This is a genomic window from Pseudomonas sp. V88_4 (assembly GCF_029967985.1).
GTDB lineage: Bacteria > Pseudomonadota > Gammaproteobacteria > Pseudomonadales > Pseudomonadaceae > Aquipseudomonas > Aquipseudomonas glycinae.
Window position 1 is genome coordinate 227,308 of the sequence record NZ_JASCAF010000045.1, and the last position, 46,711, is coordinate 274,018.

The window sequence follows — 46,711 nt, forward strand, 5'->3', positions numbered from 1 at the left end:
AGGTTCTTCGCACATTCGCCGGATGTCGCGATACATCGCAAAACCCAATGCATACGGGTTGATGCCGTTGTAATAAGGGCTGTCGAACCCCGGCTGGAATACCACGCTGGTGTGGGAGGTCAGAAACTCCATCATGAAGCCGTCGGTCACCAGGCCTTCGTCGTACAGGTCGTTCATCAGCGTGTAGTGCCAGAACGTCGCCCAGCCTTCGTTCATCACCTGAGTCTGGCGCTGCGGATAGAAATACTGGGCGATCTTGCGCACGATCCGCACGATCTCGCGCTGCCAGGGTTCCAGCAGCGGGGCGTGTTTCTCGATGAAATACAGGATGTTTTCCTGCGGCTCGGCCGGGAAGCGCGCGCTGTCCTTGTCGCTGTACTTGTCCGCGCCTTTGGGAATCGTGCGCCACAGGTCGTTGATCTGCTTCTGCAGGTGTTCTTCGCGATCCTTCTGCCGACGCCGCTCTTCTTCGGCGGAAATCGGATACGGACGTTTGTAGCGGTCGACACCGTAATTCATCAGGGCGTGGCAGGAATCCAGCAGATCCTCCACGGCATCGATCCCGTGGCGCTCCTCGCACTGCATGATGTACTGCTTGGCGAATACCAGGTAATCGATGATCGAACTGGCGTCGGTCCAGGTGCGGAACAGATAGTTGCCCTTGAAGAAACTGTTGTGGCCGTAGCAGGCATGCGCGACCACCAGTGCCTGCATGCAGATGGTGTTTTCTTCCATCAGGTAGGCGATGCACGGATCCGAGTTGATCACGATCTCGTACGCCAGCCCCATTTGCCCGCGACTGTAGGATTTTTCGGTGCTGAGGAAGTGCTTGCCGTAGGACCAGTGGTGATAGCCCAGCGGCATGCCGACCGACGCGTAGGCGTCCATCATCTGCTCGGCGGTAATTACTTCGATCTGGTTGGGGTAGGTATCCAGGGCATAACGGGCCGCAATACGGGCGATTTCACGGTCGTACGTCTGGATCAGCTCGAAAGTCCATTCCGAGCCGGTGGAAATGGGTTGGCGCTTCTGCTCTTTGGCGGTCATGTCACTAACCTGCGCTGGAAGAGTTCACGGAAGACCGGATAGATATCCCCGGCCGAGACCAGTTGTTGCTGGGCAAAAGTGTCGGAAAAGGCTTCGGCGATGCGCTCGTACTCGTACCACAAGGCCTGATGTTCGCGCGGGGTGATCTCCACGTAAGTGTAGTACTGCACGAACGGCATGATCTGGTTGATCAGGATGTCGCGGCAGATCGGCGAGTCGTCGTTCCAGTTGTCGCCGTCGGAAGCCTGGGCGGCGTAAATGTTCCACTCGTTGCTCGGGTAGCGCTCGGCCATGATCTCCTGCATCAGCTTGAGTGCACTGGAAACGATGGTGCCACCGGTCTCGCGGGAATAGAAAAACTCTTCTTCGTCCACTTCGCGGGCGCTGGTGTGGTGGCGGATGAACACCACGTCGATCTTGTCGTAGTTCCGCTTGAGGAACAGGTACAGCAGGATGAAGAAGCGCTTGGCGATGTCCTTGGTCGCCTGGGTCATGGAGCCGGAAACGTCCATCAGGCAGAACATCACGGCTTTGGAGCTTGGATTGGGTTGCTTGACCAGCAGGTTGTATTTCAAATCGAACGTATCGAGAAACGGCACGCGGTGGATACGCGCACTGAGACGCTCGATTTCTGCTTCAAGATCCTGAATATCCCCGAAGTTGTCCGGTTCTTCGCGTTTGAGTCGCGCCAGTTCCTCTTTGACCTCGCGCAATTTGGCGCGGCTGCTGCCCGATAACGCAATGCGTCGCGCATGAGCCGAGCGCAGGGTGCGGATGATGTTGATCCGCGACGGATTGCCCTCGTTGCTGATCCCGGCGCGCACGGTCTTGAAGGTATCGGTGCCGGTCAGGTTGCGCTTGACCAGGTTGGGCAGTTCGAGGTCCTCGAACATGAATTCGAGGAATTCTTCCTGAGTGATCTGGAAAACGAATTCGTCCATGCCTTCGCCGGAGTTGCCGGCCTTGCCCGGCCCACGGCCTCCGCCACCTCCCGGCGGACGGGCGATGTGTTCGCCAGCAGTGAATTCCTTGTTGCCGGGGTGAACCACGGTCTGCTTGCCGCCGCGACCATGGTGAAGCACCGGTTCGTCGATATCGCGACCGGGAATGCTGATCTGCTCGCCGTGCTCCATATCGGTGATGGAACGCCGGCTGACCGCCTCTTCGACAGCCTTCTTGATGTGGTCACGGTAACGCCGCAGGAAGCGCTGACGGTTCACCGTGCTCTTGTTCTTGCCATTGAGACGTCGGTCGATCACATAGCTCATAGGAGGCCCTCCGGGCAGCTTCAAGTAGTGAGCTGCGAGCCGCAAGTGCAGGCATATGCCCTGGCATCAGGCTCATGCGCTTTTTACTTGCAGCTCGAAGCTTGTAGCTTGCAGCTGCTTTACTGCGATTTCCGGACCCGCAGATACCACTCGGAGAGCAGTCGTACCTGTTTGTCGGTATAGCCGCGTTCGACCATTCGCGTAACGAAGTCGTTGTGCTTCTGTTGATCCTCTTTGCTGGCCTTGGCATTGAAGCTGATGACTGGCAGCAGGTCTTCGGTGTTGGAGAACATTTTCTTCTCGATGACCACCCGCAGTTTTTCGTAGCTGAGCCAGGTCGGGTTCTTGCCGTTGTTGTTGGCCCGGGCGCGCAGTACGAAGTTGACGATTTCGTTGCGGAAATCCTTCGGATTGCTGATGCCGGCCGGTTTTTCGATCTTTTCCAGCTCCTCGTTGAGAGCAACGCGGTTGAGGATCTCGCCGGTTTCCGGATCGCGGTATTCCTGATCCTGAATCCAGAAGTCCGCATACAGCACGTAGCGGTCGAAGATGTTCTGGCCGTACTCGCTGTAAGACTCGAGGTAGGCGGTCTGGATCTCCTTGCCGATGAATTCGATATAACGCGGTGCCAGGTACTCTTTCAGGTAACGCAGGTAGCGTTCGCGGGTCTCGGCCTGGAACTGTTCCTGTTCGATCTGCTGTTCCAGCACATAGAGCAGGTGTACCGGGTTGGCGGCAATTTCGTGCGGATCGAAGTTGAAGACCTTGGACAGAATCTTGAAAGCGAACCGGGTCGACAGACCGTTCATGCCTTCGTCGACGCCCGCCGCATCGCGGTATTCCTGGATCGACTTGGCCTTCGGATCGGTGTCCTTGAGGTTTTCGCCGTCATACACGCGCATCTTCGAATAGATGTTGGAGTTTTCCGGCTCCTTCAGGCGTGACAGCACGGTGAACTGCGCCAGCATCTTCAGGGTATCCGGCGCGCAATGGGCCTTGGCCAGGGAGCTGTTGAACAACAGCTTGTCGTAGATCTTCACCTCGTCGCTGACCCGCAGGCAGTACGGCACCTTGACGATGTAGATCCGGTCGATGAAGGCTTCGTTGTTCTTGTTGTTGCGGAAGGTATGCCACTCCGATTCGTTGGAGTGAGCCAGCAGAATCCCGGTGAACGGAATCGCACCGAGGCCTTCGGTACTGTTGTAGTTGCCTTCCTGGGTCGCAGTCAGCAATGGGTGCAGCACCTTGATCGGTGCCTTGAACATTTCGACGAATTCCATCAGGCCCTGGTTGGCCCGGCACAGCGCACCGGAGTAGCTATAAGCGTCGGCGTCGTTCTGCGGGAACTCTTCGAGTTTACGGATATCGACCTTGCCCACCAGCGCGGAGATGTCCTGGTTGTTTTCGTCACCCGGTTCGGTCTTGGCCACGGCGATCTGATTGAGGATCGACGGGTACAGCTTGACCACGCGGAACTGGCTGATGTCGCCGCCGAATTCGGCCAGGCGCTTGGTGGCCCATGGCGACATGATGGTGTTCAGGTAGCGCCGTGGAATGCCAAAGTCTTCCTCGAGGATCGCGCCATCTTCGGTGGCGTTGAACAGACCCAGTGGCGATTCGAATACCGGCGAGCCCTTGATGGCATAGAAGGGCACTTTTTCCATCAGTTGTTTCAGCTTCTCGGCCAGGGACGACTTACCGCCGCCGACAGGGCCGAGCAGATAGAGGATCTGTTTCTTCTCTTCCAGGCCTTGGGCGGCATGGCGGAAATACGACACGATCTGGTCGATGCATTCTTCCATCCCGTGGAAGTCTTCAAAGGCCGGATAGCGGCGGATCACCTTGTTGGAAAAGATTCGCGACAGCCTCGAATTGGTCGAGGTGTCGAGCAGTTCCGGTTCGCCGATGGCCATTAACAGACGCTCGGCGGCGGAAACGTAGGCACTGCGATCCTTTTTGCACAGTTCCAGGTACTCCTGCAGGGAGAATTCTTCCTGGCGTGTGGACTCGAAGCGTTGTTGGAAGTGGCTAAAGATACTCATGACGTCACCTCGCTCGATACGTGGAGCCGACGCCGGATCACTCAGTCGATGCTGGCAAGCAGCCGCTGTGGCAGCTGATTGTTTACCCCCCAGAACACTTTCGCGGTCGACAACCTTGAAAGTCACTCCCGATGACCCGTGCGCCGGTGTACCGGCTCTCCCCTGTTTTGGATGGCCTGGGCTTAAGGATAGTTGGGAATTCGGGAGGTAAAGGCGAGATACGTAATTAGTTGTGGCAAGACCGTTCGTCTGCCGGCGCGGGCCCACGGGAGCCGGGGCCTGCGCGTTACAAAAAAATTATTCGGAGCTGCCTTGCGCGGTTTCCGAAGGAAAGGTCGTACGCCACAGTTCGAAGCCGCCGTCCATGCTGTAGACGTCGGAAAAGCCCTGGCTCACGAGATACGCGGCGGCACCCTGGCTCGAGTTGCCGTGGTAGCAGACCACGACGGTGGGGGCATCGAGGTCGGCGCCCTGGATGAAAGCATGCAGGGAATGATTGTCCAGATGCTTCGAGCCGCTGATGTGCAGTGCGGCAAATGTTGCCGGGTCACGGACGTCGACGACCACGGCGCCTTGCTCGCGCAGGGCCTGGGCCTGTTCCGGGGGGATACGTTTGAATTCGCTCATGGCGGGCTCCTGTGGCTCGGCTGAAAACGCAGTCTAGCGCGGGGCGCTGACGGGAGAAGATTCGGTGATCAGTGGTGCGACGGTGGGCAGGACGGCCCCGTGTTCGTCGCATTTGCATGAAAGGCGTTCGCCGCTGTCGACATTCATCAGGGTCAGGCTGCCGCCCCAGACGCAACCGGTGTCGAGGGCTGCAATACCCGGCTCGTGGACGATGCCTTCCAGTGCCGCCCAGTGGCCGAAAATGATCCGCAGGCCACGGGTCTTGCGCTCCTTGTGCTGGAACCAGGGCTTGTAGCCCGGTGGCGCGGTATCGAGGCCTTCCTTGCTCTTGAGGTCGAGCTTGCCTTCGGCGGTGCAGAAACGCATGCGGGTGAAATAATTGGTGATCACCCGCAGGCGAGTCACGCCTTTGAGGTCGCTGTCCCATTTCGCCGGCTCGTTGCCGTACATGCCGTCGAGGAAGGGTGGAAGCAGGTTGTCATCACGCAATGCGGCCTCGACTTCGGCAGCGTATTTGAGCGCTTTGCGCAGCGACCATTGCGGCGGGATACCCGCGTGCACCATGGCCACTTCACGTTGTTCGTCGTAGTGCATGAGTTTCTGCTGGCGCAGCCACTCCATCAGTTCGGCGCAGTCGGGCGCTTCAAGGATTTCACCCAGCGTGTCGGACTTCTTCATGCGCTCGATGTTCTTCGCCGCTGCCAGCAGGTGCAGGTCGTGATTGCCGAGCACGCAGACCAGCGAGTCGCGCATGCCATAAAGAAAGCGCAGGGTTTCCAGTGACTGCGGGCCCCGGTTGACCAGATCGCCGACCAGCCACAGGCGATCCAGGGTTGGGTCGAACGCGACCTGCTTGAGCAGGCACTTGAGCGGTTCGAGGCAGCCTTGCAGGTCGCCGACGGCATACGTCGCCATCAGTGCAGGGCTCCGGGAACGGCGAGGCGGAAGGGCTTGATGATCGCATCGAAATGCTTGCCGTCGTCGGCGACCATTTCGTAAGTGCCTTGCATGGTGCCGACCTTGGTAGTCATGACCGTGCCGCTGCTGTAGGTGTGGCTTTTTCCAGCGCCGATCAACGGTTGCTGGCCGACCACGCCGGCGCCGCGCACTTCTTCGACATGCCCGTCGCCATCGGTGATGACCCAGTGGCGCGACATCAGGCGGGCCGGTTGCTCGCCATTGTTCTGCACGGTGATGGTGTAGGCGAAGGCAAAGCGCTCGTGCTCGGGTTGCGATTGGTCTGCCAGATAGTGGGTAACGACACTGACATCGACCTGGTAGCGAGGATCGGACATGCAAAAGGCCTTAAAAACGAAGCGGGACGCGGGGCGTAGCTGATTGGGATTCAGTCTAGGCAAGTATCGGGCAGTAGACCAGAGTTGGCATCCTGCCCGATAGCGATCATTGCCGGTCAGTCGGCTTCAGGTGCTTTCGCCGGCTGTTCGGCGAGCTTGTCGGCCAGACGTACGAACGCGGCCAGATCGAGTTGCTCGGGACGCAGGCTGCCATCGACGCCGGCGGCTTCGATTTCGGCATTGGTCAGCAACTGCTTGAGGGTGTTGCGCAGAGTCTTGCGACGCTGGTTGAAGGCTTCACGCACCACGCGCTCGAGCAGGCGATGATCCTTGGCCGGGTGTGGCAGCACCGCGTGCGGTACCAGGCGGACAATTGCCGAGTCGACTTTCGGTGGCGGATTGAATGCGCCCGGGCCGACGTTGAACAGGTGTTCGACCCGGCAATGGTACTGAACCATGATCGACAATCGACCCCAGTCACCACCACCGGGACCGGCGGCCAGACGCTCGACCACTTCCTTCTGCAGCATGAAGTGCATGTCGCGAATGATCGCGGCATTGCTCAGCAGGTGGAAAATCAGCGGCGTGGAGATGTTGTACGGCAGGTTACCGACCACGCGCAGGCTGTTCGGCGCAGCGTTCAGGGTATTGAAGTCGAACTTCAGCGCATCGCCCTGATGCAGGTTGAAGTTGCTCTTGTCGGCAAACTGTTGGTTGAGGATCGGGATCAGGTCCTTGTCCAGCTCCACCACGTCCAGCTCTGCGCCGGAGTTGAGGATGCCGGCGGTCAATGCGCCCTGGCCCGGCCCGATTTCCAGCATGCGGTCGCCGGCCTTGGCATTGATGGAGCGCAGGATACGGTCGATGACGCCGGCATCGTGCAGGAAGTTCTGGCCAAAGCGTTTGCGCGCCTTGTGTTGGTATTGCTCGGTCATAAACGGGTCTCGGCCATCTGGTAGGCAGTTTCCAGGGCGACTTGCAGGCTGCCGGTGTCGATCCTGCCGCTGCCGGCCAGATCCAGGGCGGTGCCATGGTCGACCGACGTGCGGATGATCGGCAGGCCCAGGGTCACGTTGACTGCAGCGCCGAAGCCTTTGTACTTCAGCACGGGCAGACCCTGGTCGTGATACATCGCCAGCACTGCGTCACAGTGCTCCAGATATTTGGGGGTAAACAGAGTGTCGGCAGGCAGCGGGCCACGAAGGTCCATGCCCTCGCCGCGCAGGCGCTCCAATGTGGGTTCGATGATGTCGATTTCTTCATGGCCCAGGTGTCCGCCTTCGCCGGCGTGCGGGTTGAGTCCGCAGACCAGGATACGCGGTTGGGCGATGCCGAATTTTTGTTGCAGGTCGGCGTGCAGAATCCGCGTGACCCGTTCCAGGCGCTCCGGCGTGATCGCATCGGCAATGTCGCGCAAGGGCAGGTGAGTGGTGACCAGCGCCACGCGCAAACCGCGGGTGGCGAGCATCATCACCACTTGGGCGGTGTGGGTCAGGTCGGCGAGAAATTCGGTGTGACCGGAAAACGCGATGCCCGATTCGTTGATCACGCCTTTGTGCACCGGCGCGGTGATCATCCCGGCGAAGTCGCCGTTCAGGCAGCCATTGCCGGCGCGGGTCAGGGTTTCGAGGACGAATGCGGCGTTGGCTTTGTCCAGTTGCCCGGCGACCACGGGGGCGCTGAGCGGGGTGTCCCAGACATACAGGCTGTTGGCGGGCGCCGGAGCGTCCGGCCAATTGCCCGGTGCAACTTCCAGCAGGCTGACGGCCAGCCCCAGCTGCGCGGCCCGCTCCTGGAGCAGGTCGCGGCTGGTGATGGCAATCAGGGGATGTGGCTGGGCTTGCGAGGCGAGCAGCAGGCACAGGTCGGGACCGATGCCGGCCGGTTCGCCGGGTGTCAGCGCGAAACGCTTGGGTTTCACTGCGCTGCCTGGTCTGCACCAGGGAGTTTGATCTCAACGTACGCTTCGTCACGGATCTGACGCAGCCAGGTCTGCAGCTCTTCGTCGTATTTGCGATTACGCAATACGGTCATCGCTTGCTGCTCACGGGCCTGTTCGGTGCTGTCAGTGGCGCGACGGCCAAGGACTTCCAGAACGTGCCAGCCGTACTGGGTCTGGAACGGCTTGGACAGCTGACCCTGCGGGGACTTGGCCATCACGGCGCGGAATTCCGGTACCAGTGCGTTCGGGTCGATCCAGTTCAGGTCGCCGCCGTTGAGCGCAGAGCCCGGGTCTTCCGAATACTTCTTGGCCAGTTCGGCGAAATCTTCACCGGCTTCGATGCGGTTGTAGAGCGACTGAGCCAGTTCCTTGGTCTTGGCTTCGTCGCGAACCGGACTTGGCTTGACCAGGATGTGGCGCACATGCACTTCGTCGCGCATCTGGCTCTCGCCACCACGTTTTTCCAGCAGCTTCAGGATGATGAAACCACCCGGAGTGCGTGCCGGTTGAGTGATGTCGCCAATCGCCATGCGGCTCAGTTCACGGTCGAACGGCGGTGGCAGTTGAGCGGCTTTACGCCAGCCCATATCGCCGCCTTCCAGCGCGTTGTCACTGGCGGAGTTGGCCACGGCCATCTGGCCGAAGTCAGCACCTTGCTTGAGCTGCTGGTAAACGTCCATTGCCTTGCGAGCAGCACTCTGAATCGCTTCGGAGTTGGCGCTTTCCGGGGTCGGAATCAGGATGTTGGCCAGATGCAGCTCTTCGGACAGTTGCATCTTGCCCAGGTCGGAGGCAAGGAAGTTCTTCACTTCCTGTTCCGAGACCTGAATACGTTCGGCCACACGACGCTGGCGTACACGGCTGATGATCATTTCGCGGCGGATCTGCTCGCGAGCGTCTTCATAGGAGAGGCCGTCACGGGACAGGGCGATGCGGAACTGCTCAGGGGTCATGTTGTTGCGCTGGGCAATGGTGCCCACAGCCTGGTTCAGTTCCTCATCGGTGATGCGGATACCGGAACGTTCGCCGATCTGCAGTTGCAGGTTTTCGACGATCAGGCGCTCGAGCACCTGTTGGTCCAGTACGCCCGGAGGCGGCAAGCCGCCGCCACGCTTGGCGATGGTTTGCTGAACTTCGTGGACACGTTGATCCAGCTGGCTCTGCATGACCACGTCGTTGTCGACGATGGCCACCACTTTATCGATGGACTGCACCGCGGCGTTGGCCGCGGTACCCAGGAACAGCGCGCCCAGCATCAGCGGGCGCAGAAAATCAGAAAGCTTGGTCTTCACGTTGACGATAACCTTGGATGCCTTTGTCGAGGAAGCTCTCTACCTTGGCGCCGGTGAGGCCGCCGAGTCCCTTCAGAACAATTTGGAGGAAGACGCCGTGGTCGCCTTTTTCGTTTTGCGGAGCTTCCTGACTGAACTCGTCGTAGGAAACCCAGTAACGGTTGATCAGGCGCAGTTTCCAGCAGCAGTTGTCATATTCGAAACCACCGAAGGCTTCCAGCGTGCGATTGCGGTTGTAGTCGTACTGCCAGCGGCTGATCGCGCTCCACTGCGGAACGATCGGCCAAATGACCGAGAAATCATGCTGCTGGATCTTGTAGTAGTCCTTCACGTACCCAGGCTGGCCAGGGGTGCCGTAATCACCACCGCCCACCGACCATTTACCGGTGTTCTGGTCGTAACGAACCTGGTCGTTGCGATAGCGATAACCGAGGTTGACCACCTTGTTCGGGTTGTCTTCAGGCTGGTAGTGGAACATCGCGCTGCCGGAACGCGGGCTGCGGCTGTCCGGATCCCAGTTGTAATCGGCCGTGGTGCGCCAGTCACGGTTCCAGCGGTATTCGTATTCCAGTGCATAAGGCGAAACGTTGGAGTGCGAATCGTCGCGGGTCTTTGGATCGATACCTGGCAGTTGGACTTCGCGATCCTTGAAGTACAAGGCCTGGCCGACACTGATACGTTGACGCTCGAAACCATCGTCCTCGATCCAGCGGCTGGTCACACCCAACGAAAGCTTGTTCTCGTCGCCCACACGGTCGGAACCGGAGAAGCGGTTGTCACGGAACAGAGAGGCATAGTTGAAGGTGTATTCGCTGGTGTCGAATACCGGAATATCAGACTGGTCTTTCTCGGGCACATAAAGATAGAACAGACGTGGTTCCAAGGTCTGGCGGTAGTTCTTGCCAAAGTAGGACGTGTCGCGGTCGAAGTACAGTCCGCTGTCGATGCTCGCGATCGGTACGCCACGGTTCTGGTTGCTGCCGAACTTGCCGTTGAGATTCTGGTTTTCCGGCGACATTGCGGCAATCTGAGACTTGCCGGTGCCATCCAGATCCAGCTGGTACTGGGTGTACTGGTACTTGAGCGATGGCTTGAGGAAGCCATAGGTCCAGTTCATCGGCAGGCTGACGCCAGGTTTCAGGTTCAGGCGATCGCCGTTGGCACGGGCCAGACCTTGAATGTTGTTGTCCAGACGAGGCTCAGTGGTGATCCCGTCTTCCTGAACAAATGTGCCGCTTTTCAGATCACGATCGAACCGCACGATCTCGGTCTCGTAATCGAAGTTCAGGCCTTCCGGATGATACGGCAGCTGACCATTGAAGGTGATCTGCGGCAGGCGGTCGTACGGCGTGATGTTCGAAACGGTCGCCAATTGATAGGCCTGGGCATTCAGACGTGCCGTGTAGCTGTCGCCACGATAGGTGACCGAGCCCTGCTGGTTCACGTAGTCGGCACTTTTCACGCCGATCTGGTCGGTCTGCAGATCCTGGAAGTAATAAGGATCGCTGATTTTGGTGTAGTCAACCTGGGTGAATACGCGGGAGTCGAGACCGCCCTTGTGTTGCCAGTTGTACATGTAGCGGTTCTTCTCGTAATCGCTCTGCTTGCTGCGATCAGTGTCCTCGTCGTTGAGGTACGCCGCGCCGAACTGGCCTTCGCTCGACTTGGTCAGGTAGCGGAACTCGCCTTCCATCAGCATGCCGCGCTTGCTCATGTAGCGCGGATACAACGTGGCATCGTAGTTCGGTGCCAGGTTGAAGTAGTACGGGGTGACCAGCATGAAGCCGGTGTCGCTGCCGGAGCCGATGGTCGGCGGCAGGAAGCCCGACTGACGACGATCGTCGATCGGGAAGTAGATGTATGGCGTGTACAGGACCGGAATGTCCTTGACCCGCAGCGTCACGTTGGTCGCGGTACCGAAACCGGTGGCAGGGTTCAGGGTGATGTTGTTGCCCTTGAGCTGCCAGGCGTTGCTGTTCGGTTCGCACGTGGTGTACGTGCCGTCCTTCAGACGGATGATCGCGTTTTCGGCACGCTTGGCGTACAGCGCGTTACCGCGGATGCGCGACTTGTGCATCACGTATTCGGCGTTGTCGACCTTGGCTTCACCGGTGTCCAGCTGTACATCGGCGTGGTCGCCGACGATCAGCGCGCCGTTGTCGCGAATCCGCACGTTGCCCGCCAGTTCGCCACGGCTTTCGGCCTGATACAGGTTGGCCTCGTCGGCTTCGACCTGCATGCTGCCCTGACGCATGACCACGTCACCGGCCAGACTCGCGACCTGCGAATCCTGCTGATAACGCGACGCCTTGGCGCCGATGAAGGTCGGGGCGTCACTTTTATTCGTCTTGTCATTCATGCCAGGACGAATCGGTTCGATATAGGAACCAGAGCAGTAAGGACCGGTCTCGGCCAGTTGGGCGGCGGTGAGCTTCTCGCGCGGAACCCAGTCGAGGTGACTGTAGTCTTCGCTACGGGATTTCAGGCCACGGCCCTTGGACTCGGTAACCAGTACCGGCTTGGGCCCGGACTCCGAAGTGGAGCCGCTCTCGGCCGGGACTTCGCCAGCGGCGCTGACGGCACTGCCGTCATGCACGGGACGCGGCGGCAAGGCAGCGGCCGGCGTCTTCGGCGAGCAGGCCCAGCCACCCGTTGCCGAGGCGGCGCAGTCATACTGCTCGGCGGCAACAACGAATGAACTGGCCAGAGGTTGCATAGCCAGCAGACTGCCGGTTACCAACAACGGAAATTTTTTACGAAACGCGGGGGATTTCAATGCCATCTTATTAGTCCGGGCTTCCTGCGTGCCATCTGCCCGCGGTGTGGGCCGCACGCCTCTCGATGGTCTGAAAAAGATGCTGGATAATAAAGCATGACCCGCTTGACGGCTAGCGCCGTCGGAGACCCTTGCAATGCCTGATCAAGATGTACGCTTGCAACACCTGAAAGTTTGGCTCGATGAACAGTTGGCAACCCTTTTTGCAGATCAGGGCTGGGGAGCCGTACCCCCGGCCACGTTGACCGCGGCCAGCAGCGACGCGAGTTTCCGCCGGTATTTCCGCTGGGAAGGCGCCGGTCGCAGCTTCGTCGTGATGGACGCGCCGCCACCTCAGGAAAACTGCAAACCGTTCGTGGATATCGCCTTTTTGCTGGCGAAATCCGGTATCAACGTGCCGAAAATTTATGCCGAGGACCTCGAACGCGGGTTTCTTTTGCTCAATGACCTGGGCAACAAGACCTATCTGGACGTGATCGACAGTGAAAATGCCGACGCGTTATTCAGCGATGCCCTGCAAGCGCTGCTGGCTTTTCAGCAGCTGCCGATGGTGGCGCCGCTGCCGAGCTATGACGTTGCGTTGTTGCGCCGCGAGCTGGAGCTGTTCCCCGAGTGGTACGTGAAGCGCGAGCTGGGCGTCGAGTTCGATGCAACCCAACAGCAGCAGTGGCAAAAGGTCAGCGAACTGCTGATCGACAGCGCCCTGGCCCAGCCGAAAGTATTGGTGCACCGCGACTACATGCCGCGCAACCTGATGCTCAGCGAGCCGAATCCCGGCGTGCTGGATTTCCAGGACGCCGTGTACGGCCCGGTGACCTACGACGTGACCTGCCTGTTCAAGGACGCCTTCCTCAGCTGGCCTGAAGAGCGTGTGCGCGGCTGGCTGGAAAGCTACTGGCAGCAGGCGTCGGCACTGAGTATCCCGGTGCAGCCTGACTTCGAAGAGTTTCTGCGCGCCAGCGATCTGATGGGCGTGCAGCGCCATCTGAAAGTCATCGGCATCTTCGCCCGCATCTGCCATCGCGACGGCAAGCCGCGTTACCTCGGTGATGTGCCGCGTTTCTTCTCTTATATAGAAGCGGTCATCGCTCGCCGTCCCGAGCTGGCGGATCTGCAGGCACTGCTCGCCAGCCTGCGCGGTGGAGTGACGGCATGAAGGCAATGATTCTGGCGGCCGGCAAAGGCGAGCGCATGCGCCCGCTGACCCTGACCACCCCCAAACCGCTGGTGCAAGCCGGTGGCGTGCCGCTGATTGAATACCACCTGCGCGCCCTGGCCGCGGCCGGTTTCACCGAGATCGTGATCAACCATGCCTGGCTCGGACAGCAGATCGAAGATCATCTGGGTGATGGTTCGCGGTTCGGCGTGTCGATCCAGTACTCGCCGGAGGGTGAGCCACTGGAGACCGGCGGCGGGATTTTCCGCGCCTTGCCGCTGTTGGGCGACGACGCGTTTCTGGTGGTCAACGGTGACATCTGGACCGATTACGACTTCAGCGTCCTGCATCAGCCGATCACCGGCCTGGCGCATCTGGTGCTGGCGGACAACCCGGCCCATCACCCGACAGGGGATTTCACCCTGACCGACGGTCAGGTGCGTGATGGCCAGGCCGACGCGGCAACCCTGACCTACAGCGGCATCGCCGTACTGCATCCGCAGTTGTTCGACGGCTGCACCGACGGTGCTTTCAAACTGGCGCCGCTGTTGCGTAAGGCCATGGTGGACGGGCAGGTAACCGGCGAGCGGTTGAAAGGTCACTGGGTCGATGTCGGTACGCACGAGCGTCTGGCCGAAGCTGAAGCCTTGATAGAAGCGAGTCGCTGATATGTTGTGGCCAGGGACTCTGATTGGAGCCGGAGCGGGTTTTGCTATCGCCAGCATTCCGGGGGCCATGCTTGGGGCTTTGTTGGGGCAGGCGCTGGATCGGCGCCTGCATTTGCAGAGCTGGGGGCATCTGCGGGAAAAACTCGGCGGCCGGCCGATGCTGCGCAACGACGAATTGTTGTTCGTGTTGCTCGGGCGTCTGGCCAAGAGCGATGGGCGGGTCACGGATGGTCACATCCAGCAGGCGCGTCAGGAGATGCGCTCGCTGGAAATGAGCGAACCGGCACAGCGCCGTGCGATTGCCGCGTTCAATCGCGGCAAGTCCGGCAACGACAATCTGCGCGGTTATCTGCGTCGCTTGAGTGCTCAACCCCACGCGGCCGAAGGCGTGTTGCGCGCCTGCTGGCGAATGGTCTGGGCCGATGGCCGGGCCGGCGTCAGCGAGCGAGAATTGCTGGCGCAGTGGGGCAAGTGGCTGGGCTGGACGACCCATCAGATCCAGGCGCTGGCGGCGGACTACGAGCCGCACAAGCGTCCGATCGTCAGTGCGGCGGTGAGCTATCAGGAGGCGATGCGCCTGCTCGGTGTCTCAGCCACCAGCGAACCGGCGCAGATCAAACGTGCCTATCGACGCCTGCTCAGCCGGCATCACCCGGACAAGGTCGCCGGGACGGGTGCCACGCCGGCGCAGGTGCGTGAGGCCACCGAGAGGACCCGCGAATTGCACAATGCCTACACCTTGATTCGCGAACGGCGGGATTTTCGTTAGGCATAAAAAAATCGCAGCGTCGGGCTGCGATTTTTTTTGTCTGTGTTTTGACGGTCCGGACTATTAGTCCGGGCTCTGCGGATTCAGCCAGCCACGCACCCGGCGGAACAATTGCTCCTGTTCGGCCTTGTTGTCCGGCAAGGCCTTGAGTGCGACCTGACTGAACGCGGACGTCTTCAGTCGCTTGCTCGCCTGCATGCGCTCCAGTGCCGCGTTGCGGTCCAGCGGTTTATCCATGTAGAAAATATCCGCGGTCGGCAGTTTCAGGGTCGGTGTCAGTTCCACCAGTTGCGGTTGGGCCTTGGCCGGGGCCTGCGCGGCCACCAGCATCAGCTTCTCGACCTGCGAGCTCTGTCTCTCGCTCATGTAGCGAGCGGCCCAGTAAGCGCCGGTGCCATGGCCGAGGACGACGATACTGCGCGCGCTCTGTTGTTCGGCGTAGGCCAGCGCGGCGTCGATGCGGGCGAAGATTCGCTCGGCGTCGGCCTTGGACTGTTCCTCGGTGGATTCAGCAACGACCTTGTCGGCCACATCGGCTTCGCCGCCGGCGGCTTGTTCGATCGGCTCGGCGGTGGTCGAATCCTTGCTGCCGGGGTCGGCGGTTTTCGGTGCGGCGGGGGCTTCGGCCACGCGCGGTGCGATGGCATCGCTTTGCAGGTCGGGCAGGGTGATACTCAGGCTGCTCCACCCGACATCCGGCAACTTGCGGCGCAACGGGCCGATCGCCTGGGGCCAGTCGGCGGTTTCGCCAGCGCCCGGAATGAGGATCACCGCGCCTTTGGGTTCGGCGGTGTTGGCCGGTTTCCACAGGGCGAGGAAGGTGTCGCTGCCGGCTTGCAGTTGCTGTTGTTCCTGGGCCGGAACCTTGCGTTCGAGTGCCGCGGCTTCTTCCTGACTACGCTCAAGCAGTGGCTGGCGTTCGAGTGGTTTTTCTTCGGCGGCTTTTTCTGCGGCGGGGGCGGGTGCCGGATCCGCGGCTTCGACGGAAAACGCACAAGGCAGGATCAGCGACAGGCACAATGCTGGCATTGCCAGGCGATAGACAGGGGGCATCGGTTATTCCAGGCCAGAAGTTATCCCGGCAGCCTAATGGGTTGGTCAGAATTTGTCAGTGTATGAGACTTCAATGATGCGTTTTTGCTGCCTGTGGGTTATCGGCTGTCTGGCGTTTCCCTTGATGGGCTGGGCGGCGCCTGCGCCACCGAGTCACCTCGCGCGGTTGTCGGCGAGCGAGCAACAGTGGCTCGCACAGCACAATGAATTGCGCGTGGGCCTGGTGTTGCAGGCGCCCTACGCGCAATACGACCGGCGCTTGCAGCGACTGTCGGGGGCCAACGTCGAGGTGATGAAGGCATTGGCCAAAGCGCTGAATGTCGAGCTGAGCTGGCGCAACTTTCAGGATCTGGCACAACTCGAGGCCGCTGCCCGGGACGGCGAAATCGACATCGCACCGGGCCTGACCCAGACCCCGGGCGGCCTGCGTCTGTGGCAGTTTTCCGACCCGTACATGCGTGTGCCGCAACTGGTGGTCAGCGACCAGAAGGGCAGCGCGACCGTGGAGCTGGAAAAGCTCGACAGCCAGACCCGCGTCGCCGTGCGCATGCCCGGCGTCACCGCCGATTACCTGCGCAGCAACTATCCCCACCTGAATCTGCAAGGCGTACCGATGGAACGTCAGGCGCTGCAACTGTTGCTGAGTCAGCAGGCGTCCTACGCGGTGGTCGATGAGGCGCAGCTCGGTCGGCTGTCGGCAGAGCCGGAGTTTGCCGGGCTGGTGGTGGTCGGTGACATCGGTTTGCCGCAACTGCTGCGCATCGGCACCCGTCGTGACTGGCCGGAGCTGGCCGGAGTCGTCGAGAGTGCCCTGCGCGCAATCCCGGCCAAGGACCTGGAGCGCCTGCATGCGCAATGGCTGCAACCCAAATATCCACGGCTTTCGGAATCGCCGGGCTTCTGGCAGAACCTGAGTCTGTTGTTCGCGGTGTTGCTGCTCAGTTGCGTGGCGATTGTGTTCTGGCAACGCCGTCAGCAACGCAGCCTTGAGCAACGCTTGTTCGACGCCCGCGAAGACATCGCCCTGCGCGCCGCCAGTGAAGAAGCCCTGCGCCTGACCCAGTTTTCCATCGACCAGAGCACCGTCGGCATTCTCTGGGTCAACTGGGACAGCCATGTGCGCTACGCCAACCGTGCGGCAGAAAACATGCTCGGTTATCCACAGGGCGCCATCATCGATCGACCATTGATCGACTTCGAACCGGGCCTGCACATGGACCGCTGGCTCAATCTTTGGAAACGCGCCCGGGCCAGCGAAGAAGGGCCGCTGAGTTTTGAAACCAACTGTGTGCGCGCCGATGGCAGTGTGCTGCCGGCCGACGTGTCGCTGAGCTTCCTGCGTTTTCGCGATGGCGAGTACCTGGTGGTCTATCTCACCGATGTCACCGAGCGCCGTGGTGCACTGGCTGCGTTGCAGGAAAGCGAGGCGCGGCTGCAAGGCATCGCGGCCAATGTGCCGGGGCTGGTGTTCCGCCTCGAGCGCGCGCCGGTCACCGGGCAAATCGACTTTGCCTACATCAGCGAGGGCAGCGAGAGTCTGGTCGGCTACGCGCCGGCCGCCATCGCCCATCGCGACATGGGCTTGCGCAGTCTGGTGCATCCGGATGACCGGGCCGGTTATCACCAGACCCAGGATCAGGCGCTGGACACCGACAGCGATTGGTCGTGGCAGGGCCGGATTGTTACGCGCCAGGGCGAGCAGCGCTGGGCCGAGATCAAGGCGATCACCCGTCAGTTGGAGGGCGGTGCCTATGTCTGGGACGGCATTGTCTGGGACATCACCGAAAGCAAACGCATCGAACTGGAGCTGGCGGCCTCCCGCGAGCAACTGCGCGAATTGTCGGCGCATCTGGAAAGCGTGCGGGAAGAGGAAAAGGCGCGAATCGCCCGCGAGGTTCACGATGAACTGGGGCAGATGCTGACGGTGCTGAAACTGGAGACGTCGATGTGCGAACTGGCCTACGCGCAACTTGATCCAGGTCTGAACGAGCGCTTGAACAGCATGAAGCGCCTGATCGCCCAGTTGTTTCAGCTGGTGCGCGATGTGGCGACGGCGCTGCGCCCGCCGATCCTCGATGCCGGGATCGCCTCGGCCATCGAGTGGCAGGCGCGGCGGTTCGAGGCGCGCACGCAGATTCCGTGTCTGGTGCAGGTACCGGACAACCTGGCTCCGCTCAGCGACGCCAAGGCCATCGGCCTGTTCCGCATTCTTCAGGAGGCGCTGACCAACGTCATGCGCCATGCCCAGGCGCATACTGTGGAACTGACGCTGACGCAGGAAGGCGACGAATTGTGTCTGACGGTTAGCGATGATGGCGTAGGATTTGTCGCCGCTGCCGGCAGGCCGACATCCTTTGGACTGGTGGGCATGCGCGAGCGGGTGTTGATCATGGGCGGGCAGCTGTCACTCGACAGCGAACCGGGCGAGGGCACCACACTGAGTGTGCGGGTGCCACTGGATGAGGAGAAGTAAGTGATCCGTGTACTGGTAGCCGAAGACCACACCATCGTTCGCGAAGGCATCAAGCAATTGATCGGCCTGGCCAAGGATCTGCAAGTGGTGGGGGAGGCGAGCAACGGCGAGCAATTGCTCGAAACCCTGCGCAACGTGCCCTGCGAAGTGGTGCTGCTGGATATCTCGATGCCCGGCGTCAACGGGCTCGAAGCGATTCCGCGAATCCGCGCGCTGAACCATCCACCGGCGATTCTGGTGCTGTCGATGCATGACGAAGCGCAGATGGCCGCCCGGGCGCTGAAGGTCGGCGCCGCCGGTTATGCGACCAAGGACAGCGATCCGGCGCTGCTGCTGACGGCGATTCGCAAAGTCGCGGCGGGCGGGCGCTACATTGACCCGGAACTGGCCGACCGCATGGTGTTCGAAGTCGGCCTGACCGATGCGCGGCCGCTGCACTCGTTGCTGTCGGAGCGCGAGTTCTCGGTGTTCGAACGGCTGGCCCAGGGCGCCAACGTCAACGATATCGCCCAGCAATTGGCTCTGAGCAGCAAGACCATCAGCACCCACAAGGCGCGGCTGATGCAGAAACTCAACATCACTTCGCTCGCCGAGCTGGTGAAGTACGCGATGGAACACAAGCTGCTCTGAACACGCGACAAAACCCTGTGGGAGCGCCGAACCGCAGCTCCCACAGGTTTCTGTATGTAGCCTGAGAATGTGGGCATATCTGTTAGCGACACGCGCTTTTGCTTGTTCTTGCGGCTTGCAGCTCAGCGCTCGCCACTGCTCTATCTATTAACGCCATCCTTGTAGGGCAATCCCTACCCCCGGCCTTCCATCCGGCTGAGGCGATTCTCTCCTGCGCCCCGATTTGCGTGACTGCAAGCAGCCACTAGGCTTAATCCCACAGCAGTCATCAATAACAAAGGTGTGGGTATGAGCCAGGTCGAATCAAACGCAGGGGCCAGTGATGTGCTGGTCAGCTTTCGTGGAGTGCAGAAGAGCTACGACGGCGAGAACCTGATCGTCAAAGACCTCAACCTGGACATCCGCAAGGGCGAATTCCTCACCTTGCTCGGGCCGTCCGGCTCCGGCAAGACCACCAGCCTGATGATGCTCGCCGGTTTCGAAACCCCGACCGCCGGTGAAATCCTTCTGGCTGGGCGAGCGATCAATAACGTGCCGCCGCACAAGCGTGACATCGGCATGGTGTTCCAGAACTACGCGCTGTTCCCGCACATGACTGTCGCTGAAAACCTGGCGTTTCCGCTGACCGTGCGCGGCCTGAACAAGAGCGACGTCAGCGACAAGGTCAAGAAAGTCCTGAGCATGGTCCAGCTCGATGCCTTCGCTTCGCGCTATCCGGCGCAGTTGTCCGGCGGCCAGCAACAACGTGTGGCGCTGGCCCGTGCGCTGGTGTTCGAGCCGCAACTGGTGCTGATGGATGAACCGCTCGGCGCCCTCGACAAACAACTGCGCGAACACATGCAGATGGAAATCAAACACCTGCACCAGCGCCTCGGCGTGACCGTGGTCTACGTGACCCACGACCAGGGCGAAGCCCTGACCATGTCCGACCGCGTTGCCGTGTTCCATCAGGGCGAAATCCAGCAGATCGCCCCGCCGCGCACCCTCTACGAAGAACCGAAAAACACCTTCGTCGCCAACTTCATCGGCGAGAACAACCGCCTCAACGGTCGCCTGCTCAGCCAGAGCGGCGAGCGCTGCGTGGTCGAGCTGGGGCGCGGGGAAAAGGTCGAGGCGCTGGCGGTCAACATCGGCCAGACCGGCGAACCGGTCACCCTGTCGATCCGCCCCGAGCGCGTCAGCCTCAACGGTTCGAGCGACCAATGCGTCAACCGCTTCTCCGGGCGGGTGGCCGAATTCATCTATCTGGGCGACCACGTCCGGGTGCGCCTGGAAGTCTGCGGCAAGACCGACTTCTTCGTGAAACAACCGATTGCCGAGCTCGATCCAGCGCTCGCGGTCGGCGACGTGGTTCCGCTTGGCTGGCAGGTCGAGCACGTTCGCGCGCTCGATCCTCTTCTAGAGGCGCACTGAAACGCCCCGCAATACCAACACCAACCCTGCACGTGGAGAGAACAATAAATGTTGAGATCCCTGAAGTTCACAGCCCTGACCCTGGGCCTGATGGGTGCGGCAAGCGCAATGGCCGCTGGGCCGGATCTGACCGTGGTGTCGTTTGGCGGGGCGAACAAGGCGGCGCAAGTCAAAGCCTTCTACGCACCGTGGGAAGCGGCGGGCAACGGCAAGATCGTCGCTGGTGAGTACAACGGTGAGATGGCCAAGGTCAAAGCCATGGTCGACACCAAGAGCGTGTCCTGGGATCTGGTAGAGGTTGAATCGCCGGAACTGTCCCGTGGCTGCGACGAAGACATGTTCGAACAACTGGATCCTGCGCTGTTCGGCAAATCCGAAGACTACGTCAAAGGCGCGATCCAGCCATGCGGCGTGGGCTTCTTCGTGTGGTCGACCGTGCTGGCCTACAACGCCGACAAGCTGAAAACCGCACCGACCAGCTGGGCGGATTTCTGGGACACCAAGAAATTCCCGGGCAAGCGCGGCCTGCGCAAAGGCGCCAAGTACACCCTCGAATTCGCACTGATGGCCGATGGCGTTGCGCCGAAAGACGTCTACAAGGAACTGGCCAGCAAGAACGGCCAGGACCGCGCGTTCAAGAAGCTGGATGAGCTGAAACCGAACATCCAGTGGTGGGAAGCCGGCGCCCAGCCGCCGCAATACCTCGCTTCCGGTGACGTGGTCATGAGCTCGGCCTACAACGGTCGTATCGCTGCCGTGCAGAAAGAATCCAACCTGAAAGTGTTGTGGAACGGCGGCATCTACGACTTCGACGCCTGGGCCATCCCGAAAGGCCTGGACGCCAAGCGCGCCGAAGCGGCGAAGAAATTCATCGCGTTCTCGGTACAGCCGCAACAGCAGAAGACCTACTCGGAAAATATCGCCTATGGCCCGGCCAACTCTCAGGCAGTGCCTTTGCTGGACAAGGCGATCCTGAAAGACATGCCGACCACCCCGGAAAACATCGCCAACCAGGTGCAGATCGATGTCAGCTTCTGGGCTGACAACGGCGAGCAACTGGAGCAGCGCTTCAACTCCTGGGCTGCGAAGTAACCACAATCCTTGTGGGAGCGGCGGTGCGACGATTCGACTTGCCCGCGATGACGGTGTATCACTCGACGAATGTGTCGGACCTGAAGACGCCATCGCGGGCAAGCCCGCTCCCACAGGTTGTTTGTATTAGAAAGTTCGATTTGCGGAGTACGTCATGGCCATCGCCGTTCCCCTGACCGAGGGCAACAGCCCCACCTTGAAGCAGCGGCTCAAGCACGCCGAGCGGGTCAACCGCTGGAAGGCCCAGGCGCTGATCGCGCCGCTGGTGCTGTTTCTGTTGCTGGTGTTCCTGGTGCCGATCGTGGCGCTGCTCTATAAAAGCGTCGGCAACCCGGAAGTGGTTGGCGGCATGCCGCGCACCGTAACCGCGATTGCTGCGTGGGACGGCCGAGGCCTGCCCGCCGAACCGGTCTATAAAGCCGCCAGCGAAGACCTCGCCGAAGCGCGGAAAAACCAGACCCTGGGCGATCTGTCCAAGCGCCTGAACATGGAGTTGGCCGGCTACCGCAGCCTGCTGACCAAAACCGCCCGCTCGCTGCCATTCGCCAGCGAACCGGCCTCTTATAAAGACGCGCTGGAAGGTCTCGACGAGCGTTGGGGCGATCCGGCCTACTGGCAAGCGGTGAAGCGCAACACCAGCAGCATCACCCCGTTCTATCTGCTGGCGGCGGTGGATCACCGCATCGACGACCTCGGCGAAATTGCCCCGGCGACCCCGGATCAGGCGATCTACCTCGACATCTTCGCCCGGACCTTCTGGATGGGCCTGATCATCACCGTGATCTGCCTGGTGCTGGCCTATCCGCTGGCGTACCTGCTGGCCAACCTGCCGTCGCGTCAAAGCAACCTGCTGATGATTCTGGTGCTGCTGCCGTTCTGGACTTCGATCCTGGTGCGAGTCGCCGCGTGGATCGTGCTCCTGCAATCGGGCGGATTGATCAACAGCGCACTGATGGCGATGGGCATCATCGATAAGCCGCTGGAACTGGTGTTCAACCGCACCGGGGTCTACATCTCGATGGTGCACATCCTGCTGCCGTTCATGATCCTGCCGATCTACAGCGTGATGAAAGGCATCTCGCCGACCTACATGCGTGCCGCGATTTCCCTTGGCTGCCATCCGTTCGCCAGTTTCTGGCGGGTGTACTTCCCGCAGACCTATGCCGGTGTCGGCGCCGGTTGCCTGTTGGTGTTCATCCTCGCCATTGGCTACTACATCACCCCGGCGCTGCTCGGCAGCCCGAACGATCAGATGGTCAGCTACTTCGTCGCGTTCTACACCAACACCAGCATCAACTGGGGCATGGCCACCGCACTGGGCGGGCTGTTGCTGCTGGCGACCGTGGTGCTTTATCTGATCTACAGCTGGCTGGTGGGCGCCAGTCGCCTGCGCCTGAGCTAAGGGGAATTTGAAATGCTGAGTCCTTATATGTCGCCCGTCGAGCGGGTGTGGTTCTACAGCTTGCGGATCCTCTGCGGCTTGATCCTGTTGTTCCTGATCCTGCCGGTGCTGGTGATCGTGCCGCTGTCGTTCAACTCGGGCAGTTTCCTGGTGTACCCGCTGCAGGGCTTTTCGCTGCACTGGTATCAGGACTTCTTCGCTTCGGCGGAATGGATGCGTTCGCTGAAGAACAGCATCATCGTCGCCCCGGCCGCTACCGTGCTGGCAATGGTCTTCGGCACGCTGGCGGCGATCGGCCTGACCCGTGGCGACTTCCCCGGCAAGCCGCTGGTGATGGCGCTGGTGATTTCGCCGATGGTGGTGCCGGTGGTGATCATCGGTGTAGCGAGTTACCTGTTCTTCGCGCCGCTGGGCCTGGGCAACAGTTTCTTCTCGCTGATCGTGGTGCACGCGGTGCTCGGTGTGCCGTTCGTGATCATCACGGTCTCGGCGACCTTGCAGGGCTTCAACCATAACCTGGTGCGGGCGGCGGCCAGTCTCGGTGCTTCGCCACTGACCACGTTCCGTCGGGTGACCTTGCCGCTGATCGCGCCGGGGGTGATTTCCGGGGCGCTGTTTGCCTTTGCGACCTCGTTCGATGAAGTGGTGGTGACGCTGTTTCTGGCAGGTCCCGAGCAGGCGACGTTGCCACGGCAGATGTTCAGCGGGATACGCGAGAACCTGAGCCCGACGATTGCGGCGGCTGCGACTCTGCTGATTGCCTTCTCGGTGATTCTGTTGCTGACGCTGGAGTGGTTGCGTGGACGGAGTGAGAAGCTGCGCACCGCTCAGGTTTAGTGTTCGCTTCAAGATCCACCCCTCACCCCAACCCTCTCCCCAGAGGGGAGAGGGGGAAAGGGAGCCGATCTCTATGCTTTTCAAAATTTGAGTTCGACTCGGTAATTCAGGTCGGTGTGTAGCGAAAATTCACCACGGTCAGTCCCCTCTCCCCCCGGGAGAGGGTTAGGGTGAGGGCGCTCTTGATCCTGCTTCAGCCATTCACAACCTGAATACCAGACAACCCGATTTCCCCAGCTACGCTTGTGCTCAGCTCCCACATCTATAAGAGGCTGCGCACGATGAGTCTTTCCTCGTTCAAGATCGCTCACAAACTGATCACCGGCGCCGGGGCCATCGAGCAACTGGCGGCCGAGCTCACGCGGCTGGACATCGATAACCCGCTGATCGTCACCGATGCCGCGCTGGTCAAGTCCGGCACGGTGCAGTTGGCGCTGGCGCAGATCGGCGAGCGCGAGTACGAAATCTTCGACCGGGTGCTGCCGGATCCGGAAATCGCAATCGTCGAGGACTGCATGCGTGCCTACCGCGAAGGCGGGCATGACGGGCTGATCGGCCTCGGTGGCGGCAGTGCCATCGACATCGCGAAGAGCGTCGCGGCGTACGCCGGTTATCACGGTGCGCTGGAAGATCTGTTCGGCGTCGATCAGGTGCCGCGCAAAGGTCCGCCGTTGATCGCCATTCCGACCACCGCCGGCACGGGTTCCGAAGTGACCAATGTCGCGATTCTTTCGGACAAGGTCGCCCAATTGAAGAAAGGCATCGTCAGCGACTACCTGTTGCCGGACGTGGCGCTGGTCAGCCCGCAGATGACCCTGACCTGCCCGCGCAGTGTCACTGCCGCCAGTGGCGTCGATGCGCTGGTGCATGCCATCGAATCCTATCTATCACTGAATGCCTCGCCGATCACCGATTCGCTGGCCATCGGCGCAATCAAGTTGATCGCCCGGTCCTTGCCCAAGGCCTACGCGAATCCATCCAACCTGCAGGCCCGGGAAGACATGGCCACCGCGAGCCTGATGGCCGGCATGGCGTTCGGCAATGCCGGGGTTGGCGCGGTGCATGCGCTGGCGTATCCGCTGGGCGGGCGATTCAACATTGCTCACGGCGTCAGCAATGCGTTGCTGCTGCCGTATGTCATGACCTGGAACAAGATGGCTTGCGTCGAGCGGATGCAGGATATTGCCGAGGCCATGGGAGTGAAGACCGCTCATCTGAGTCTCAATGAAGCCGCCGATAGCGCCGTCGCGGCGATGACCGAACTGTGCGCGGCGGTGGAAATCCCGCTGGGTCTGCGCAGTTTCGGCGTGCCCGAAGAGGCCATCCCGGCGATGGCCGTAGAGGCCGCCGGGATCGAGCGCCTGATGCGCAACAACCCGCGCAAGCTCAGCGCTGCCGACATCGAGAAGATCTATCGGGCGGCGTACTGAGAACCCGCCGGTCATCGCTCAAGGCACACCCCAATCATCGAGGTCACGGTGCGCGCGCGGAAACTTGAGGTATACAATGCGCGCCATCGTGATTTAGCTCAGAAAAGGTGCGTCATGCAGCCCTTCGTTATTGCTCCGTCGATACTCTCCGCCGACTTCGCCCGCCTGGGCGAAGAAGTGGACAACGTTCTGGCCGCCGGTGCCGACTTCGTCCACTTCGATGTCATGGACAACCACTACGTACCGAACCTGACCATCGGCCCGATGGTCTGCGCCGCGCTGCGCAAGTACGGCATCACCGCGCCGATCGACGCGCACCTGATGGTCAGCCCGGTGGATCGCATCGTCGGCGACTTCATCGAGGCCGGCGCCACCTACATCACCTTCCACCCGGAAGCCACGCTGCACGTCGATCGTTCGCTGCAACTGATCCGAGAAGGCGGCTGCAAATCCGGCCTGGTGTTCAACCCGGCGACCCCGCTGGACGTGCTCAAGTACGTGATCGACAAGGTCGACATGGTCTTGCTGATGAGCGTCAACCCGGGTTTCGGCGGGCAGAAATTCATCCCCGGCACCCTCGACAAGCTGCGCGAAGCGCGCGCGATCATCGATGCCTCGGGCCGTGACATCCGCCTGGAAATCGACGGCGGCGTCAACGTCAACAACATCCGCGAAATCGCCGCTGCCGGTGCCGACACCTTTGTCGCCGGTTCGGCGATCTTCAATGCGCCGAACTATCAGGAAGTCATCGACAAGATGCGTTCCGAACTGGCGCTGGCTCGCCCATGAGCGGTTTTGAGCAGCTGTTCCCGGGGCAACTGCCGCGGTTGGTGATGTTCGATCTGGATGGCACGCTGATCGATTCGGTACCCGACCTGGCGGCGGCGGTGGATAGCATGCTGCTCACCCTCGGGCGCAAGCCTGCCGGTATCGAGTCGGTGCGCGAGTGGGTCGGCAACGGTGCGCCGGTGCTGGTGCGCCGCGCCTTGGCCGGCGGCATCGACCATTCTTCCGTGGATGACGTCGAAGCCGAGCACGCGCTGGAAGTTTTCATGGAGGCCTACGGCGCCAGCCATGAGCTGACCGTGGTCTATCCCGGCGTGCGCGACACCCTGAAATGGCTGCACAAGCAGGGCGTGGCCATGGCGCTGATCACCAACAAGCCGGAGCGCTTCGTCGCGCCGCTGCTGGATCAGATGAAGATCGGCCGCTACTTCAAGTGGATCATCGGCGGCGATACCCTGCCGCAGAAGAAACCTGACCCGGCGGCGCTGTTCTTCGTCATGAAGATGTCCGGTATTCCGGCCTCGCAATCGCTGTTCGTCGGCGATTCGCGCAGCGACGTGCTGGCGGCGAAAGCGGCGGGGGTCAAATGTGTCGGGCTGAGTTATGGCTACAACCATGGCCGACCGATTGCCGAGGAATCCCCGGCGCTGGTGATCGATGATCTGCGCAAGCTAATTCCCGGTTGCCTGGATACGGCCGCTGAGATAACGTTGCCCGACGCTGCTCAATCCCCTTCTGGAAACGCCATCGTGGTGGTCACCCGCAAACTCTGGATGAAAGTCATCAAGGCCCTGGCCCGCTGGCGTTGGCGCGCCTGACTTGTTCCTGGCCGGCCTGCCGGCGCGTTTGCACACCTGACTGATTTGCACCTCACACCACGAGGCACCCTATGATCCGCGAAGAATTCCTGCGTCTGGCCGCTGACGGCTACAACCGCATCCCGCTGGCCTGCGAAACCCTGGCCGACTTCGACACGCCGCTGTCGATCTACCTGAAACTGGCCGACCAGCCCAACTCCTACCTGCTCGAATCGGTGCAGGGCGGCGAGAAATGGGGCCGTTACTCGATCATCGGCCTGCCGTGCCGCACCGTGCTGCGGGTTCACGATCATCACGTCAGCATCACTGTCGATGGCGTCGAGACCGAAAGCCACGACGTCGAAGACCCGCTGGCCTTCGTCGAAACTTTCAAGGCCCGCTACAACGTGCCGACCATCGCCGGTCTGCCGCGCTTCAACGGCGGTCTGGTGGGTTACTTCGGTTACGACTGTGTGCGCTACGTAGAGAAGCGCCTCGGCAAATGCCCGAACCCGGATCCGCTGGGCGTGCCGGACATTCTGCTGATGGTCTCCGATGCGGTGGTGGTGTTCGACAACCTCGCCGGCAAGATGCACGCGATTGTGCTGGCCGATCCGGCGCAGGCCGATGCCTACGAACAGGGCCAGGCGCAATTGCAGCAACTGCTGGAAAAACTGCGTCAGCCGATCACCCCGCGCCGTGGCCTGGATTTCAACAAGCAGCAGGCAGCCGAGCCGGTGTTCCGCTCCAGTTTCACCCAGGACGACTACGAAAAAGCCGTCGACACCATCAAGGAATACATCCTCGCCGGTGACTGCATGCAGGTCGTGCCGTCCCAGCGCATGTCGATCGACTTCAAGGCGGCGCCGATCGATCTTTATCGCGCACTGCGTTGCTTCAACCCGACGCCGTACATGTACTTCTTCAACTTCGGCGACTTCCACGTCGTCGGCAGTTCGCCGGAAGTGCTGGTGCGGGTCGAAGACAACCTGATCACCGTGCGCCCGATTGCCGGCACCCGTCCTCGCGGGGCTACCGAAGAGGCGGACGTGGCGCTGGAAGAAGACCTGCTGTCCGACGACAAGGAGATCGCCGAGCACCTGATGCTGATCGACCTCGGTCGCAACGACACCGGGCGCGTATCGGAAATCGGCTCGGTGAAACTTACCGAGAAGATGGTCATCGAGCGTTATTCCAACGTGATGCACATCGTGTCCAACGTCACCGGCCAGTTGAAGGCCGGGCTGACGGCGATGGACGCACTGCGGGCGATCCTGCCGGCGGGCACCTTGTCCGGCGCACCGAAGATCCGCGCGATGGAAATCATCGACGAGCTGGAGCCGGTCAAGCGTGGTGTGTACGGCGGCGCGGTCGGGTACTTCGCCTGGAACGGCAACATGGACACCGCGATTGCGATCCGTACCGCCGTGATCAAGAACGGCGAGCTGCATGTACAGGCCGGTGGCGGCATCGTCGCCGACTCGGTGCCGGCGCTGGAGTGGGAAGAAACCATCAACAAGCGCCGGGCGATGTTCCGCGCTGTTGCACTGGCCGAGCAAGCCCCGGACTGAGTGATTGATGATTCAGCCATAAAAAAACGCGGCGCCTGTGAGGGCGCCGCGTTTTTTTGCCTGCGAATCAGAAGTCGAGCGCTACGCCGACGTTGATCCCTTGCTGGGTGAAGTCGTCATCCTTGCGGATGTCGTAGCTGGCACGTAATGCCAGATCCTTGGTCAGGTTGTGGCTCACGCCCAGGTTCAGGCGGTTCAGGTTGGTCTGAGGGGTATAGCCGGCCAGGGTATAGCGGTTGTTCGGCAGGCTGTTGAGGTTCATCGTCACATTCTGGGTGTCGTCGTTGTACTCGCGCTCGTGGGCCAGTTCGCCGAACACCTGGGTCTGCGAGGTGATCTGGTACTTGCCCTGGATCCCGAGGCCGAGACGCCGGGAGATGCGCGACTGGTCATCGAACGTCAGCGCGGTGGAGTCCGCGCCTTTTTCCGAGTAACCATCGACTTCAACCTTGGCGAAATCGGCGCTGACGAACGGCGACAGGTGCCATGGGCTGCTTGCCTCTGGCGCAATGTCGTAACCCACGCGTCCGCTGAAGGCCAGAACATAGCCGTCGGTATCGCCTTTCTCGCCGCGTTCGTTGACCCCCAGCTGGAATTTGCGTTTGAGGCTGTCGTAATCCAGATGCCCGGCGGTCACGGCGGCGTCACCCCACCAGCGGTTCTGCTGGTACTGGGCGAACGCAGTGCCCAGATAAGTGTTCAGCTTGTAGTCCGAGTCGTTGTCGCCGGCCTCGAGTTTCTGGTTGTAGAAACCGGCCGCCACGCCCACCCGCCAGGCGTCGTTGAGACGGTAGCTGCCGCCGATGTTCAGGTTGTAACCATTGCCGTCGGCGCTGGCGCCGCTGCGCTGGCTGTCGAAGTCCTGATGCTGGCCACCACCGGCGACAATCGCCCGCCATTGGCCAACGGCCTGCCAGTTTTCCCAATCCGCCAACCACTGGTTGCGCAATTCATCCTGATGCGAGCGCAAGGTGCCTTGGGCCATTTGTGGCAACAGGGTCGCCTCCCATGGCGCGGCCAGCAGCGAGTAGGCGTAATCGGCAATCAGGCGCTGCCCGGCTTCGGTCGGGTGGACGGCATCGTTGTAGATCAGCTTGGTCGGGTCCGGGGTGGCGCTGTTGATGCCATACCGGGCGTTCTCCGTGCAGCTGTTGCCGCTGAAGCAGGTGCCGACCAGATTCTGGTCGGTTGCCAGACCGAATTGCGCCGGATTGGCGAATGCCTCTTTGAGCAGGACCGGCACGTTCAGCGGAATCACGTTGGCATTGACGCTCTGCAACTGGCTGACCAGTTCGGTGTTGAACTGGGCGCTGAGTTGCGAGGTGAAGGCCTGCAGCGGCGAGCCGTTGATGGCCGGGGTCAGGCCGATGTCCGGCAACAACCAGACCATGATGTAGCGGGCGCCGGCACCTTGCAGAGTGCGTACGCTGTCGACCAGTCGATCGGCGGCGGCATTCGCCTGAGGCAGGCTGGTGACGCGGCCCTGGAGGAAGTCGTTGCCACCCCCGGTCAGGTAATACAGGGCATTCGGGTCGGCGCGGAAACCGTTCGACGGCAGATAACCGGCGCGGGTGCGTTCGCCGGTGGCGGACTGGCTGGTGATCGAGTCGAGAATCTGGTCGGTGCGGTACCCGCCGACAGCCCAGTTATTACCGTCCGGCTGGCCTTGGCCGGCACGAACTGCCGAGGACGAGGAGGCCGTTTGATCCGGTGTGAAGCCGAGTCGGCCACCGAGCAGTTGCGTCGAGTTCAGCGAGCGGAGTTCACCGCTGCCGTCCAGATAGACCGGACCGGTGCGGTTGGTGTAGCGCTGCGTGGCGCCGGCCGGGCCGCCGCTGTCGGTGAAAGTCCCCGCATCGCTCAGGCTGTCGCCGAAGACCACGAAATTCGAATAAGGATTGGGTGCGGCATTCGCCTGGGCGCAGGCCATCGCGAGCAGGCATCCGGCGAGCGGTACAAACAACGTCTGTTTGATCATGAGCAAGTCCGTTTATTTATTGTTGTAGTGAACGAAACGACAGTACCAAAAACTTCCGGCGTTTTGCCATCGGTCGTCAAGCCTCCCATTGTTTTATCCCCCACGGCCCCGGCCATATTGCACGCTCCGCCCAGCTAAGTTACTGTGCCGAAACGTATGAACGAGACCTTCCCCGTGTTGATCACCAGCAAACTTCTGGATCAAGTCATCAAGGCACACGCCCGCTGGCGTTGGCGCGCCTGAATCTATTCTGCCGGCCCCGCCGGATCTGTATCGCTTTGCCTTCCTTGCCCGTTTGAAATACCGCTGTGCCGACGCGACCTGCGCGTCTGACCGTGTGCAGCGCCTGGCAAGTCATCCGAAGGCTGTCTTCAAGTCAGAATTCAAGAGGTTCGAAACGCCATGTTGCTGATGATCGACAACTACGACTCCTTTACTTACAACGTTGTGCAATACCTCGGCGAGCTGGGTGCCGAGGTCAAGGTGGTGCGCAACGACGAACTGACCATTGCCGAAATCGAAGCGCTCAACCCTGAGCGGATCGTCGTATCCCCTGGCCCGTGCACACCGACCGAAGCCGGCATCTCCATCGAAGCCATCAAGCACTTCGCCGGCAAACTGCCGATCCTCGGGGTCTGCCTCGGTCACCAGTCCATTGGCCAGGCTTTTGGCGGCGATGTCGTCCGCGCCCGGCAAGTGATGCACGGTAAGACTAGTCCGGTATTCCACGAGGACAAGGGTGTGTTTGCCGGGCTGAACCGCCCGCTGACCGTCACCCGCTATCATTCCCTGATCGTCAAACACGAAACGTTACCCGATTGCCTGGAGCTGACGGCGTGGACCCAGCACGATGACGGTTCGGTCGACGAAATCATGGGCCTGCGTCACAAGACCCTGAACATCGAGGGCGTACAGTTCCACCCGGAATCGATCCTCACCGAGCAGGGCCATGAACTGTTCGCCAACTTCCTCAAACAAACCGGCGGCACGCGCTAAGGACTTTCCATGAATATCAAGACAGCCCTGAGCCGTATCGTCGATCACCTCGACCTCAGCACCGATGAAATGCGCGACGTGATGCGCGAAATCATGACCGGCCAATGCACTGACGCGCAGATCGGCGCGTTCATGATGGCCATGCGCATGAAGAGCGAGAGCATCGATGAGATCGTCGGCGCCGTGTCGGTGATGCGCGAGCTGGCGGACAAGGTCGAACTCAAGACCCTCGACGGCGTGGTCGATGTGGTCGGCACCGGCGGTGACGGGGCGAATATTTTCAACGTGTCGACCGCGTCTTCCTTCGTGGTCGCTGCGGCCGGCTGCACCGTGGCCAAGCACGGTAACCGTGCCGTATCGGGCAAGAGCGGCAGTGCCGACCTGCTGGAAGCCGCCGGTATCTATCTGAACCTGACGCCGGTTCAGGTGGCGCGCTGCATCGATAACGTCGGCATCGGTTTCATGTTTGCCCAGACTCACCACAAAGCCATGAAGTACGCCGCCGGCCCGCGCCGCGATCTCGGCCTGCGTACCCTGTTCAACATGCTCGGCCCGCTTACGAATCCGGCCGGTGTGAAACATCAGGTGGTGGGCGTGTTCACCCCGGCGCTGTGCCGGCCGTTGGCTGAAGTCTTGCAGCGTCTGGGCAGCAAGCACGTGCTGGTGGTGCATTCGAAAGACGGTCTGGACGAATTCAGCCTGGCGGCGCCGACCTTTGTCGCCGAGCTGAAGGACGATCAGATCACCGAATATTGGGTCGAGCCGGAAGATCTGGGCATGAAGAGCCAGAGCCTGCACGGTCTGTCGGTCGAAGGCCCGGAAGCCTCGCTGGCGCTGATCCGCGATGCGCTGGGCAAGCGCAAGACCGAGAACGGTCAGAAGGCTGCCGAAATGATCGTGCTCAATGCCGGTGCGGCGCTGTACGCAGCCGACCTGGCGACAAGTCTGAAAGAGGGCGTGGCACTGGCCCACGACGCTCTGCACACCGGTCTTGCTCGGGAAAAACTCGAGGAGTTGGGTGCCTTTACCGCGGTATTCAAAGTGGAGAATGAGGGATGAGTGTACCGACGGTTCTGGAAAACATTCTGGCCCGCAAGGTTCAGGAAGTCGCCGAGCGTAGCGCTCGCGTCAGCCTGAGCGAGCTGGAAAGTCTGGCCAAGGCGGCCGATGCACCCCGTGGTTTTGCCCAGGCATTGCTGGCGCAGGCCAAGAAGAAACAACCGGCAGTGATCGCCGAAATCAAGAAGGCGTCGCCGAGCAAGGGCGTGATCCGCGAGAACTTTGTTCCTGCCGACATCGCCAAAAGCTACGAGAAGGGTGGGGCGACCTGCCTGTCGGTGCTGACCGACATCGACTACTTCCAGGGCGCCGATATCTACCTGCAACAGGCCCGCGCGGCCTGCTCGCTGCCGGTGATCCGCAAGGACTTCATGATCGATCCGTACCAGATCGTCGAGGCCCGTGCCTTGGGCGCCGATTGCGTGTTGCTGATCGTCTCCGCGCTGGATGACGTGAAAATGGCCGAACTGGCGTCGGTGGCCAAAGACGTTGGCCTCGATGTGCTGGTGGAAGTGCACGACGGCGATGAACTGGAGCGCGCATTGAAAACTCTCGACACGCCGCTGGTCGGGGTCAACAACCGCAACCTGCACACCTTTGACGTGAGCCTGGAAACCACCCTCGACCTGCTGCCGCGCATCCCGCGCGATCGTCTGGTCATCACCGAGAGCGGGATCCTCAACCGTGCCGATGTCGAGCTGATGGAAATCAGCGACGTTTACGCGTTCCTGGTCGGCGAAGCGTTCATGCGCGCCGAAAACCCGGGCATCGAACTGCAACGTCTGTTCTTCCCTGAGCGCGGCGTACCGGTGAGCGGTTCGACCCTCGACTGATCGAGTCTTCGCAGGCGCCCGTCCCCCTGTGGGAGCGGGCTTGCCCGCGAGGGCGGCATAAGATTCACCTCAGACTCAACGTCCTATGGAAACCTTATGATCCCCATGTCCCTGACCATCGAAGCCGGTCTGCAAGCCGAACAGGACTTGCTGGCCTCGGTCTGCGCGGGTGATGCCGAATTCGGCTTGTTGTTCTGGCAGCCCAGCGACCGCGCCTTGGTCATGCCGCGCCGTTTGAACCGTTTGCCCGGATTCGATCACGCCTGTGAAGTCTCCGCTGCTGCCGGCTGGCCGGTGTTGCTGCGTGAAACCGGCGGCGAACCTGTTCCGCAGTCGGCTTCGACCATCAACATTGCACTGGTCTACGCACCGCCTCGCAGCGAAGGCGATCTGAACCGTATCGAAACCGGTTACCGGCGTCTGTGTGATCCGATCTGTGAGTTGCTGGATGAGTTGGGTGGCACTTCGTCGCTGGGGGAAATCGACGGTGCGTTCTGCGACGGTCGCTTCAACGTCAATCTCGACGGTCGCAAGATGGTCGGCACCGCTCAGCGCTGGCGCCAGAGTCAGGGTGGTCAGCGTCCGGTGGGGTTGGTGCACGGGGCGATGCTGGTGGATGACGAACGTGAGTCGATGGTCGCGGCGGTCAACCGCTTCAACGAAGCGTGTGGCCTGGAGCAACGGGTACGCGCTGCCAGCCACATCGCCCTGCATGAAAAATTCCCGGCGGCCCATGCGCTGGCGCGTCTCGATGAGCTCTTTCGTTTGATGCTTGCGCAGATCTACGCCGGCTGAGTTTTGGAACTCAGCGGGTGCCGAAGACCACCATGGTCTTGCCTTTCACATCCACCAGGTTGCGTTCCTCAAGATCCTTGAGCACGCGACCGACCATCTCTCGCGAACAACCGACAATCCGGCCGATTTCCTGACGGGTCACCTTGATCTGCATGCCGTCAGGGTGAGTCATGGCATCGGGTTGCTTGCACAGCTCCAGCAGACAGCGAGCGACACGGCCGGTGACGTCGAAGAACGCCAGGTCGCCAACCTTGCGCGTGGTGTTGCGCAGGCGTTGTGCGATTTGTCCGCTGAGCACGTAAAGAATGTCTGGATCCTGCTGCGACAATTCGCGGAACTTGGCATAGCTGATTTCCGCGACTTCGCATTCGACCTTGGCCCGCACCCAGGCGCTTCGCTGCTGTTCCTGGCCGGCCTCTTCGAAAAGGCCCAGCTCGCCGAAGAAGTCCCCGGCATTCAGGTACGCGATGATCATCTCGCGGCCGTCGTCGTCCTCGATCAGGATCGTGACCGAACCGCGGATGATGAAGTACAGCGTGTCGGAGCGATCCCCGGCGCAGATGATGTTGCTCTTGGCCGCGTGACGCCGGCGCTGGCAATGCATCAGCAGCTTGTCGAGGTTTTTGATTTTGGGTGTGGGGGTAATACCAACCATGGTTGTATCCCGAAAAGACTGCACGGTTATATTTGGTTTTATATGAGGCGCTGAGACGGTCGCTACACAGTCTGGCGAAGGCGCCAGTGAATTGGCGCCAGCTTACCAGACACTTCGTCGAAATTTCGAGAAATCACCTACGTTAAAGGTGCATCCGTCCTAGGAACGTGCTCGCTGTCCGGGCAGGGCCCTGTGCTAAGCTGGCGACCCTTTTTTTCTACAGTGGAGTCTTGGCGATGAAGGCACGCATCCAATGGGCTGGCGAAGCCATGTTCCTCGGCGAATCCGGCAGTGGTCATGTCGTGGTCATGGACGGTCCGCCGGACGCCGGTGGTCGTAACCTGGGTGTCCGCCCGATGGAAATGCTCCTGCTGGGTGTCGGCGGTTGCAGCAATTTCGACGTGGTCAGCATCTTGAAGAAGTCCCGTCAGGCTGTTGAAAGCTGTGAAGCCTTTCTGGAAGCCGAACGGGCGACTGAAGATCCGAAAGTGTTCACAAAGATCCACATGCACTTCGTGGTCAAGGGTCGTGGCTTGAAAGAAGCCCAGGTCAAACGCGCCATCGAGCTGTCTGCCGAGAAGTATTGCTCGGCCTCGATCATGCTCGGCGCCGCCGGTGTAGCGATCACCCACGACTATGAAATCGTCGAACTCGGCTGAGCCGACATTCAACTATCATAAAAGCAGTGCAGACTCTGGCGATCCCCCGCTGACGTCTGCATAATGCGCCACTTTTTTCAGGGCCGTGATCAGTCAACCGACGGGTCATCCGCCTGAACAGATAACCAAAATCGCCATCGCGAAGAGGTGTTAACCGTCCTACGCAGGTGCGTTGTTCGCACTTGACGGGCATGCTTGATCACGCGGCCGTGCCGCATACATAGAGAGTTTTTAACGGTGAAAAGCAAACTCAAGCTCCACGGGTTCAATAACCTGACAAAGACCTTGAGCTTCAACATCTATGACATCTGCTACGCGGAAACCCCGCAGGACCAGCAGGCTTACGTCGAGTACATCAATCAAGAGTACAACGCCGAACGCCTGACGCAGATCCTCACGGAAGTTGTCGAAATCATTGGTGCCAACATTCTGAACATTGCAAGTCAGAACTATGAGCCTCAGGGTGCCAGCGTCACGATTCTGATCTCGGAAGAGCCGGTGACCCCGACCGAAAGCCAGATCGAAGAGTCCCCGGGCCCGTTGCCCGAAATCATCCTGGCCCACCTCGACAAGAGCCACATCACGGTGCACACCTATCCGGAAATCCATCCGGACGCCGGTATTGCGACCTTCCGTGTGGACATCGATGTGTCGACCTGTGGTGTCATTTCACCGCTTAAAGCGCTCAATTTCCTCATTCACCAGTTCGATTCGGACATCGTGACCGTGGATTACCGTGTGCGCGGCTTCACCCGTGATGTTGAAGGCAACAAGCACTTCATCGACCACGAGATCAATTCGATTCAGAACTACCTTTCCGATGACACTCGCGACGCGTACCAGATGACCGACGTGAACGTTTATCAGGAAAACCTGTTCCACACCAAAATGCTGCTGAAGAACTTCGAACTGGACAACTACCTGTTCGGCGATGCCACCAGCAACCTGTCGGCTGAGCAACGCGCTCAGGTGACCGAGCGTGTGAAACACGAAATGCTGGAAATCTTCTACGCGCGCAATATGCCGAGCTAAGAAATCCGGGCACAAAAAAAGGCGACTGCTTTGCGGCAGTCGCCTTTTTTGTGGGCGTTTTTCAGATCCGGTAAGTGCTCTTGGTCATCACCTTGGCCAACAGACTCATGCCGAACTTCACCGGCGCCGGGAAGCGGAAACCGCCGGCCTCCAGTGCACTTTCCGCGTGATGTTCTTCATCGATACGCATCTGTTCCAGAATCGCCCGGGATTTTTCATCCTCGGCCGGCAGTTGTTCCAGATGTTCGTTCAGATGCTTGCAGACCTGATGCTCGGTGGCCGCGACAAACCCGAGGCTGACTTTGTCGCTGATCAGTCCGGCGACTGCGCCGATGCCGAACGACATGCCGTAGAAAAGCGGATTGAGCACGCTGGTGTGGCTGCCCAACTGGTGAATCCGCTGTTCGCACCAGACCAGATGATCGATCTCTTCTTCGGCCGCATGTTCCATGGCCTCGCGCACCTGCGGCAGCTTGGCGGTCAGCGCCTGGCCCTGATACAGCGCCTGAGCACAGACTTCGCCGGTATGGTTGATGCGCATCAGGCCGGCGACGTGGCGGGTGTCTTCATCGCTCATCTGCACATCGGGCTGCACGATCGCCGGCGACGGACGGTACGGCTGGCCGCTGAAGGGCAGCAGGGTGCGCATCGCGGCATCGGCTTGCAGCAGAAGACGGTCAATGGGCGAGTAGTGACGTTGGGTAGTCATGCTGACCTCCGGGAAGAATCTCGGCGGCCAGTTTAACCGAATCGGCCGGGGAAGGTTTGCGCTGGGTCATGTGGGAGCAGGGCGCTCCCACCGATCTCTGGGTTCAATCAGCCCGGAGGCCAGTTCATCTGGCGTTGACCGAGCACGTGCATGTGAATGTGGTAGACCGTCTGTCCGCCCATTTCATTGCAGTTCATCACCACCCGGAAGCCTTCCTCGCAACCCAGCTCCAGCGCCAGACGCTGGGCGGTGAACAGGATGTGCCCGGCCAGTGCCTTGTCGTCTTCGGTGAGGTCGTTGAGGGTGCGCACCGGTTTCTTCGGGATCACCAGAAAATGCACCGGTGCCTGTGGGGCGATGTCGTGGAACGCCAGAACCTGGTCGTCCTCGTAGATGATCTTCGCCGGGATTTCCCGGTTGATGATCTTGGTGAACAGAGTATCCACAGCTGCTTTCTCCGTTGTTTGGGCTGGCCTGAGTGTACTCATAGGGGGATAAGCCCGCCCAGTGTTTTGCCGTAGGGCTTTTCAGCGCGGGCAGTAAGCCTTGTTGACCATGCCGACAATCGTGCGATTGAGCCAGCGCGAACCGAGCCGAGGTAGAAAAGCGAACCAGCGGTTTCGACGTCCGGGAATGATAATCGCGCGGTTTTTCTCCAGGGCGCGCACGGTATATAGCGCAACCTCCTCGGGACTCATCAGCAGTTTGCTGGCGTTGAGCTTGTCGTTGTTCAGTTGCGCGGTGCGAAAGAACGCGGTGCGGGTCGGGCCGGGGCAGAGCACCGACACCTTGACCGCGCACTTCTTCAGTTCCACCCGCAGTGCTTCCGAGAAGTGCAACACGTACGCCTTGCTGGCGTAGTAGGTGCTCATCCAGGGCCCGGGGCTGAAGGCCGCCACTGAGGCGACATTGAGAATCTGCCCGCCACCCTGCAACGCCATGCTGTTGCCGATGGCATGGCAGAGCCGGGTGAGGGCGAGGATGTTCACTTCGATCAGATCCTGTTCAGTCATCCAGTCCTGGGCCAGGAACGGGCCGCAAGTACCGATGCCGGCACAGTTGACCAGCAGATCGATCTGCCGGTCGCCTTCTTCAAGCTCCAGCAGAAAACCGGACAGGCGCAGCGGCTCGCCGAGATCGCAGGCGCGGAACAGTACCTCCACGCCGAAGCGCTGGGTCAGTTCAATCGCAATGCTTTCCAGCTGATCACGCTGGCGAGCCACCAGAATCAGGCTGCGGCCACGGCGTGCCAGGGCTTCGGCCATGGCCAGGCCGATGCCGCTGGAGGCGCCGGTGATCAGAGCGTAACGGGTCATGCAAATCTCCATCGCAACAGCGCCGCGCCGTGGACTCAGGTGTCACGGCGGGGAGCGTTGTTCATTCTCTCGCAGAGTCTACAGGGGCGAGGGCGGCTTCGGCTGCATCGTCTGCCGAATTCGCGGCGGGTTCGACTTCGACATCAATTTCATCGGTGGTCACCGAACCACTCTCGTAGCTGCTTTCAAGGCTGCTTTCATACTCCTGCTGGATGGCGGTGATCCCGCCCAGCATGCCACCCACAAAAAACAGCCCTATGAACACTATCCACAGAGAGCACAGCACTTTGACCGCCGTGCTGTTCGGCGGAGGTGGAGGGCCATAGCGGTTGGCCCCGGTGTTGCCCGGTACGACCATGATTACCAGCGGGAAGAAACTGCCCACGAACGGTACAAGGGTCAGCAGCCACAGCCACCCCGACCAGCCGATATCGTGCAGGCGCTGAATGCTGAACAGGATGCCGACGATCGCGAAGGCCAGGAACAGGAAGAAGGCGAGGAGACCGCCAATGATCAGCCCCGTCGTCGAGTCGGCGCTGACCAGGCCCAGGCCGATCAGCGCGAACACGCTGACGATAGGCAGGGTTACCAGGCTCAACACCATCGACCAAGCCAGGTAACGCAAACGGCCGATCCGGCCCTCGACGCTGAACGGCTTTAGCGGCGCGAACGCCGGCAGGCTTTCACCGACGGCGGCGCGAGGTGGCGCATAAGGCGAGTCAGGCTCCGTCACAGCGGCACTTTGCTCGTGGACATCCGAAAGATTCAGTTCGATGGGCGTTTCCGTTTCGATCCGGGCATCGATCCCGGTCTTGCCCAGCGCTTGCAGATAAGTCTGTGCATCGCTGTGCGACAGATCACGCTTGAGCGCGACGGTGCGGCCACTGAACAGGCGCTCGATGGCGGCGACATCGCTTTTGAACAGGTCGGCCAGGTTGAGCTTGGCCGTTGTGATATCGACGCCGGGCTGGAGCGCGCCGTCGAAAACGATCTTGTAACGGGGTTCGCTCATGGCCGAGGCATCCTTGTCGCGAGATAAGTTGATTGATTGCAGTCTGTCAGTGCCAGACCAGTCTTCTGGCAGCGACTGGCCGCATTTGTTCAGCGCGGCCAGCGTTCGGGTAACTGTGCTGCGTGTTGCAGGGCCTGGCGATACTCCGCATCAAGGCGGGCCACCAGTTGGTCCACGCTTGGCAGATCGTCGATCTGCCCGACACCTTGACCCGCCGACCACACGGTTTTCCAGGCCTTGGCTTCGTCGTTGATCGGCTTGAGCTTGTCGCCGAAGTTCACTTCACCCTTGCCCTGCAAGGCTGCCATGTCGAAACCGGCGGCCTCCAGACTTTGGCGCATGAAGCTGGCCGGAACACCGGACACGGCAGGAGTATGAATGATGTCGGCGGCTTTGGCAGTCAGCAGCATCTGCTTGTAGGCGTCAGGCGCATGACTTTCAGTGGTGCCGATAAATCGCGTCCCAAAGTAGGCCAGATCCGCGCCGAGCAGTTGTGCGGCGAGAATCTCATGCCCATGGTTCAAACATCCTGCAAGCAACAGGGTCTTGTCGAAGAACTCGCGGATCTCGGCGATCAGCGAAAACGGGCTCCACGTCCCGGCGTGCCCACCGGCACCAGCTGCGACGGCGATCAAACCGTCGACACCTGCTTCGGCGGCTTTCTCGGCATGGCGGCGGGTCGTCACGTCGTGGAATACCAGACCGCCATAGCTGTGCACGGCGTCTACCAGTTCCTTCACGGCACCAAGACTGGTAATGACGATGGGGACTTTGTGTTCGACGCAGATGTTCAGGTCAGCCTGCAGGCGCGGGTTGCTGTGGTGGACGATCAGGTTCACCGCGTACGGCGCCGGGTTCTCCAATGTCGCCAGGCCTGCTTCGATCTGCTCCAGCCAGGCCTTGAACCCGCTGCTCTCGCGTTGGTTGAGCGCCGGAAAGCTGCCCACCACGCCATTGCGACAGCACGCCAGCACCAGTTCAGGATTGGAAATCAGGAACATCGGTGCCGCCACCACAGGCAGGCGCAGACGTTGTTCGAGCAGAGCGGGCAGCGACATCGGAAGTACCCCGGAAAGTTGAACCAGTTGAAGTTAGAACGGCTTGACCACGACCAGAATTACGATAGCCAGCAATAGCAGAACCGGCACTTCATTGAACCAGCGATAAAAGACATGGCTGCGGGTGTTCTCGCCACGGGCAAAACGTTTTACCTGCGCGCCGCACATGTGGTGGTAACCGATCAACAGCACGACCAGGGTCAGTTTGGCGTGGATCCAGCCACCGCTGCTGAAGATGCCTGGGTTCAGATAGATCAGCCAGCCACCGAAGATCAGCGCGGCGATCATTGCCGGGCCCATGATGCCGCGATAGAGCTTGCGCTCCATGATGCTGAAGCGTTCCTTGCTGATCGTGTCTTCACTTTGCGCGTGATAAACGAACAGTCGCGGAAGATAGAAGAGGCCGGCAAACCAGCACACGATGCTGACGATATGCAGCGCTTTGATCCACAGATAGAGCATTTTGGGTTATTCCCTGATTCACGGTAGGCCCGATAGTAGAGGCTTGAGCGTCCGCACGTCACCTTGGCGGTTGTCGCAGGGGCGCGCGGCCCCTATTATCGACGGCTTTCCAGTGGGTTCGTTGAGGGCAGGTTTATGGTCAAGGTCGGTATCGTCGGCGGCACGGGTTACACCGGTGTCGAACTGCTGCGTCTGTTGGCACAGCATCCGCAGGCAGAAGTGGTGGTCATCACTTCCCGATCCGAGGCCGGTCTGGCCGTGGCTGATATGTACCCGAACCTGCGCGGTCACTACGACGGCCTGGCATTCAGCGTGCCGGACATCAAGACCCTGGGCGCTTGCGACGTGGTGTTCTTCGCCACTCCCCACGGTGTTGCCCACGCACTGGCCGGCGAATTGCTGGCGGCCGGTACCAAGGTCATCGACCTGTCGGCTGATTTCCGTCTGCAGGACGCTGATGAATGGGCCAAGTGGTACGGTCAGCCGCACGGCGCGCCGGAGCTGCTGGATGAAGCGGTTTACGGCTTGCCGGAAGTCAATCGTGAGCAGATCAGGAAAGCACGTCTGATCGCGGTGCCGGGTTGCTATCCGACCGCGACGCAGCTGGGTTTCCTGCCGTTGCTTGAGGCAGGCATTGCCGACGCTTCCCACCTGATCGCCGACTGCAAGTCCGGTGTCAGCGGTGCCGGTCGTGGTGCTGCCGTAGGCTCGCTGTACTCCGAGACGTCGGAAAGCATGAAGGCTTATGCGGTGAAAGGTCACCGCCATCTGCCGGAAATTCGTCAGGGGCTGCGTCGTGCGGCGGGCAAGGATGTCGGTCTGACGTTCGTGCCGCATCTGACGCCGATGATCCGTGGCATTCACTCCACGCTCTACGCGACCGTGGTGGATCGCTCGGTGGATCTGCAGGCGTTGTTCGAGAAGCGTTATGCCAATGAGCCGTTCGTCGACGTGATGCCGGCTGGTAGCCATCCAGAAACCCGTAGTGTGCGTGGCGCCAACGTCTGCCGCATCGCGGTTCACCGCCCGCAGAATGGTGATCTGGTGGTAGTACTGTCGGTGATCGACAACCTGGTCAAGGGCGCGTCGGGTCAGGCGGTGCAGAACATGAACATCCTGTTCGGGCTGGATGAGCGTTTTGGCCTGTCCCACGCCGGCATGCTGCCGTAACGACTGATCTTGCGTGGTAAAAAGGCCCGTTTGACGGGCCTTTTTGCATTCTGCTCGGCTGATCAGCTTTATTGATATACCGTAACAATAGTTGACCGATTTTCTAGGACAAGCGGATAATGCGCGTCATCACGCATTATGGCGGCGTAACGCCGGGAGATAGTCAGCATGAGCGTCGAATCCTTCACCCCCACGGCTTTGCAATTCACTCAAGGTGCCGCGCACAAGGTGAAGAGCCTGGTCGATGAAGAGGGGAATGATCGCTTGAAGCTGCGCGTATTCGTTACGGGCGGCGGTTGTTCAGGGTTTCAGTACGGCTTCACCTTCGATGAAGATGTTGCCGAGGACGACACCATCGTCGAGCGCGAAGGCGTCAGTCTGGTGGTCGATCCGATGAGCTTCCAGTACCTGGCAGGTGCCGAGGTGGATTATCAGGAAGGTCTGGAAGGTTCGCGTTTCGTGATCAAGAACCCGAATGCCACCACCACTTGTGGTTGCGGCTCCTCGTTCTCGATCTGATCGCGCTTCACCGAACACAATAAAACGCCGCAGAACCTCAAGGTTCTGCGGCGTTTTGTTATCTGCGATTTGTCAGTTGGGGTAGATGGCACCGAGTACGCGCAGGCCTTTGGCACCGGTGACACTCGGGCGATTGGCGGCAATGCCTTCCAGACAGCAGTGGGCCAGCCAGGCGAAGGCCATGGCCTCGACCCAGTCCGGATCGACGCCGTGGGTTGCGGTACTTGCGACTTTGGCGTTGGGTAGCAGGTCGGCCAAGCGCTTCATCAGCGTGACGTTGTGGGCGCCGCCCCCACAAACCAGGATCTCTTCGGTATTCGATTGAGCGCTTTGCAGCGATTCGACGATGGTCAGCGCCGTCAGTTCGAGCAGCGTCGCCTGTACGTTTTCGGGTGCGAAACCTGGCAGACGCGACAGTTGTTGCTCCAGCCATGGCAGGTTGAAGACTTCGCGGCCGGTGCTCTTCGGGCCTTGGGTCACGAAAAACGGGTCGCTGAGCAGAGCTTTCAGCAGGGTCGGCTCGACCTTGCCGCTGGCTGCCCACTGCCCGTTGCGGTCGTAGTTCTCGCCCCGTTGCTGATGAATCCAGGCGTCCATCAGCACATTCCCCGGCCCACAGTCGAAACCGGCTACAGGCTTGTTCGGCTCGATCAGACTGAGATTACTGAAACCGCCGACATTCAGGACTGCACGGTTACCGGTACGCTCTTCGAACAACGCTTCATGAAAGGCCGGAACCAAAGGAGCGCCCTGGCCGCCGGCGGCCACATCGCGGCTGCGGAAGTCACTGACGACTGTAATGCCGGTCAGTTCAGTGAGGAGGGCGGGGTTACCGATCTGTACGGTGAAACCGCGCGCCGGTTCATGGCGAATGGTCTGGCCGTGGCTGCCGATCGCGCGAATGGCTTCGGGCTTGAGCTGTTGTTGTTCGAGGAGGGTGTGGATCCCTTGCGCGGCGAGCTTTACCCAGTTCTGCTGCGCAATCGCCGAGCGGGCGATTTCGTCAGGGCCGCTGGCGCACAAGCCAAGCAGCTCGGCGCGCAGGGTGTCAGGCATGGGGATGTAGTGCGTGGCGACCAGATTGATCGCCGAGGACTGCTCGATCAGGGCGATGTCCAGCCCGTCGAGACTGGTGCCGGACATCACGCCGATATACAGAGCCATGGCTTAACGTTTGCTCGAAGCCAGCATGGTGGCTTTTTCCTGATCCATGCGAGCCATCAGTGGCTGGCTCTGCGCCAGGAAGCGAGCACGTTCGGATTTGGCGATCGGGTCGGCCATCGGCAGTTTCTGACCCAATGGATCGACGTGAACGCCGTTGACCTGGAACTCATAGTGCAGGTGCGGTCCGGTGGACAGGCCGGTGGTGCCGATGTAACCGATCACCTGGCCCTGTTTCACGGTGCCGCCAGTCTTCACGCCCTTGGCGAAGCCCTGCATGTGGCCATACAGCGTGCGGTAAGTGTTGCCGTGCTGGATGATCACGGTGTTGCCGTAACCGCCGCGACGGCCGGCTAACAGCACTTTGCCGTCGCCGGCAGCCTTGATCGGCGTGCCACGTGGGGCGGCGTAATCGACGCCTTTGTGGGCGCGGATCTTGTTGAGGATCGGGTGTTTGCGGCCCATGGAAAATTTCGAGCTGATGCGGGCGAAGTCCACCGGTGTACGGATGAACGCCTTGCGCATGCTGTTGCCATCGGCGGTGTAGTAGCTGCTGTTGCCCTGTTTGTTGGTGTAACGCACGGCGGTGTAAGTCTTGCCGCGGTTGGTGAAGCGGGCTGACAGGATCGGGCCGTTGCCAACCGCTTTGCCATTCACCACTTTCTGTTCATAGATCACATCGAACTCGTCACCCTGGCGGATATCCTGGGCGAAGTCGACGTCGTAGCCAAAGACACTGGCCATGTCCATGGTCAGGCTATGCGACAGGCCTGCGCGGGCGGCGGACTGCGACAGCGAGCTGTTGATCACACCGTGTACATAAGCGGTGCGAACAGTCGGTTTGGCGGTGATGCGGTTGAACGCGTAACCCTTGTCGTTTTTGGTCAGGGTGATGGTTTCAACGTCGCTGACCTTGCTGTGCAGGTTGGTCAGCTGGCCTTGTGGATTCAATTCGAATTCGAGTTTCTGGCCATGTTTGAGCTGACTGAACTGCTTGGCCTGTTTATCGCTGGCCAGCACTTCGTGGACGGCCGCGGCCGGGAGGCCGACTTTCTCGAACAGTGTAGAAAGCGTATCGCCCTTGGAGACGATCACTTCCCTGTGATTCGGGGCCTTCTTTTCTTCGACTACCGGTGTCGGCGTCGGTGCGGCCTGAGCGGTTTCCTGCGTCTCTTCGGTGCTGTTTTCGATCTGCGCGAAAGGAGAGGCTACGGATTCGTTTGTGGCTTGAGCCGCGTCGGCAGCGTCTTGATCTTGTGTCAGTTGTTCAGCAGGACTTTCCAGTTCAAGGCTCAGCGTTGTCTTTTTGGCTTCAACATCACTGGATGGAAACACCAGGAGTGCCAGACTGAGAAGGGCGGCGATCCCACTTGCGGCGAGCAGGTGGGTCTTCGGGTAAAGCGGTGGCGCTTTAGACGGTTCAGTGGTCATAAGTAATTTGACTTTGAAAAAGATGAATTGGAAAAGATGAATGACATGATGAAGATGAAATAACTGTATAAAATATAACCAAATCATCTTTGAAGCAAGTCTGCGGGCGCCATGTCCGTGGATTGGTGTCCGTGCGCCGGGCAAAACTTGTATTTGGTGCACGATCTTGTATGGTTGGTTCCCTTTGAATCTGAGCCTTGCGGGTCTGTTATGAAGTCGGTTGAAGAGCAGCTAGCGCTGATTAAACGTGGTGCGGAAGAACTTTTGGTCGAGTCCGAGCTGATCGAAAAGCTCAAGCGTGGCCAGCCGCTGCGAATCAAGGCCGGCTTCGATCCAACTGCGCCGGATCTGCACCTTGGTCACACTGTGCTTATTAATAAGCTGCGCCAGTTCCAGGAGCTGGGGCATCAGGTGATCTTCCTTATTGGTGATTTCACCGGAATGATCGGTGATCCGAGCGGCAAGAGCGCCACGCGGCCTCCGTTGACCCGGGATCAGGTTCTGGAAAACGCCGAGACCTACAAGACTCAGGTGTTCAAGATTCTTGATCCGGCGAAAACCGAAGTCGCGTTCAACTCCACTTGGATGGATCAGATGGGGCCTGCGGACTTTATTCGTCTGACTTCGCAGTACACCGTTGCTCGTATGCTCGAGCGTGATGACTTCGATAAGCGCTACACCACCAATCAGCCGATTGCCATTCACGAATTCCTCTATCCGCTGGTTCAGGGTTATGACTCTGTAGCGTTGCGCGCTGACGTTGAGCTGGGTGGTACCGATCAGAAGTTCAACCTGCTGATGGGGCGTGAGCTGCAGCGTGGTTATGGCCAGGAAGCACAGTGCATTCTGACGATGCCGTTGCTTGAAGGTCTGGATGGCGTGAAGAAGATGTCCAAGTCGCTGGGCAACTACGTCGGTATCCAGGAAGCGCCAGGTGTCATGTATAGCAAGCTGGTTTCGATTCCCGATGCGTTGATGTGGCGCTACTTCGAGTTGCTCAGCTTCCGCTCGATGGATGAGATCAATGCGTTTCGTGCCGACGTAGAGGCGGGAGCTAATCCTCGCGATATCAAGATCAAGCTGGCCGAAGAGATTGTTGCGCGCTTCCATGGTGAAGAGGCTGCGGCCAATGCTCACCGTGGTGCGGGTAATCGTATGAAGGATGGTGAGTTGCCGGATGATCTGCCAGAGGTCGAACTGACTGCTGCCGAGGATATGCCGATTGCTGCTGTCCTTAATAAAGCGGGGCTGGTGAAGAACTCTGCCGCTGCTCGTGATCTGCTGGCTTCCGGCGGGGTGCGTATAGATGGTGAGGTTGTTGATCGCTCCTTTATATACGTACTGGGTGCGACTCACGTTTGTCAGGCCGGCAAGAAGGCTTTTGCACGAATTACGCTGAAATCCGAATAAAGTTGAAATCAGGGGTTGACGGCGAATTCTGGATGTCTATAATTCGCCCCACTTCCGGCGCAGTCGAAACGGAAAACTCCTTGAGACTCA

43 protein-coding genes (1 of these 43 cut by a window edge) are annotated in these 46,711 nt (G+C 60.4%); 22 read left to right on the plus strand and 21 right to left on the minus strand.

All coding sequences use genetic code 11. From position 1 onward, the window contains the following. From QLG12_RS24655 to QLG12_RS24700, 10 genes are all read right to left on the minus strand, one after another. On the minus strand, positions 1 to 1,047 hold the 5' portion of the coding sequence (locus QLG12_RS24655) for a SpoVR family protein (protein WP_197867328.1). 516 nt of this gene lie to the left of the window's left edge; only the first 1,047 of its 1,563 coding nucleotides appear in the window; it begins with the start codon at positions 1,045 to 1,047; the stop codon falls past the left edge of the window. Next, positions 1,044 to 2,315, minus strand: a complete 1,272-nt coding sequence (locus tag QLG12_RS24660; RefSeq protein WP_011336212.1) for a YeaH/YhbH family protein — start codon at positions 2,313 to 2,315, stop codon at positions 1,044 to 1,046. The genes QLG12_RS24655 and QLG12_RS24660 overlap by 4 nt, the downstream gene beginning before the upstream one ends. 119 nt (positions 2,316 to 2,434) lie before the next feature. Then, positions 2,435 to 4,357, minus strand: coding sequence for a PrkA family serine protein kinase (locus QLG12_RS24665; protein ID WP_011336211.1), 1,923 nt, complete (start codon positions 4,355 to 4,357; stop codon positions 2,435 to 2,437). Positions 4,358 to 4,654: 297 nt separating this feature from the next. Next, on the minus strand, positions 4,655 to 4,984 hold the full coding sequence (gene glpE, locus QLG12_RS24670; protein ID WP_039768079.1) for a thiosulfate sulfurtransferase GlpE: 330 nt from the start codon (positions 4,982 to 4,984) through the stop codon (positions 4,655 to 4,657). Between the two features lie 33 nt (positions 4,985 to 5,017). Beyond that, positions 5,018 to 5,899, minus strand: a complete 882-nt coding sequence (locus QLG12_RS24675; RefSeq protein WP_236194893.1) for a symmetrical bis(5'-nucleosyl)-tetraphosphatase — start codon at positions 5,897 to 5,899, stop codon at positions 5,018 to 5,020. After that, complete coding sequence (gene apaG / locus QLG12_RS24680; protein WP_064380341.1) at positions 5,899 to 6,279, minus strand: Co2+/Mg2+ efflux protein ApaG; 381 nt, start codon at positions 6,277 to 6,279, stop codon at positions 5,899 to 5,901. Before apaG ends, QLG12_RS24675 begins: the two co-directional genes overlap by 1 nt. Positions 6,280 to 6,395: 116 nt before the next feature. Then, positions 6,396 to 7,214, minus strand: a complete 819-nt coding sequence (rsmA, locus tag QLG12_RS24685) for a 16S rRNA (adenine(1518)-N(6)/adenine(1519)-N(6))-dimethyltransferase RsmA (protein ID WP_282475369.1) — start codon at positions 7,212 to 7,214, stop codon at positions 6,396 to 6,398. Next, positions 7,211 to 8,200 (minus strand): 4-hydroxythreonine-4-phosphate dehydrogenase PdxA, encoded by a 990-nt coding sequence (gene pdxA, locus QLG12_RS24690; protein ID WP_085612933.1) that lies wholly within the window; start codon positions 8,198 to 8,200, stop codon positions 7,211 to 7,213. The genes rsmA and pdxA overlap by 4 nt, the downstream gene beginning before the upstream one ends. Further along, complete coding sequence (locus QLG12_RS24695; RefSeq protein WP_282475370.1) at positions 8,197 to 9,513, minus strand: peptidylprolyl isomerase; 1,317 nt, start codon at positions 9,511 to 9,513, stop codon at positions 8,197 to 8,199. The genes pdxA and QLG12_RS24695 overlap by 4 nt, the downstream gene beginning before the upstream one ends. After that, on the minus strand, positions 9,494 to 12,295 hold the full coding sequence (locus tag QLG12_RS24700; RefSeq protein WP_197867333.1) for an LPS-assembly protein LptD: 2,802 nt from the start codon (positions 12,293 to 12,295) through the stop codon (positions 9,494 to 9,496). Before QLG12_RS24700 ends, QLG12_RS24695 begins: the two co-directional genes overlap by 20 nt. A 130-nt stretch (positions 12,296 to 12,425) precedes the next feature. On the opposite strand from QLG12_RS24700, the gene QLG12_RS24705 reads away from it, so the two are divergent. Genes QLG12_RS24705 through QLG12_RS24715 form a run of 3 tightly spaced genes read left to right on the plus strand, consistent with a single transcriptional unit; the run spans position 12,426 to position 14,882 of the window. After that, positions 12,426 to 13,445, plus strand: a complete 1,020-nt coding sequence (locus tag QLG12_RS24705) for a phosphotransferase (protein ID WP_197867334.1) — start codon at positions 12,426 to 12,428, stop codon at positions 13,443 to 13,445. After that, the gene (gene murU, locus QLG12_RS24710; RefSeq protein ID WP_197867335.1) at positions 13,442 to 14,113 is read left to right on the plus strand and encodes an N-acetylmuramate alpha-1-phosphate uridylyltransferase MurU; all 672 of its coding nucleotides are present in this window, start codon (positions 13,442 to 13,444) and stop codon (positions 14,111 to 14,113) included. The genes QLG12_RS24705 and murU overlap by 4 nt, the downstream gene beginning before the upstream one ends. A gap of 1 nt (position 14,114) precedes the next feature. After that, positions 14,115 to 14,882: a TerB family tellurite resistance protein gene (locus QLG12_RS24715; protein WP_115079403.1), complete on the plus strand. Its 768-nt coding sequence runs from the start codon at positions 14,115 to 14,117 to the stop codon at positions 14,880 to 14,882. Positions 14,883 to 14,945: 63 nt separating this feature from the next. Here QLG12_RS24715 and QLG12_RS24720 read toward each other — a convergent pair whose 3' ends face one another. Then, a complete protein-coding gene (locus QLG12_RS24720; RefSeq protein ID WP_197867337.1) occupies positions 14,946 to 15,935 on the minus strand; it encodes an alpha/beta hydrolase family protein in 990 nt (329 codons plus the stop codon). Positions 15,936 to 16,008: 73 nt separating this feature from the next. Here QLG12_RS24720 and QLG12_RS24725 point away from each other — a divergent pair, with 73 nt between their 5' ends. The 10 genes from QLG12_RS24725 to trpE all read left to right on the plus strand — a co-directional run bounded on the left by QLG12_RS24725 (position 16,009) and on the right by trpE (position 28,366). After that, a complete protein-coding gene (locus tag QLG12_RS24725) occupies positions 16,009 to 18,408 on the plus strand; it encodes a sensor histidine kinase (protein ID WP_282475371.1) in 2,400 nt (799 codons plus the stop codon). Continuing rightward, on the plus strand, positions 18,409 to 19,038 hold the full coding sequence (locus tag QLG12_RS24730) for a response regulator transcription factor (RefSeq protein WP_007959929.1): 630 nt from the start codon (positions 18,409 to 18,411) through the stop codon (positions 19,036 to 19,038). Positions 19,039 to 19,326: 288 nt separating this feature from the next. Continuing rightward, positions 19,327 to 20,451 carry an ABC transporter ATP-binding protein gene (locus tag QLG12_RS24735; RefSeq protein ID WP_085667439.1) on the plus strand — a complete coding sequence of 375 codons (1,125 nt, stop codon included), beginning with the start codon at positions 19,327 to 19,329 and terminating at the stop codon, positions 20,449 to 20,451. A 48-nt stretch (positions 20,452 to 20,499) separates the two neighbouring features. Then, positions 20,500 to 21,543: an ABC transporter substrate-binding protein gene (locus QLG12_RS24740; protein ID WP_282475372.1), complete on the plus strand. Its 1,044-nt coding sequence runs from the start codon at positions 20,500 to 20,502 to the stop codon at positions 21,541 to 21,543. Between the two features lie 154 nt (positions 21,544 to 21,697). Beyond that, the gene (locus QLG12_RS24745; RefSeq protein WP_282475373.1) at positions 21,698 to 22,945 is read left to right on the plus strand and encodes an ABC transporter permease; all 1,248 of its coding nucleotides are present in this window, start codon (positions 21,698 to 21,700) and stop codon (positions 22,943 to 22,945) included. Between the two features lie 12 nt (positions 22,946 to 22,957). Then, entirely contained in the window at positions 22,958 to 23,782 is an 825-nt protein-coding gene (locus QLG12_RS24750) for an ABC transporter permease (RefSeq protein ID WP_011336198.1), read from the plus strand. Between the two features lie 281 nt (positions 23,783 to 24,063). After that, positions 24,064 to 25,212: an iron-containing alcohol dehydrogenase gene (locus tag QLG12_RS24755; RefSeq protein ID WP_282475374.1), complete on the plus strand. Its 1,149-nt coding sequence runs from the start codon at positions 24,064 to 24,066 to the stop codon at positions 25,210 to 25,212. A 114-nt stretch (positions 25,213 to 25,326) separates the two neighbouring features. Further along, positions 25,327 to 26,001, plus strand: coding sequence for a ribulose-phosphate 3-epimerase (gene rpe / locus QLG12_RS24760; RefSeq protein WP_003228808.1), 675 nt, complete (start codon positions 25,327 to 25,329; stop codon positions 25,999 to 26,001). Beyond that, the gene (locus tag QLG12_RS24765; protein ID WP_282475375.1) at positions 25,998 to 26,816 is read left to right on the plus strand and encodes a phosphoglycolate phosphatase; all 819 of its coding nucleotides are present in this window, start codon (positions 25,998 to 26,000) and stop codon (positions 26,814 to 26,816) included. The genes rpe and QLG12_RS24765 overlap by 4 nt, the downstream gene beginning before the upstream one ends. Before the next feature lie 71 nt (positions 26,817 to 26,887). After that, positions 26,888 to 28,366 (plus strand): anthranilate synthase component I, encoded by a 1,479-nt coding sequence (gene trpE, locus QLG12_RS24770; RefSeq protein ID WP_282475376.1) that lies wholly within the window; start codon positions 26,888 to 26,890, stop codon positions 28,364 to 28,366. Positions 28,367 to 28,433: 67 nt separating this feature from the next. Here the strand turns inward: trpE and estP are convergent, their stop codons facing one another. After that, positions 28,434 to 30,344, minus strand: coding sequence for an esterase EstP (estP, locus tag QLG12_RS24775; RefSeq protein WP_282475377.1), 1,911 nt, complete (start codon positions 30,342 to 30,344; stop codon positions 28,434 to 28,436). A 402-nt stretch (positions 30,345 to 30,746) separates the two neighbouring features. Here estP and QLG12_RS24780 point away from each other — a divergent pair, with 402 nt between their 5' ends. From QLG12_RS24780 to QLG12_RS24795, 4 genes are all read left to right on the plus strand, one after another. Then, positions 30,747 to 31,340 (plus strand): aminodeoxychorismate/anthranilate synthase component II, encoded by a 594-nt coding sequence (locus QLG12_RS24780; RefSeq protein ID WP_007956309.1) that lies wholly within the window; start codon positions 30,747 to 30,749, stop codon positions 31,338 to 31,340. A gap of 9 nt (positions 31,341 to 31,349) precedes the next feature. Further along, the gene (trpD, locus tag QLG12_RS24785) at positions 31,350 to 32,399 is read left to right on the plus strand and encodes an anthranilate phosphoribosyltransferase (protein WP_039768098.1); all 1,050 of its coding nucleotides are present in this window, start codon (positions 31,350 to 31,352) and stop codon (positions 32,397 to 32,399) included. Further along, a complete protein-coding gene (trpC, locus tag QLG12_RS24790; RefSeq protein ID WP_197867343.1) occupies positions 32,396 to 33,232 on the plus strand; it encodes an indole-3-glycerol phosphate synthase TrpC in 837 nt (278 codons plus the stop codon). Before trpD ends, trpC begins: the two co-directional genes overlap by 4 nt. Before the next feature lie 96 nt (positions 33,233 to 33,328). Next, entirely contained in the window at positions 33,329 to 34,027 is a 699-nt protein-coding gene (locus QLG12_RS24795) for a lipoate--protein ligase family protein (RefSeq protein WP_282475378.1), read from the plus strand. A gap of 10 nt (positions 34,028 to 34,037) precedes the next feature. Here QLG12_RS24795 and crp read toward each other — a convergent pair whose 3' ends face one another. Then, complete coding sequence (gene crp / locus QLG12_RS24800; protein WP_011336190.1) at positions 34,038 to 34,682, minus strand: cAMP-activated global transcriptional regulator CRP; 645 nt, start codon at positions 34,680 to 34,682, stop codon at positions 34,038 to 34,040. Positions 34,683 to 34,918: 236 nt separating this feature from the next. Here crp and QLG12_RS24805 point away from each other — a divergent pair, with 236 nt between their 5' ends. Together QLG12_RS24805 and speD are read left to right on the plus strand one after the other, a co-directional pair. Then, positions 34,919 to 35,341 (plus strand): OsmC family protein, encoded by a 423-nt coding sequence (locus QLG12_RS24805; protein WP_003228794.1) that lies wholly within the window; start codon positions 34,919 to 34,921, stop codon positions 35,339 to 35,341. A gap of 237 nt (positions 35,342 to 35,578) precedes the next feature. Further along, complete coding sequence (speD, locus tag QLG12_RS24810) at positions 35,579 to 36,373, plus strand: adenosylmethionine decarboxylase (RefSeq protein ID WP_064380377.1); 795 nt, start codon at positions 35,579 to 35,581, stop codon at positions 36,371 to 36,373. Positions 36,374 to 36,434: 61 nt separating this feature from the next. Here the strand turns inward: speD and coq7 are convergent, their stop codons facing one another. The 6 genes from coq7 to hemJ all read right to left on the minus strand — a co-directional run bounded on the left by coq7 (position 36,435) and on the right by hemJ (position 40,930). Next, positions 36,435 to 37,082 carry a 2-polyprenyl-3-methyl-6-methoxy-1,4-benzoquinone monooxygenase gene (gene coq7, locus QLG12_RS24815; RefSeq protein WP_007956317.1) on the minus strand — a complete coding sequence of 216 codons (648 nt, stop codon included), beginning with the start codon at positions 37,080 to 37,082 and terminating at the stop codon, positions 36,435 to 36,437. A 107-nt stretch (positions 37,083 to 37,189) separates the two neighbouring features. Beyond that, positions 37,190 to 37,528, minus strand: a complete 339-nt coding sequence (locus QLG12_RS24820; protein WP_007956318.1) for a histidine triad nucleotide-binding protein — start codon at positions 37,526 to 37,528, stop codon at positions 37,190 to 37,192. 81 nt (positions 37,529 to 37,609) lie between these two features. Further along, positions 37,610 to 38,398 (minus strand): SDR family oxidoreductase, encoded by a 789-nt coding sequence (locus QLG12_RS24825; protein ID WP_197867345.1) that lies wholly within the window; start codon positions 38,396 to 38,398, stop codon positions 37,610 to 37,612. A gap of 61 nt (positions 38,399 to 38,459) precedes the next feature. Then, a complete protein-coding gene (locus tag QLG12_RS24830; protein WP_282475379.1) occupies positions 38,460 to 39,410 on the minus strand; it encodes a DUF805 domain-containing protein in 951 nt (316 codons plus the stop codon). A gap of 89 nt (positions 39,411 to 39,499) precedes the next feature. Further along, a complete protein-coding gene (locus tag QLG12_RS24835) occupies positions 39,500 to 40,468 on the minus strand; it encodes a nitronate monooxygenase family protein (protein ID WP_197867347.1) in 969 nt (322 codons plus the stop codon). 33 nt (positions 40,469 to 40,501) lie between these two features. Beyond that, entirely contained in the window at positions 40,502 to 40,930 is a 429-nt protein-coding gene (gene hemJ, locus QLG12_RS24840; RefSeq protein ID WP_103385426.1) for a protoporphyrinogen oxidase HemJ, read from the minus strand. A 135-nt stretch (positions 40,931 to 41,065) separates the two neighbouring features. On the opposite strand from hemJ, the gene argC reads away from it, so the two are divergent. Next, a complete protein-coding gene (argC, locus tag QLG12_RS24845; RefSeq protein WP_282475380.1) occupies positions 41,066 to 42,100 on the plus strand; it encodes an N-acetyl-gamma-glutamyl-phosphate reductase in 1,035 nt (344 codons plus the stop codon). A 168-nt stretch (positions 42,101 to 42,268) separates the two neighbouring features. Beyond that, complete coding sequence (gene erpA, locus QLG12_RS24850; RefSeq protein ID WP_003228776.1) at positions 42,269 to 42,619, plus strand: iron-sulfur cluster insertion protein ErpA; 351 nt, start codon at positions 42,269 to 42,271, stop codon at positions 42,617 to 42,619. A gap of 72 nt (positions 42,620 to 42,691) precedes the next feature. Here the strand turns inward: erpA and QLG12_RS24855 are convergent, their stop codons facing one another. Together QLG12_RS24855 and QLG12_RS24860 are read right to left on the minus strand one after the other, a co-directional pair. Beyond that, positions 42,692 to 43,783, minus strand: a complete 1,092-nt coding sequence (locus tag QLG12_RS24855; protein WP_197867348.1) for an anhydro-N-acetylmuramic acid kinase — start codon at positions 43,781 to 43,783, stop codon at positions 42,692 to 42,694. Positions 43,784 to 43,786: 3 nt separating this feature from the next. Further along, a complete protein-coding gene (locus tag QLG12_RS24860) occupies positions 43,787 to 45,211 on the minus strand; it encodes a peptidoglycan DD-metalloendopeptidase family protein (protein ID WP_236194878.1) in 1,425 nt (474 codons plus the stop codon). 210 nt (positions 45,212 to 45,421) lie between these two features. On the opposite strand from QLG12_RS24860, the gene tyrS reads away from it, so the two are divergent. Next, positions 45,422 to 46,621, plus strand: coding sequence for a tyrosine--tRNA ligase (tyrS, locus tag QLG12_RS24865; protein WP_282475381.1), 1,200 nt, complete (start codon positions 45,422 to 45,424; stop codon positions 46,619 to 46,621). Positions 46,622 to 46,711 lie beyond the last annotated feature (90 nt).

Excerpts from the sequence above, each read along its gene's own strand:
- rpe (WP_003228808.1), top strand. The coding sequence starts at position 25,327 with ATGCAGCCCTTCGTTATTGCTCCGTCGATACTCTCCGCCGACTTCGCC.
- tyrS (WP_282475381.1), top strand. The coding sequence starts at position 45,422 with ATGAAGTCGGTTGAAGAGCAGCTAGCGCTGATTAAACGTGGTGCGGAA.
- QLG12_RS24750 (WP_011336198.1), top strand. The coding sequence starts at position 22,958 with ATGCTGAGTCCTTATATGTCGCCCGTCGAGCGGGTGTGGTTCTACAGC.
- apaG (WP_064380341.1), bottom strand. The coding sequence starts at position 6,279 with ATGTCCGATCCTCGCTACCAGGTCGATGTCAGTGTCGTTACCCACTAT.
- QLG12_RS24700 (WP_197867333.1), bottom strand. The coding sequence starts at position 12,295 with ATGGCATTGAAATCCCCCGCGTTTCGTAAAAAATTTCCGTTGTTGGTA.
- QLG12_RS24745 (WP_282475373.1), top strand. The coding sequence starts at position 21,698 with ATGGCCATCGCCGTTCCCCTGACCGAGGGCAACAGCCCCACCTTGAAG.
- QLG12_RS24735 (WP_085667439.1), top strand. The coding sequence starts at position 19,327 with ATGAGCCAGGTCGAATCAAACGCAGGGGCCAGTGATGTGCTGGTCAGC.
- QLG12_RS24665 (WP_011336211.1), bottom strand. The coding sequence starts at position 4,357 with ATGAGTATCTTTAGCCACTTCCAACAACGCTTCGAGTCCACACGCCAG.
- crp (WP_011336190.1), bottom strand. The coding sequence starts at position 34,682 with ATGGTTGGTATTACCCCCACACCCAAAATCAAAAACCTCGACAAGCTG.
- QLG12_RS24715 (WP_115079403.1), top strand. The coding sequence starts at position 14,115 with ATGTTGTGGCCAGGGACTCTGATTGGAGCCGGAGCGGGTTTTGCTATC.
- QLG12_RS24855 (WP_197867348.1), bottom strand. The coding sequence starts at position 43,783 with ATGGCTCTGTATATCGGCGTGATGTCCGGCACCAGTCTCGACGGGCTG.
- murU (WP_197867335.1), top strand. The coding sequence starts at position 13,442 with ATGAAGGCAATGATTCTGGCGGCCGGCAAAGGCGAGCGCATGCGCCCG.
- argC (WP_282475380.1), top strand. The coding sequence starts at position 41,066 with ATGGTCAAGGTCGGTATCGTCGGCGGCACGGGTTACACCGGTGTCGAA.
- trpE (WP_282475376.1), top strand. The coding sequence starts at position 26,888 with ATGATCCGCGAAGAATTCCTGCGTCTGGCCGCTGACGGCTACAACCGC.
- erpA (WP_003228776.1), top strand. The coding sequence starts at position 42,269 with ATGAGCGTCGAATCCTTCACCCCCACGGCTTTGCAATTCACTCAAGGT.
- QLG12_RS24740 (WP_282475372.1), top strand. The coding sequence starts at position 20,500 with ATGTTGAGATCCCTGAAGTTCACAGCCCTGACCCTGGGCCTGATGGGT.
- QLG12_RS24825 (WP_197867345.1), bottom strand. The coding sequence starts at position 38,398 with ATGACCCGTTACGCTCTGATCACCGGCGCCTCCAGCGGCATCGGCCTG.
- trpD (WP_039768098.1), top strand. The coding sequence starts at position 31,350 with ATGAATATCAAGACAGCCCTGAGCCGTATCGTCGATCACCTCGACCTC.
- trpC (WP_197867343.1), top strand. The coding sequence starts at position 32,396 with ATGAGTGTACCGACGGTTCTGGAAAACATTCTGGCCCGCAAGGTTCAG.
- QLG12_RS24795 (WP_282475378.1), top strand. The coding sequence starts at position 33,329 with ATGATCCCCATGTCCCTGACCATCGAAGCCGGTCTGCAAGCCGAACAG.
- QLG12_RS24805 (WP_003228794.1), top strand. The coding sequence starts at position 34,919 with ATGAAGGCACGCATCCAATGGGCTGGCGAAGCCATGTTCCTCGGCGAA.
- hemJ (WP_103385426.1), bottom strand. The coding sequence starts at position 40,930 with ATGCTCTATCTGTGGATCAAAGCGCTGCATATCGTCAGCATCGTGTGC.
- glpE (WP_039768079.1), bottom strand. The coding sequence starts at position 4,984 with ATGAGCGAATTCAAACGTATCCCCCCGGAACAGGCCCAGGCCCTGCGC.
- QLG12_RS24780 (WP_007956309.1), top strand. The coding sequence starts at position 30,747 with ATGTTGCTGATGATCGACAACTACGACTCCTTTACTTACAACGTTGTG.
- QLG12_RS24835 (WP_197867347.1), bottom strand. The coding sequence starts at position 40,468 with ATGTCGCTGCCCGCTCTGCTCGAACAACGTCTGCGCCTGCCTGTGGTG.
- QLG12_RS24725 (WP_282475371.1), top strand. The coding sequence starts at position 16,009 with ATGATGCGTTTTTGCTGCCTGTGGGTTATCGGCTGTCTGGCGTTTCCC.
- QLG12_RS24755 (WP_282475374.1), top strand. The coding sequence starts at position 24,064 with ATGAGTCTTTCCTCGTTCAAGATCGCTCACAAACTGATCACCGGCGCC.
- QLG12_RS24705 (WP_197867334.1), top strand. The coding sequence starts at position 12,426 with ATGCCTGATCAAGATGTACGCTTGCAACACCTGAAAGTTTGGCTCGAT.
- QLG12_RS24675 (WP_236194893.1), bottom strand. The coding sequence starts at position 5,899 with ATGGCGACGTATGCCGTCGGCGACCTGCAAGGCTGCCTCGAACCGCTC.
- coq7 (WP_007956317.1), bottom strand. The coding sequence starts at position 37,082 with ATGACTACCCAACGTCACTACTCGCCCATTGACCGTCTTCTGCTGCAA.
- rsmA (WP_282475369.1), bottom strand. The coding sequence starts at position 7,214 with ATGACCGAGCAATACCAACACAAGGCGCGCAAACGCTTTGGCCAGAAC.
- QLG12_RS24765 (WP_282475375.1), top strand. The coding sequence starts at position 25,998 with ATGAGCGGTTTTGAGCAGCTGTTCCCGGGGCAACTGCCGCGGTTGGTG.
- estP (WP_282475377.1), bottom strand. The coding sequence starts at position 30,344 with ATGATCAAACAGACGTTGTTTGTACCGCTCGCCGGATGCCTGCTCGCG.
- QLG12_RS24720 (WP_197867337.1), bottom strand. The coding sequence starts at position 15,935 with ATGCCCCCTGTCTATCGCCTGGCAATGCCAGCATTGTGCCTGTCGCTG.
- QLG12_RS24860 (WP_236194878.1), bottom strand. The coding sequence starts at position 45,211 with ATGACCACTGAACCGTCTAAAGCGCCACCGCTTTACCCGAAGACCCAC.
- QLG12_RS24830 (WP_282475379.1), bottom strand. The coding sequence starts at position 39,410 with ATGAGCGAACCCCGTTACAAGATCGTTTTCGACGGCGCGCTCCAGCCC.
- QLG12_RS24660 (WP_011336212.1), bottom strand. The coding sequence starts at position 2,315 with ATGAGCTATGTGATCGACCGACGTCTCAATGGCAAGAACAAGAGCACG.